40 protein-coding genes and 1 other annotated feature (1 of these 41 cut by a window edge) are annotated in these 47,564 nt (G+C 43.7%); of the genes, 29 read left to right on the plus strand and 11 right to left on the minus strand.

Features of this window, described 5'->3' with window-relative positions; genetic code table 11:
- On the plus strand, positions 1-24 hold the 3' portion of the coding sequence (locus G630_RS0109595) for a TIGR01212 family radical SAM protein (RefSeq protein WP_022761042.1). The gene continues 879 nt to the left of window position 1, outside the view; 24 of the gene's 903 nt are visible here — the last part of the coding sequence; the start codon falls outside the window, past its left edge; the stop codon is at positions 22-24.
- Here G630_RS0109595 and G630_RS0109600 read toward each other — a convergent pair.
- Positions 21-839: a TrmH family RNA methyltransferase gene (locus G630_RS0109600; protein ID WP_022761043.1), complete on the minus strand. Its 819-nt coding sequence runs from the start codon at positions 837-839 to the stop codon at positions 21-23. The genes G630_RS0109595 and G630_RS0109600 overlap by 4 nt on opposite strands.
- A 107-nt stretch (positions 840-946) precedes the next feature.
- On the opposite strand from G630_RS0109600, the gene G630_RS0109605 reads away from it, so the two are divergent.
- From G630_RS0109605 to ileS, 3 genes are all read left to right on the plus strand, one after another.
- Positions 947-1,873 carry a phosphatase PAP2 family protein gene (locus G630_RS0109605; protein WP_022761044.1) on the plus strand — a complete coding sequence of 309 codons (927 nt, stop codon included), beginning with the start codon at positions 947-949 and terminating at the stop codon, positions 1,871-1,873.
- A 14-nt stretch (positions 1,874-1,887) separates the two neighbouring features.
- Positions 1,888-3,408, plus strand: coding sequence for a hypothetical protein (locus tag G630_RS0109610; protein WP_022761045.1), 1,521 nt, complete (start codon positions 1,888-1,890; stop codon positions 3,406-3,408).
- A gap of 60 nt (positions 3,409-3,468) precedes the next feature.
- Positions 3,469-3,693: a binding site (T-box leader), on the plus strand.
- 36 nt (positions 3,694-3,729) lie between these two features.
- On the plus strand, positions 3,730-6,921 hold the full coding sequence (ileS, locus tag G630_RS0109615; RefSeq protein ID WP_022761046.1) for an isoleucine--tRNA ligase: 3,192 nt from the start codon (positions 3,730-3,732) through the stop codon (positions 6,919-6,921).
- Between the two features lie 108 nt (positions 6,922-7,029).
- Here ileS and deoC read toward each other — a convergent pair whose 3' ends face one another.
- From deoC to G630_RS0109645, 6 genes are all read right to left on the minus strand, one after another.
- On the minus strand, positions 7,030-7,689 hold the full coding sequence (gene deoC, locus G630_RS0109620; protein WP_022761047.1) for a deoxyribose-phosphate aldolase: 660 nt from the start codon (positions 7,687-7,689) through the stop codon (positions 7,030-7,032).
- Positions 7,690-7,706: 17 nt separating this feature from the next.
- Entirely contained in the window at positions 7,707-8,141 is a 435-nt protein-coding gene (locus G630_RS0109625; protein WP_022761048.1) for a cytidine deaminase, read from the minus strand.
- Positions 8,142-8,207: 66 nt separating this feature from the next.
- Positions 8,208-9,152, minus strand: coding sequence for an ABC transporter permease (locus tag G630_RS0109630; RefSeq protein ID WP_022761049.1), 945 nt, complete (start codon positions 9,150-9,152; stop codon positions 8,208-8,210).
- Between the two features lie 4 nt (positions 9,153-9,156).
- Positions 9,157-10,251 carry an ABC transporter permease gene (locus tag G630_RS0109635; RefSeq protein WP_022761050.1) on the minus strand — a complete coding sequence of 365 codons (1,095 nt, stop codon included), beginning with the start codon at positions 10,249-10,251 and terminating at the stop codon, positions 9,157-9,159.
- Between the two features lie 2 nt (positions 10,252-10,253).
- Positions 10,254-11,789, minus strand: coding sequence for an ABC transporter ATP-binding protein (locus G630_RS0109640; RefSeq protein ID WP_022761051.1), 1,536 nt, complete (start codon positions 11,787-11,789; stop codon positions 10,254-10,256).
- 177 nt (positions 11,790-11,966) lie between these two features.
- A complete protein-coding gene (locus G630_RS0109645; protein ID WP_330363790.1) occupies positions 11,967-13,262 on the minus strand; it encodes a BMP family ABC transporter substrate-binding protein in 1,296 nt (431 codons plus the stop codon).
- 228 nt (positions 13,263-13,490) lie between these two features.
- On the opposite strand from G630_RS0109645, the gene G630_RS0109650 reads away from it, so the two are divergent.
- From G630_RS0109650 to G630_RS0109675, 6 genes are all read left to right on the plus strand, one after another.
- A complete protein-coding gene (locus G630_RS0109650; protein WP_026498447.1) occupies positions 13,491-15,971 on the plus strand; it encodes a glycogen/starch/alpha-glucan phosphorylase in 2,481 nt (826 codons plus the stop codon).
- A 143-nt stretch (positions 15,972-16,114) separates the two neighbouring features.
- Positions 16,115-18,412: a hydratase gene (locus G630_RS0109655; RefSeq protein WP_026498448.1), complete on the plus strand. Its 2,298-nt coding sequence runs from the start codon at positions 16,115-16,117 to the stop codon at positions 18,410-18,412.
- A complete protein-coding gene (locus G630_RS0109660) occupies positions 18,412-19,956 on the plus strand; it encodes a glycoside hydrolase family 9 protein (RefSeq protein WP_026498449.1) in 1,545 nt (514 codons plus the stop codon). Before G630_RS0109655 ends, G630_RS0109660 begins: the two co-directional genes overlap by 1 nt.
- A gap of 15 nt (positions 19,957-19,971) precedes the next feature.
- Positions 19,972-20,760 (plus strand): alpha/beta fold hydrolase, encoded by a 789-nt coding sequence (locus G630_RS0109665; protein ID WP_022761056.1) that lies wholly within the window; start codon positions 19,972-19,974, stop codon positions 20,758-20,760.
- Positions 20,761-20,798: 38 nt separating this feature from the next.
- A complete protein-coding gene (locus tag G630_RS0109670; protein WP_022761057.1) occupies positions 20,799-22,457 on the plus strand; it encodes a Mur ligase family protein in 1,659 nt (552 codons plus the stop codon).
- Between the two features lie 75 nt (positions 22,458-22,532).
- The gene (locus tag G630_RS0109675) at positions 22,533-23,750 is read left to right on the plus strand and encodes a D-alanine--D-alanine ligase family protein (protein WP_022761058.1); all 1,218 of its coding nucleotides are present in this window, start codon (positions 22,533-22,535) and stop codon (positions 23,748-23,750) included.
- Between the two features lie 23 nt (positions 23,751-23,773).
- On the opposite strand, the gene G630_RS0109680 is transcribed toward G630_RS0109675, so the two are convergent.
- Entirely contained in the window at positions 23,774-24,505 is a 732-nt protein-coding gene (locus tag G630_RS0109680; protein WP_022761059.1) for a lysophospholipid acyltransferase family protein, read from the minus strand.
- A 56-nt stretch (positions 24,506-24,561) separates the two neighbouring features.
- On the opposite strand from G630_RS0109680, the gene G630_RS0109685 reads away from it, so the two are divergent.
- From G630_RS0109685 to G630_RS0109695, 3 genes are read left to right on the plus strand one after another with little or no spacing between them, the layout of a single operon-like run.
- Positions 24,562-25,890, plus strand: a complete 1,329-nt coding sequence (locus tag G630_RS0109685) for a dihydroorotase (protein ID WP_022761060.1) — start codon at positions 24,562-24,564, stop codon at positions 25,888-25,890.
- Positions 25,891-25,918: 28 nt separating this feature from the next.
- Positions 25,919-26,719, plus strand: coding sequence for a dihydroorotate dehydrogenase electron transfer subunit (locus G630_RS0109690; RefSeq protein WP_022761061.1), 801 nt, complete (start codon positions 25,919-25,921; stop codon positions 26,717-26,719).
- Between the two features lie 31 nt (positions 26,720-26,750).
- Positions 26,751-27,656 (plus strand): dihydroorotate dehydrogenase, encoded by a 906-nt coding sequence (locus tag G630_RS0109695; RefSeq protein WP_022761062.1) that lies wholly within the window; start codon positions 26,751-26,753, stop codon positions 27,654-27,656.
- Between the two features lie 30 nt (positions 27,657-27,686).
- Here the strand turns inward: G630_RS0109695 and G630_RS0109700 are convergent, their stop codons facing one another.
- Complete coding sequence (locus tag G630_RS0109700; RefSeq protein ID WP_022761063.1) at positions 27,687-28,121, minus strand: DUF1934 domain-containing protein; 435 nt, start codon at positions 28,119-28,121, stop codon at positions 27,687-27,689.
- A 37-nt stretch (positions 28,122-28,158) separates the two neighbouring features.
- Positions 28,159-29,034: a 4-(cytidine 5'-diphospho)-2-C-methyl-D-erythritol kinase gene (gene ispE / locus G630_RS0109705; protein WP_330361222.1), complete on the minus strand. Its 876-nt coding sequence runs from the start codon at positions 29,032-29,034 to the stop codon at positions 28,159-28,161.
- A 243-nt stretch (positions 29,035-29,277) separates the two neighbouring features.
- Here ispE and G630_RS0109710 point away from each other — a divergent pair, with 243 nt between their 5' ends.
- Positions 29,278-29,919 (plus strand): hypothetical protein, encoded by a 642-nt coding sequence (locus tag G630_RS0109710; protein WP_022761065.1) that lies wholly within the window; start codon positions 29,278-29,280, stop codon positions 29,917-29,919.
- Positions 29,920-30,006: 87 nt separating this feature from the next.
- Here G630_RS0109710 and G630_RS0109715 read toward each other — a convergent pair whose 3' ends face one another.
- Positions 30,007-30,480 (minus strand): hypothetical protein, encoded by a 474-nt coding sequence (locus tag G630_RS0109715; RefSeq protein ID WP_022761066.1) that lies wholly within the window; start codon positions 30,478-30,480, stop codon positions 30,007-30,009.
- Positions 30,481-30,651: 171 nt separating this feature from the next.
- On the opposite strand from G630_RS0109715, the gene tig reads away from it, so the two are divergent.
- The 15 genes from tig (at position 30,652) to G630_RS0109790 (ending at position 47,137) form a co-directional block, all read left to right on the plus strand.
- Complete coding sequence (gene tig, locus G630_RS0109720) at positions 30,652-31,863, plus strand: trigger factor (protein ID WP_022761067.1); 1,212 nt, start codon at positions 30,652-30,654, stop codon at positions 31,861-31,863.
- Between the two features lie 30 nt (positions 31,864-31,893).
- Positions 31,894-33,285 carry an asparagine--tRNA ligase gene (asnS, locus tag G630_RS0109725; protein WP_022761068.1) on the plus strand — a complete coding sequence of 464 codons (1,392 nt, stop codon included), beginning with the start codon at positions 31,894-31,896 and terminating at the stop codon, positions 33,283-33,285.
- A gap of 118 nt (positions 33,286-33,403) precedes the next feature.
- Positions 33,404-34,819, plus strand: a complete 1,416-nt coding sequence (locus tag G630_RS0109730) for a C40 family peptidase (RefSeq protein WP_022761069.1) — start codon at positions 33,404-33,406, stop codon at positions 34,817-34,819.
- Positions 34,820-34,874: 55 nt separating this feature from the next.
- Positions 34,875-36,323, plus strand: coding sequence for a deoxyguanosinetriphosphate triphosphohydrolase (locus G630_RS0109735; protein ID WP_022761070.1), 1,449 nt, complete (start codon positions 34,875-34,877; stop codon positions 36,321-36,323).
- Between the two features lie 100 nt (positions 36,324-36,423).
- On the plus strand, positions 36,424-37,983 hold the full coding sequence (guaA, locus tag G630_RS0109740; RefSeq protein ID WP_022761071.1) for a glutamine-hydrolyzing GMP synthase: 1,560 nt from the start codon (positions 36,424-36,426) through the stop codon (positions 37,981-37,983).
- A 348-nt stretch (positions 37,984-38,331) separates the two neighbouring features.
- Positions 38,332-40,065 (plus strand): ABC transporter ATP-binding protein, encoded by a 1,734-nt coding sequence (locus tag G630_RS0109745; protein WP_022761072.1) that lies wholly within the window; start codon positions 38,332-38,334, stop codon positions 40,063-40,065.
- A 15-nt stretch (positions 40,066-40,080) separates the two neighbouring features.
- Entirely contained in the window at positions 40,081-41,865 is a 1,785-nt protein-coding gene (locus tag G630_RS0109750) for an ABC transporter ATP-binding protein (RefSeq protein ID WP_026498451.1), read from the plus strand.
- A gap of 163 nt (positions 41,866-42,028) precedes the next feature.
- Positions 42,029-42,766 (plus strand): sensor histidine kinase, encoded by a 738-nt coding sequence (locus tag G630_RS21385; RefSeq protein ID WP_022761074.1) that lies wholly within the window; start codon positions 42,029-42,031, stop codon positions 42,764-42,766.
- Between the two features lie 2 nt (positions 42,767-42,768).
- Positions 42,769-43,251, plus strand: coding sequence for an NfeD family protein (locus tag G630_RS0109760; protein ID WP_026498452.1), 483 nt, complete (start codon positions 42,769-42,771; stop codon positions 43,249-43,251).
- Between the two features lies 1 nt (position 43,252).
- Positions 43,253-44,218, plus strand: a complete 966-nt coding sequence (gene floA, locus G630_RS0109765) for a flotillin-like protein FloA (RefSeq protein ID WP_022761076.1) — start codon at positions 43,253-43,255, stop codon at positions 44,216-44,218.
- A gap of 43 nt (positions 44,219-44,261) precedes the next feature.
- Positions 44,262-44,999 (plus strand): LytR/AlgR family response regulator transcription factor, encoded by a 738-nt coding sequence (locus G630_RS0109770; protein WP_026498453.1) that lies wholly within the window; start codon positions 44,262-44,264, stop codon positions 44,997-44,999.
- A gap of 75 nt (positions 45,000-45,074) precedes the next feature.
- Positions 45,075-45,308, plus strand: a complete 234-nt coding sequence (locus G630_RS21390; RefSeq protein WP_196805776.1) for a hypothetical protein — start codon at positions 45,075-45,077, stop codon at positions 45,306-45,308.
- A 23-nt stretch (positions 45,309-45,331) separates the two neighbouring features.
- Positions 45,332-46,078: a GNAT family N-acetyltransferase gene (locus G630_RS23525; RefSeq protein ID WP_026498454.1), complete on the plus strand. Its 747-nt coding sequence runs from the start codon at positions 45,332-45,334 to the stop codon at positions 46,076-46,078.
- A 92-nt stretch (positions 46,079-46,170) separates the two neighbouring features.
- Positions 46,171-46,656: an NUDIX hydrolase gene (locus G630_RS0109785; protein ID WP_044959046.1), complete on the plus strand. Its 486-nt coding sequence runs from the start codon at positions 46,171-46,173 to the stop codon at positions 46,654-46,656.
- A 16-nt stretch (positions 46,657-46,672) separates the two neighbouring features.
- Entirely contained in the window at positions 46,673-47,137 is a 465-nt protein-coding gene (locus tag G630_RS0109790) for an NUDIX hydrolase (protein ID WP_026498456.1), read from the plus strand.
- Positions 47,138-47,564: the final 427 nt, after the last annotated feature.

A 47,564-nucleotide genomic window follows, 5' to 3' on the forward strand; every position in this document is an offset into this window, starting at 1 on the left:
AGAAGGACAAAGGGGCTGCTTTAACGAGACAGAGCCCAGAATGCTACAGCACTGGCAGCAGCAACGTTGAGGGAATCAACGTCATGTGACATAGGAATTTTCACACAATAATCGCAGGCATCTATGGTCTCAGGTAAGAGTCCGTCTCCCTCAGCACCGAGGAATACAGCAAGTTTTTCGGAAGCGGTTATCTCCGGATCGTCTATGGATCTGGAATTATCACGAAGAGCCATGGCCACGGTTGAATAGCCAAGAGCTTTCAAGACCTCCATGCTTCCTGTTTCCGGAAGAAACGTCCAGGGAATCTGGAATATCGTACCCATGCTTACGCGTATTGCGCGGCGATATAAGGGATCCGTACAGCCATGAGAAAAGAGAACAGCATCCATGGAAAGTGCAGCGGCGCTTCTAACAATTGCACCTGCGTTGGTGGGATTTGTCACATTTTCAAGAACGGCTACTCTTCGCGCATTTTTGCAAACATCGTCTACAGACGGAAGAGGCCTTCTTTTCATAGCACAAAGCACACCGCGTGTGAGGTGGAAACCGGTAATGGATGTGAGAATACTGTCACTTGCAGAAAATACAGGAACTTTAAAGGGAAGAGACGCAAGTTTTTCTAAAACCAAAGAGGCTTCACCTCTGATCTGATTATTTTCGATCAGCACAGAAATCGGCTCATAGCCGGCGATCAATGCGCGCTCTATTACCTTCGGACTCTCAGCAATAAAAATGCCCGGAGCAGGTTCATTTATGCGGTATAGCTGTACTTCGGACTGCTCGCTGTAAACTGAAAGCCCGGCTGATTCAAGATTGGTTGTTTCAATTATTTGGATCATCTTTTTCTCCCTGACCAATAATAAAAAAGTATAGCACAAATTGGAAATGGCGGAATTCATCTGATAAAATAAAGAAGTTAATAAGTAATTTGAGGAGACTTTTTCTTATGGGGAATACTTTTTATTTTGGTTTTGAGCCACAGCTGATGGAATGGCTTCAAAATTTATTAGGAGAGGCCGGAGCCGGTTTTATTTCGCACTTTTCAGCACTTGGAGAAGAGACGGTCCTTCTTTTTATATTGGGATTTCTTTACTGGTGCTATGACAAGCAGTTTGGAATCTATATCGGGACAAATGCGGTATTAGGAGGGGTGCTCAATCCTCTGATAAAAAATATTGCACTAAGGCTAAGGCCCTATATGGTTCATGAAAATATTAAGTGCTTCAGGCCTGTGGAAAAATCGGGAGCTCTGGATGATATTTCTGCGCAGGGTTACTCTTTTCCGAGTGCTCATTCAATGAATTCGGCAACAGTGTACGGATCACTTGCAGGGTATCTGAAAAACCGATTTGTTCTAATAATTGCTATTATAATTCCTTTTCTTGTAGGAATATCTAGAGTAGTTGTCGGAGTTCATTATCCTACGGATGTTTTGACGGGATGGGCCACCGGTATTGCCATTGTATTCATCGTTCCTCTTATCTACGAAAAGGTCGGGGAAGAGAGACGCTCACTGTTAAATCTTATATTCTTTGCGGTATCTTCAATTGGATTTTTCTATTGCAAAACATCGGATTACTATACAGCTATGGGAGTTATGGCCGGCTTTTATCTGGCTATAGAATTTGAGAAAAGATTTGTTAATTTTGAAGAGACAAGAAAACCGCTTGAAATAATTATAAGGCTTGTGGGAGGAGCGGCTGTTTATCTGGTACTAAATACTGCTCTTAAGCTTCCTTTTTCAAAGGAATTTCTTGCATCCAACACCACGGGTGCTTTTATGGTGAGATTCATCAGGTACACAATAGTTGTGTTTGTGATGCTTGGTGTTTATCCAATTCTTTTCAAGTTCTTTAAGAAAAAAGAAAACTGAAGCCGGAGATATAAATGAGAGAGTCTGATTATACTTTTGAATCGGAATCAAAATATATATTCAAATGCTGCTTGCTGACCATAATCATGTTGGCACTTATTGTTCCGGTTATCTATATTGCAAGGTATGCCTTTCCCTGGGCAGATGATTTTACTTACGGTGCGCTGCCTCATAGGGCATTTGTTCATACAGGTTCTGTGCTTAAGGCTATAGGGGCAGCTTTTGAAGATACATTTGATACATATTTTGGATGGCAGGGGACGTATACCTCCTGTTTTCTGATGGAGCTTCAGCCTGCGGTTTTCAAGACAAAGTTCTATCACCTGACCGCATTTATTATGCTTGGAGCGATGTTTTTATCGTACTTTGCGCTTTTTAAGGTGATAGGGAAAGATGTCTTAAAAACAAACAGGATGAATTATCCGCTGTTTTTATTGACATTTCTTATCACTGTTGAACTTGTGGATGGAAAGGCAGAGGGTTTTACCTGGTATAACAGCGCCGTTCATTATACCTTTGGACATGCTTTATTTGTGCTTTTTCTGGCACTTCTTCTGAAGAATTCCTTTATTCGTGAAAAATCCATGCTATTAACAGTGCTTTCATCTCTTGCGGGATTTCTGGCTGCAGGAGTTAATAATATAACTGTTTTTGGCGGACTTCTTTTTATCATCATGGTAGTTTTGTTTGCGCTGTTAAGCCAGCTCCTGTCTGGTGACAAGGACTGCTCACATATTAAAAGAGCGATTATCCCTTCACTGAATTATTTTGTGGGGACAGCCCTGAATCTTCTTTCGCCGGGTAATAAAAACCGCATGGCAATGGCAAACTCCGTAAAAAACAGCGTATTTGTCACAGTAAGGAATTCTTTTGTACTGGGATTTCATTTTGTTCTTCGTCATATAAGTATTGAAGTTCTGGGATTTGCGATTCTCGCAGGAATCCTTATATGGAGAACTTTTCTGGAGCTGCAGAAAAAGGATGCGGTAAAGTTTAAGTTTCCTTTGCCCGGTGTGATTACAGTACTTAGTTATTGCCTGATTTCAGCTCTGTATTCGCCTTTTGCATATATTGGAAACTCAGAGATTTCAAAAGTGTACATAGAGGAGCAGCTCTCTGTTAACAGGGTATCGAATTCGGTCTTCTATGTTTTCATATTGCTTATAGTTCTGAATGTGTTTTATTTCACTGGATGGATTTTTGCAAGAAAAGAGCAGGGATATAATAGAACTCTGGTAAGAGCGTTAAGTGCGGCAACAGTTTTCGTGATAGTTGCAGCGTGTATCCGAGTGATAATTCTGTTTCCCGGAAGGTATCTTACATCCGCGGCGATTACGAGTTTGAAGGATAATACAGCGCAGCAGTACGGGGAGATTATGCAGGAAAATACGAGAAGACTTACGGGTGATGAGCAGAATGTCGAGATTTTGCCTATAACAGTCGATCCTGATATTCTTTATCCCCATGACGGCTCACCTTATAAAGACGGGGCAGTTTTATTCTATGAAAAGGAAAGCGTTTATTATAATGAATAAAATCTATACATCCTATTGACTTTTTTTAATACTATGAATAAAATATTTTTTAATTGTATAGAAAAAGCTGTGACGAAGACAGTATATATTTATAGAAAGCTTCAGAGAGCCTGCGGATGGTGCGAGCAGGTGCAAGTACAGAATATAGAAAATCACTTCTGAGCTGCATGACTGAACTACAGTAAGTCATGACGGAGTCTCCCCGTTACGGAGAATCATATAAAACCGTAAATTCGGGGAGTATGCGTAAACAGGTGGTACAGCGAGTTCAGACTCGTCCTTTTTACAGGACGGGTCTTTTTTAATCGAAAGGAGTCTCAAATGTATAAGAAGGTTGACACTGATATGAATTTTGTCGCCCGTGAAAAAGAGATCGAGAAATTCTGGAAAGATCAGGATATTTTCCAGAAGAGCGTAGATACTCGCAGCAAGGGTGAGATGTATATGTTCTATGACGGACCGCCGACTGCAAACGGTAAGCCGCATATCGGACACGTGCTCACACGTGCTATCAAGGACATGATCCCGAGATACCGCACAATGAAGGGTTACACTGTTCCCCGTAAGGCAGGCTGGGATACTCACGGTCTTCCGGTTGAGCTTGAGGTAGAGAAGCTCCTCGGTCTTGACGGAAAAGAGCAGATTGAAGAATACGGTATGGAGCCCTTCATCAAGAAGTGTAAGGAATCCGTATGGAAATATAAGGGAATGTGGGAAGATTTCTCTGGAACAGTTGGTTTCTGGGCAGACATGGATCATCCCTACATCACCTATGATGATAACTTCATCGAGTCCGAGTGGTGGGCTCTTAATGAGATCTGGAAGAAGGGTCTTCTTTACAAGGGCTTCAAGGTAGTTCCTTACTGCCCTCGCTGTGGTACACCTCTTTCATCACACGAGGTTGCACAGGGCTATAAAGTGCTCAAAGAGCGCACAGCTGTTGTTCGCTTCAAGGTTAAGGATGAGGATGCATATTTCCTTGCATGGACAACCACACCCTGGACACTTCCTTCAAACATCGGTCTTTGCGTAAACCCTGATGAGAAGTATATCAAGGTTAAGGCAGCAGATGGCTATACATATTACCTCGCTGAGGCACTTGCTGATACAGTACTTGGATCACTTGCCAAGGAAGAGGGTGAGAAGGCTTACGAAGTTCTTGAGACTTATGTAGGTACTGACCTCGAGTATAAGGAATACGAGCCTCTTTACCAGTGTGCAAAGGATGAAGCAGACAAACAGCACAAGAAGGCGTTCTTCATATACTGCGATAACTATGTAACGATGTCAGATGGTACAGGTATCGTACATATCGCTCCTGCATTCGGTGAAGATGATGCTCGTGTCGGAAGAAAATACGATGCTCCTCTTGTACAGATGGTTGACGGCGAAGGTAAGCTTAAGCCTGAGACACCTTTTGCCGGAATGCGCTGCAAACCCACACAGAAGGAAATGGATGAGGGTGCTATCAGTGCGGATCCTGAAGTACTTAAGGATCTCGATAAGAGAAGTCTTCTCTTCTCAGCACCTAAGATGGAGCATGATTATCCTCACTGCTGGAGATGTAATACACCCCTTCTTTACTTTGCACGTTCCTCATGGTTTATCAAGGTAACAGAGGTTAAGGATGATCTCATCAGAAACAACCAGGAGATCAACTGGGTTCCCGAATCAATCGGTAAGGGACGTTTCGGTGACTGGCTTGAGAATATTCAGGACTGGGGTATCTCCCGTGACAGATACTGGGGAACACCTCTCAATATCTGGGAGTGCGATGACTGTGGCCACCAGCTTTCAGTAGGATCAAGAAAAGAGCTTGCTGAACTTTCAGGAGATCCTTCTGCTGAGACTACAGAGCTTCACAGGCCTTATATCGATAAGTTTGAGATCACCTGCCCTAAGTGCGGCAAGAAGATGCACAGAGTTAAGGAAGTTATCGACTGTTGGTTCGATTCAGGTGCAATGCCTTTCGCTCAGCTCCACTATCCTTTTGAAAATAAGGAGCTCTTCGAGAAGCAGTTCCCTGCTCAGTTCATCTCTGAGGCTGTAGACCAGACAAGAGGTTGGTTCTACTCACTCCACGCAGAGGCAACACTTCTTTTCAATAAGCCTGCATTTAAAAATGTTATAGTACTCGGCCTTGTGCAGGATGAGAACGGACAGAAGATGAGTAAGTCAAAGGGCAATGCGGTTGATCCGTTTGAGGCTCTTGAGAAATACGGCGCAGATGCAATCAGATGGTACTTCTATACAAACTCTGCTCCCTGGCTTCCTTCAAGATTCGCAGGTAAGACAGTTCAGGAAGGACAGAGAAAGTTCCTCGGAACACTTTGGAATACCTATGCATTCTTCGTGCTTTATGCAAATATCGACGGATTTGATGCTTCCAAGTACACACTTGAGAAGGACAAGCTCACTGTAATGGATAAGTGGATTCTTTCCAAGATGAACACCATGATCGGTGAGGTTGATAAGAACCTTGAGAATTACAGAATTCCTGAAGCAGGAAAGGCACTTGATGCATTTGTTGATGATCTTTCCAACTGGTATGTAAGAAGATGCCGTGAGCGTTTCTGGGCTAAGGGAATGGAGCAGGATAAGATTTCTGCTTACATGACTCTTTACACAGCACTTGTAAACGTATGTAAGGCAGCAGCTCCCATGGTTCCTTTCATGACAGAGTCTATTTACCAGAACCTTGTAAGAACAAGTGATGCTTCAGCTCCTGAGTCAATCCATCTCTGCGATTTCCCTGAGGTTGACAGCAGCTTCATCGATAAGGAACTCGAGGAGAACATGGATGAAGTACTTCAGATCGTAGTTCTTGGCCGTGCTTGCAGAAATGCAGCTGCAATCAAGAACCGTCAGCCTATCGGACAGATGTATGTTAAGGCTGAGAAGACAGTTTCTGAGTTCTATCAGGAGATCATCGAGGATGAGCTGAATGTTAAGAAGGTAGTCTTTGCGGATGATGTAAGAGATTTCACAACATACACCTTCAAGCCTCAGCTTAAGACAGTAGGACCTAAATACGGTAAGGTACTCGGCGGAATTAAGGAGTATTTGGGATCACTCGACGGAAATAATGCAATGGATGAGCTTAAGGCTAACGGAGCTCTTAAATTTGAAGTTAACGGAACAGCAGTTGAGCTTACTGAGGAAGATCTCCTCATCGATATGGCTCAGAAGGAAGGCTTCGAGAGTACAGAGGATCATGGCATCACAGTAGTTCTTGATACCAATCTTTCAGAGGAGCTTCTTAACGAGGGCTTCATGTATGAGGTTATCAGTAAGGTTCAGACAATGCGTAAGGATTCAGGCTTTGAAGTTATGGATCACATCAAGCTGTCTGTAAACGGTAATGACAAGATTGCTCAGATCGTTAAGGATAATGCTGATTCTATTTCAACCAAGGTTCTTGCTACTGAAATCGTATATGACAATGATGTAGCAAACGCTAAAGAATGGGATATCAACGGCGAGAAAGTAACTATCGGTGTTGAGAAACTGTAAATAAAAAAGCCCCCGGCAGTGTGGTTTCCACAAAAAGCGATTATGCGTATTTTGCAACGAGCTTTTTGTGGGAATTACACCGTCGGGGGGCTTTTTTATGTCGGGTTATTATATCAGGTTTTCGTCCTTTACAATCTTAACGATTCTGCTGGTTCCAAGTCTGTCAGCGCCAAGCTCCATGAACTTTTCAGCATCAGCAATACTTCCAATTCCGCCTGCAGCCTTCATTTTTACGTCAGGACCAACATGCTTGGCAAAGAGTGCGATGTCATCAAATGTAGCACCTGCAGTAGAGAAGCCAGTGGAAGTCTTGATGTAATCAGCCTTAGCCTCTGTAACAAGCTCGCACATCTTAATCTTTTCTTCATCTGTAAGGAGGCAGGTCTCGATGATAACTTTAAGGATGTGGTCACCGCAGGCAGCTTTGATTGCCTTGATTTCATTCAGAACATAGTCATAATTCTTAGCTTTAAGTTCACCGATATTGATAACCATATCGATCTCATTTGCGCCTTTTTCAATAGCATCCTTTGTCTCGAATACCTTTGTCTCGGTTGTCATGTTTCCGTTGGGGAAACCGATAACTGTGCAGATATTGAGCTTTCCGTTTGTGTAGTCATGAACGCGCTTGATGTAGCAGGGAGGAATGCAGATAGAAGCTGTCTCGTATTTCATGCCGTCATCAGCAATCTCTTTTATCTGATCCCAGGTTGCTTCCTGCTTTAAAAGTGTGTGATCACAGTGATTTAAAATTGTTTTGATATCCATTTCATATCCTTCTTTCTTTATTGATAATCCTTCAAAAAACTCATATTTTTAGGACCAAAGCCCAGGGGCAGTAATTCAGCAAGCTTGAATATTTTGTAGTTTTTTGGATCGTTTGTACCAAGTATTACCTCAAAGGTCTCGGGATCAACAAATTCATTGAGCGCCTGTCTGCATACTCCGCAGGGAGCGCAGATCGGAAGTTCTTCCTGATTATCGGGACCACCTACAATAGCGATTGCTGTAAAATCCCGCTCTCCTTCACTTACTGCTTTGAACAGTGCTGTTCTTTCTGCGCAATTAGTTGGTGTGTATGCAGCATTTTCAATGTTACAGCCAAGATAAACCTTTCCGTCCTTCGTAAGGAGGGCGGCACCTACGGCGTGGTGCGAATAGGGTGTATAGGCCATTTTTCTGGCCTCAAGAGCCTTTGAGATAAGGTCTTCATGTGTCATGTCAGTACCTCTGCATTATGTTATTTAATGTCACATCCCTAAATTATTGGGACATAACAGCTGGCATCAGCGCTGTCCCTTATCGTAAGGGATACCTTCAGCCTTAGGAGCTCTGGAGTTCTTGGAAGTAAATGCAAGAACGAGCAGTGAAATCACGTAAGGCATAATGTTATAAACTGTTCCTGAAATCGGAAGTGCGTGCAGGAAACCGATACCCATGTATACGTTTGATAAGGATCTGAAAACAGCAAACAGAATTGCTGACCATGCTATTCTCTCGGGCTTCCATTGACCAAAGATCATAACCGCAAGAGAAAGGAAGCCGGCACCTGCAACACCGTAATCAAAATGCCAGGTTGAGTTAGCGGCAGCGATGTAGATGATACCGCCGATTCCTGCAAGGAATCCGGAAATGATTACACCGGCATATCTCATTTTGTATACATTAATACCAACTGAATCTGCTGCATGAGGATGCTCACCGCAGGCACGAAGTCTTAACGCAAACTTGGTCTTGTAAAAGACAACTATAGCAATTACAAGAAGTAATGCGGCTACAACAACAAACCATGATAGCTGCAAAGGTCCAATGCTAAACATGAAGGCATCATGTCCTCTTACATAGTCAAGTTTTGCTGAGAAATCAGAACCGTTTGATCTTGCAGTATTAAATGCCTTGATAATAACTGTTGCAGCGGCTGTAGCAAGCATGTTAAGCGCTGTACCGATAAGAGTCTGGTCCGCATTAAAGTTAATACAAGCGACAGCTATAAGCAGTGATGAAACCATGCCGGCTAATGCAGCGGCGATAAGGGTAAGTGATATTATGGTGAACTTCGATGCATCGGAAGGGAGAAGCACCATTACCATAGCACCTGCCATGGCACCGAATACCATGATACCCTCAAGACCCAGGTTGATTATACCGCTTCGTTCTGAGAACATACCGCCAAGAGCAACAAGAATCAAAACGGCGGAGAATATAAGTGTGTACTGAATAAGTAATGCCATATCCTTACACCTCCTTCTTGCTAGTCTTTTTTGCGGGCTTATTGAGTATTGTCTTGAAGAACAGTACGAAGCCGCACAGGTAAATGATTATTGCTATCATCAGATCTGCAACCTGAGGGTTGTAATAATTTGTATTAAGATACTGTCCGCCCTGAGTTATATAGGTTACGAACAGACCGGCAAATATTGTTCCTATAGGATGAAGACCGCCGAGGAAAGCAACAGCTATTCCTGAAAAGCCCATTCCGGGAACTGAGGAAGCAATCTTGTAATGCTCAATGCCTGTGAGATAGTAAAGTCCTGCAGCAAGTCCGGCGATGGCACCTGAAATCATAAGGCTAAGGATGATATTTCTCTTAGCATTCATTCCGGCATATTTAGCAGCATCCTTGCTGTGACCTGTTGCCTTGAGCTCATAGCCGAAGGTGGTCTTGTTGAGAACAAAGAGAATCAGAATGGCTATGATAATTGTGAGAGGAACGGCAATTGTCATATATTTGTTTTTACCGAAAAATCCGCTCATAAAGGCAGGCAGGAGACTTGCCCCCTTAACGTTATGGGTCTCTGATTTAGTAGTATCCATAACGGTCTTATTGCCGAGAATAATGTTGCATATATAGAGTGCAATCCAGTTCAGCATGATACCGGCGATAACCTCGTTGACATTGCAATATGCTTTGAAGAAACCGCAGATACAACCCCATACAGCTCCTGCAAGAATTGAACAGAGTATGCATAAAAACCAGTTCCAATGAAGGGCAAGCGCGGTGTACAGGCAGGCAATTATGCCAACTGTATACTGACCGGCGCATCCTATATTGAAAAGACCTGTCTTGAATGCGAACAGAATAGCTTCAGCACAGAGGATTACAGGTACGGATTTTACCAGCACCGATCCCAGTGCACTCATCAGTTTCTTCTGGTTACCGGCAAATTTAAAGAAATTTCGAAGGATTGCAAACATTCCTTCTGCCGCATGCTCGGGATTCATCAGAAGAAGAATTATATATCCGAGAAAAATACCGAGTATTGCACATAGAACGGATGCAAGCAGAGTCTGAAATCCGGGTTTTTTAAATATACTTGTCTTTTCGTCCACGATTATGCCTCCTTTCTTGTGTCACGCTTAGCGCCGGACATGTAAAGTCCGAGTTCCTGAAGGGTCGTAGTCTTGGGATCGACTTCACCGACTATTTCACCTTCGTATATAACAAGGATTCTGTCAGAGAGATTCATGACTTCATCCAGTTCCAAAGAAACAAGAAGGATAGCAGTTCCTGCATCGCGTTCCTTTACGATTTCTTCATGTATTGTCTCAATAGCACCTACGTCAAGACCTCTGGTGGGCTGAACCGCTATAAGAAGCTTGTGGTCTTTATCCATCTCACGGGCTATGATGGCTTTCTGCTGGTTACCACCTGACATGGATCTTACGATAGTTGAAGAACCCTGTCCGGAGCGAATATCAAATTCCTCGGAAAGTTTATCCGAATATTTTCTCATCTCAGCCTTCTTTAAAAGACCGTTCTGAGAAAACTTCGGCTCGAAGTATCTCTGGAGGATCATGTTCTCCTCAAGGGTATAATCGAGGATTAATCCGTGTTTATGTCTGTCCTCCGGAATATGGCTCATACCATGTGTGTTTTTGTAACGAATGGACTTGTCGGTGATATCCTCGCCAAGAAGAGTGATCTTACCGCTGGAGATATTATCGAGTCCCGTGAGGGCACCAACAAATTCTGTCTGTCCGTTACCGTCGATACCGGCAATACAAACAATCTCACCGGCGCGAACGTTGAAGGATACATTGTGCACAGAGTCGTTGGAGTGGAGTTTACTTTTTACACAAACATTTTCAACCTTAAGTACTTCTTCTGCAGGCTTTGCTTCGCTCTTTTCAACAGCAAATTTGACGTCGCGGCCAACCATCATGGAAGAGAGTTCTTCCTTAGTAGTGCTCTTAACGTCTACAGTTCCGATATATTTACCTTTTCTGAGAATCGAGCAGCGATCTGCTACCTGCATGATCTCATTGAGCTTGTGGGTGATGAAAAGAATGGACTTTCCTTCAGCGGCAAGTTCCTTCATGATTTTCATCAGCTCGTCGATCTCCTGAGGAGTCAGAACAGCAGTGGGCTCATCGAAGATCAGAATCTCATTGTCCCTGTAGAGCATCTTCAGAATTTCAACTCTTTGCTGCATTCCTACGGTAATATCCTCAATAAGGGCATCGGGATCAACCTTAAGATTATATTTATTCGAGAGTTCGAGAACCTTTTTTCTGGCATCCGCTTTTGTCAGAAAACCAAATTTGCTTGGCTCGGACCCAAGAATGATATTGTCTAAAACAGAGAAAATCTCAACCAGCATGAAGTGCTGATGAACCATTCCGATGCCGAGAGCAGTAGCATCGTTGGGATTGGCAATTTTAACTTCCTTGCCGTCTTTTTTGATCACACCTTTTTCAGGTGTGTAGAGACCAAAAAGAACACTCATAAGTGTTGACTTTCCGGCGCCGTTTTCCCCCAAAAGTGCATGGATTTCGCCGCGCTTTAGCTGCAGAGTAATATCGTCGTTAGCTATTATGCCGGGAAATTCCTTCGTGATATGCAACATTTCAATTACATAATCTTCCATAAGTAGCACACCTTTCTGTATTTTTTGCATGAAAAACATGAATTCCGACCGGAATCCGTTCTTAAAATATAGTTTATCATTTTTTAGTGTGCGAAAAAAGAGTTTTGGCGTCCTTTGGGCAATAAAAAAGCGCCTTTCCCAAAACGGGAAAGACGCCTTAAATTAGTGCTTATTCAATTAGTGGATGTTGTCAAACTCGTTTACAGTGATGTCTGTAGCGGGCATAGCATCGATATCGCTTGAAACTGTGATATCACCTGCATACATAGAAGCTACAAGAGTGTTGTAATCATCAACTGTGAAGTTTTTCATTGACCATGTATCTGTAGGAAGCTGTACATAGTTGAGAGATGCATCATCACCTGATACAAGACCAAGGTTCTCGATCTTGCCTGCGTATGAATCCCACTTACCTGCGAAGAGGTCTGTAAGAGTTGAGTTAACTGTTGCAGCAAGACCCTTCATAGCAGATGTTACGCAAACACCATCGCCATAGAGACCATCGATTGTTCCGGACTGATCAACGTCAACACCAACAACCTTGCCGCCTGTCTTCTTAGCAGCTTCGCCTGCAGATGTGAAGATACCGCCGCCGCATGCGAATACGATCTCTGTGCCGCCCTGATACCATGTATCCATAACAGCTGTTACAGACTCGTCACCGAAGAACTGTCCGCCGTATACATAGTTAACTTCTACGTCAGATGTGTTGCCAAGATCCTTTGCAGCATCGTTAGCACCCTGAACGAAACCGTAACCGTAACGGATAACTGCAGGAACTGCCATACCGCCAAGGAAACCAAGCTTTGTGTAGCCTTCCTTAACTACAGCGTAGCCAGCCATGTAACCAGCAAGCTCTTCCTGGTATGTGAATGAGCAAACGTTTGAAGGAAGCTCGTCCATGCCAGCGCCTTCGAAATCACCTGCGCTGCAGTCAAGAGCGATGATTGTTACATCGGGGTTCTCTTCAGCAACAGTTGCGATCATCTCAGCAAAAAGATAACCGGGAACGATGATTACGTTGTAACCGTCAGCTACAGCGTTGTCGAAAGCAGCAACACGTGCTTCGTTTGAATCTTCTGTGGGTTTGTAGTACTGATAGTCAACACCCTGAGCCTCAGCGAATGCCTTTGAAGCCTCGTATGTTGTCTGGTTGAATGACATATCTGTGATGTCACCGGAGTCTGTGATCATAGCGATCGAATAGTCTCCTGAAGCCTCTGTAGCTGCATCAGCTGCCTCTTCAACAGCGTCTGTACCCTCTTCAGCTGCCTCTTCAACAGCGTCTGTACCCTCTTCAGCTGCCTCTTCAACAGCGTCAGTAGCTTCTTCAACTACCTCTTCTGCAGTATCAGCAACTTCCTCAGCGGCTGACTGTGCTGTGTCTGCTGCGTCATTTGCGGATGAGCCGCCACAAGCAACAAGGCTGAACGTGAGTGATGCTGTAAGCATCATAGCAAGTAACTTTTTCATAATGTTTTTCTCCCTTTCTTTTTAAAATAATTAAACATTATAAACGTGTAACTGTGAAATAAAATCACAGCTAAATTCATTATAAGCAAATATCTTATTTTTCTCAAGTTATAATAATTTTTGTATAAATACGGTGTTTATATGATGTTTATTTTTCCTTAACTAGTAAGATGTATGATTTTGCGATACAATAAGTGGGTAATGACATCTATCAGAGGAGGGTGTTTTATGAAGAAAAAGCAATTATCTTTTGACAAGGAACTGTTCAAACGAAGTGTTTTATATAATGTAAAAACACTTTATCGTAAAACTATCGAAGAGGCTTCACCTCAGGAGATATTCCAGGCTTCGGCTTATGCAATAAAGGATGCGATTGTTGATCACTGGATGACAACACAGAAGGCTGCCAATGAGCAGGATCCCAAGATTGTATATTACATGTCCATGGAATTCCTGATGGGACGTGCGCTTGGCAACAACCTGATAAACCTGCAGGCATATAAGCCCGTAAAGGAAGCACTCGATGAACTTGGCGTAGATATAAATGTGATAGAGGATCAGGAGCCGGATCCCGCGCTCGGAAACGGTGGTCTCGGAAGACTTGCCGCATGTTTCCTTGATTCGCTGGCTTCTCTCGGATACATGGCATACGGCTGCGGTATCAGATACAAATATGGAATGTTCAAGCAGAAGATAAGAGACGGCTACCAGGTTGAGGTGCCCGATAACTGGCTTGAGTTTGGTAATCCCTTCGAACTTCGCCGCCCGGAGTATGCTAAGGAAGTTAAGTTCGGCGGTTATGTCAATGTATTTGTGGATGACAGGGGACGAAATGTATTCCGCCAGGAAGGCTATCAGTCCGTAAGGGCTATTCCCTATGACCTTCCTATCGTAGGCTATGGAAACGGCGTGGTTGATACTCTCAGAATCTGGGATGCGGAGCCAATCAACTGCTTCGAGCTGGATTCCTTTGATAAAGGTGATTATCAGAAGGCTGTAGAGCAGGAAAACCTTGCCAGCCAGCTTTGCGAGGTTCTTTATCCCAATGATAATCATATTGCGGGAAAAGAGCTAAGACTTAAACAGCAGTATTTCTTCATTTCAGCTTCTGTGCAGACCGCCCTTAAGAGATATTTAAGACACCATGATGATATAAGTAAGTTCTATGAGAAAGCAGTTTTCCAGCTTAATGATACACACCCGACGGTTGCGGTAGCAGAGCTGATGAGACTTCTTATGGATGAGTATTATCTGCCCTGGGATACGGCATGGGATGTAACCATGAAGACCTGCTGCTACACCAATCATACGATTATGGCAGAGGCTCTTGAAAAGTGGCCGATAGATCTCTTCCAGAGACTTCTTCCCAGAATTTACCAGATTGTTGACGAGATCAACAGAAGATTTGTTGACCAGATCATGCGTCAGTATTCAAATCTTCCCAGCATAGATGTGCAGGGAAAAATCCGCAGTATGGCTATCCTTTATGATAACCAGGTAAAAATGGCTCATCTTGCAATTGTCGGTGGTCATTCAGTTAACGGCGTTGCAAGGCTCCACACAGAGATTCTTAAGAAGAGAGAACTTAAGGATTTCTACGAGATGTATCCTGAAAAGTTCAACAACAAGACCAACGGTATTACCCAGAGACGTTTCCTTATGCATGCAAATCCTCTTCTTGCCGATTGGGTTACAGAGCATGTGGGTGAGGACTGGATCACCGATCTGTCACTTATCGGCGGACTTAAGAGTATCGCCGGTGATAAGAAGGCTCAAAAGGAGTTCATGGATATTAAGTTCCAGAACAAGAAGCGTCTTGCAGCATATATCAAGGAACATAATGGTGTTGATGTAGATCCGAAGTCAATTTTCGATGTTCAGGTTAAGAGACTTCATGAGTATAAGCGACAGTTCCTGAATATACTTCATGTAATGTATATATATGACCTGATTAAAGCTCATCCCGAGATGGATTATACGCCCAAGACCTATATTTTCGGTGCAAAGGCGGCAGCAGGATATCAGACAGCAAAGCTCACAATCAAGCTTATAAATTCCGTTGCCGATGTGATCAATAATGATCCTTCCATTAATGGAAAGCTGAAGGTTGTATTTATAGAAGATTACAAGGTATCAAACGCCGAGCTGATTTTTGCTGCAGCGGACATTTCCGAGCAGATTTCCACAGCTAGTAAGGAGGCTTCCGGAACGGGTAACATGAAGATGATGCTTAACGGAGCAATCACACTCGGAACCCTTGACGGAGCAAATGTGGAGATGCTTGAGGAGGTTGGAGAGGAAAATATGTTTATCTTCGGACTGACCTCTGAGGAAGTAATAGCATATGAAAAGAACGGCGGATATAATCCCGGTGAGATTTATGACAGGGATCCAAACGTTAAAAAGACGCTTGATCACCTTGTAGACGGAACCTATTCCAAGGATAGGGAACTTTTCAGACCGCTTTACAACATGCTTCTTAATACCATCAATTCCAATAAGGCAGATCAGTACTTCATCTTGAAGGATTTTGAGCCCTACATTGAAGCACAGAGAGCTGTATCGGAAGCCTACAGAGATTCCAAGAAGTGGGCTAAGATGGCAATTATGAACACTGCATCTTGCGGTAAGTTCTCATCAGACAGAACCATTCAGGAATATGTTGATGAGATATGGCATATAGATAAACTGGATATGTCAAAAGTCTGAATAAATATTCACACCGACTGGCTAAATCTTGGCCAGTCGGTTTTTAATGTAATTAAATATACCCAAAAGGTGCATTCTAGTGGTACAATGGTTCAAAATCTAAGAGATAAATGGCTATGTTAAAAGGAAAGGCAGGAACGGGAATGATCAAGACGTACGATGGCGGTGCTTATCTGGTTGGCGGAACAGAGCTTATTGCTGATGATGCCGAGGCTTTAAAAAGCGTTGCAGCTAAGACCGGAAAAGAAACTGACAAAAATGAAGCAAGAAAAAATACAATTGCTTACGGAATTTTAAGTAATCATAATACATCAGGCAATATGGATAAGCTTGAGATAAAGTTTGATAAGCTTACCAGCCACGATATTACTTATGTAGGTATTATCCAGACAGCACGTGCATCGGGACTTGAAAAGTTTCCTATTCCCTATGTACTTACAAACTGTCACAATTCGCTTTGTGCGGTTGGCGGTACAATTAATGAAGATGACCACATGTACGGTCTCACCGCAGCTCAGAAATACGGCGGTATATATGTACCTCCTCATCAGGCGGTTATCCATCAGTTCGCAAGAGAAATGCTTGCAACAGGCGGCGGAATGATTCTTGGATCCGATTCGCACACAAGATACGGTGCTCTCGGAACCATGGCTATGGGTGAAGGCGGACCTGAGCTCGTAAAACAGCTCCTTAATCAGACCTATGATATAAATATGCCCGGAGTAGTGGCAATTTACCTTAAGGGCGAGCCCATGCATGGCGTGGGACCTCAGGATGTGGCACTCGCAATTATCGGCAAGGTATTCGGCGATGGCTATGTAAAGAATAAGGTAATGGAGTTTGTGGGTCCCGGAGTTGCATCTCTTTCAGCTGATTTCCGTATTGGAATCGATGTAATGACCACAGAGACCACATGCCTGTCTTCAATCTGGCAGACAGATGATGAGATAAAGAATTTCTATGATATTCACGGCAGAAGCGGAGATTACAAGGAGCTTAAGCCCGGTGATGTTGCTTATTATGACGGCGTGGTAGAGGTTGATCTCAGCACTATAAAGCCCATGATCGCTATGCCTTTCCATCCCAGCAACACCTATGAGATTGAGGAAGTAAATGCTAATCTGGCTGACATTATTGCGGATGTTGAGAAGCGCGCAAAGGTAAGCTTTGGAGATAAGATAGAATATTCTCTTAAGGAAAAGATAAAAGATGGTAAATTTATGGTAGACCAGGGTGTCATCGCAGGCTGTGCCGGCGGCGGATTTGAAAACATCTGTGCTGCAGCTGATATTCTTGAGGGAAGATATACAGGTAACGACAGATTTACACTTAGCGTATATCCTGCATCAACCCCGATTTTCATGGAGATTGTGAAGAACGGAGTAGCAGCTAAGATCCTTGAGACAGGAGCAATACTTAAGACTGCGTTCTGCGGCCCTTGCTTTGGTGCCGGAGATACACCCGCAAATAATGCGTTCAGTATCAGACACTCCACCAGAAACTTCCCCAACAGAGAAGGTTCTAAGGTTCAGAGCGGCCAGATTGCTTCGGTTGCACTTATGGATGCAAGATCAATTGCTGCAACAGCTGCTAACCAGGGTGTACTTACACCTGCTACAGCATTTGACGGTAAGTTCAATAAATATACATATCACTTTGATAAGGAAATATATGCAAACCGTGTATTTGATTCGAAGGGTAAGGCTGATCCCAGTGCAGAGCTTCAGTTTGGTCCCAATATCAAGGACTGGCCGAAGATGACAGCACTTCCGGAGAACCTTGTTCTTCGAGTTGTTTCCGAGATCCACGATCCGGTTACCACAACTGACGAGCTCATCCCTTCAGGTGAGACAAGTTCTTACCGTTCAAATCCTCTTGGACTTGCTGAGTTCACACTCTCAAGAAAGGATCCTGCATACGTAGGACTTGCCAAGGAAATCAGAGAAGCTCAGACCGCACTTATGGAGGGCAGTGATCCCGAGGCAGCATGGCCTGAGCTCAAGGAGGTTATGGCTTCTATAGTAAAAGAGTATGCTGATGTAAATAACTCTAACGTCGGCTTTGGCTCAACAATTTTTGCAGTTAAACCCGGCGATGGTTCCGCAAGAGAACAGGCAGCTTCCTGCCAGAAGGTTCTCGGAGGTTGGGCTAACGTTGCCAATGAGTATGCGACAAAACGCTATCGCTCAAACCTTATCAACTGGGGTATGCTTCCGCTTGTTATTGACAAGGGAGAGCTTCCGTTTAAAAATAAGGATTACATCTTCCTTCCCGGTATCAGAACCGCTGTTGAGAACAAGGCTGATACAATCAAGGCTGTTGCCGTGTCCGGTGGAAAGCTTACTGAGTTTACAATGACACTTGGTGATCTCACCGACAATGAGAGAGAGATAATTTTAGACGGATGTCTTATAAACTATAACCGTGCAGGAAAGAAATAATGAATTGTTTTAGAAGACTTACCGCGATAGTCATGAGTGTCTCACTGGCGTTCATGGCTGTTGGATGCGGGAGTACTAAAAATACAAATAACGTTAAACCGGAGCAGGAGGCGCAAAGCAGCGACCCTGCTCCAAATGTCGTATATGATGTTCCCACTATAGTACCAAGCGCCCTGGTGGATCAGAACGGGTACAGAACCGGCGCTGAAAAAGTCGTGACCTTTAAAGGCAGCGATTTGCCTGAATTGTTCTATATATATAATCTTGAAACCGGCGAACTTGCCTATACGGGGCAGATGCGTGACACAAACTATGAAGAAGACGGTGAGGAGATAAAAGAAGGTTATTTTACGGATCTGGTTGAGGACGGAACATACTATATTTATGCTGATAATATAGGAAGTTCCTACTCTTTCAGGATTAAGAATGACCTATATGGTGACATTTTTCGTCAGGCTTTAAGAACGTACTACACCAACAGATGTGGTATGTCACTTTCGGAGGAACTTGCGGGAGAGGATGCACATGCTGCCTGTCACACCAAAGAGGCTCATCTTCAGGAGGATCCGGATAAAACACTGGACGTATCGGGGGGATGGCACCTCAATTCCGAGGCAGACAGAGAGGTTGAACTTGGCTGTAAGATTGCTCAGAATCTTCTGCTTGCCTACGAGATGAAACCTGAATCCATTCCGGATGATACCGGAATACCGGAGAGCGGGAATGGTATTCCCGACATTCTTGATGAAGTGAGGTATGAAATCGAGTGGCTCATGAAAATGCAGGATGAGCGCACCGGAGGAGTTTATGGTGCCGCGCTTACCGTAAGAAATGAGTCTGAAGATCTGATGCAGGCGCAGGTTGAGGTTACCCCTGTAACCATGGATGCAACTATCAGATTTGCTACATTGCTTGCTGAATTCAGCTTTTTATATCAGAGCTATGATTCTGATTTTGCAACCAAATGTCTGAAGTGTGCCGACAGAGCCTACAGCCTGTATGCAGGGACAGAGAATGTCAGGGAAAAAACCGAAGGCTTCTATGCTGCGGCTCAGTTGTATCGTGCTACCGGAAGTTCGGATTATGAGCAGGTTTTGACATCATATTTTGAAAGCGGGAAATACTCATCTTTATTTGAGGAGAATGAGGATATTTTCCTTGGATGTATCACATATATTTCAACCAATCAGAAAGTAAATGTGGATATTTGCTCAAAAATAATGAAGCTCCTTATGAAAAAGACAACAAGTATAGTTGATGCAGCAAGGAGTTCCGGATTCATGGTCACAAGCAGGGACCATGCACAGCTTCTCGATGATATGAGAACGATAACAATTACCGACCATATAATATATAATTATGAGTATACTACTATCATTGAGAACCACGCCCATTACCTTATGGGACGCAATCCCGAGGCGGTGAATTATATTACTGACACGACGGAGCGTACTTATCTGAACACGGATGAGGGCATGGGAATCATGAACCAGCCGCTTTTAAATGCGATGTTTATATTTATGCTCAATGTTATAAAAGAGTAAAAGCATGAGGATTTTATGAATACAGAAATTGACGGATTAAATATTAATTACCGCGATGAGGGCGAGGGTCCTCTTCTTATCCTTCTCCACGGATGGGGCTCCAATGTGGATCTTTTTGATGGTATTTTCAAGTTTGCTTCCAAGAAGTACCATGTAGTCGGCATGGACATGCCGGGGTTCGGAAAAAGCGATGAGCCTGCTGAGCCCTGGGAAGTAAGTGATTTTGTCACCTTTGTTATACATTTTGTTAAGAAGCTTTTTCCCGATGAAAAGGAGATAATGTTCCTCGGACATTCAATGGGTGGCAGAGTTATCATAAAAATGATAGGCACTAAGAGTGAGGAGGAGCTTGGATTTAAGATTCCCAGGGTTATTCTCACGGACAGTGCGGGAATAAAGCCTGTGCCGTCAGGAAAACAGTCGGCAAAAACAAGGAGATACAAGTTTTACAAGAACTTACTTATAAAGACAGGAATAGCAAAGATATCTCCTGGTACACTTGAGAACCTTAAGAAGAAATTCGGCTCGGCGGATTATGCTGCGGCATCGCCCGTAATGAGGAACAGTCTGGTAAAGGTTGTAAACGAGGATCTTGCGCCCTACATGCCCAAGGTGACTATGCCGGCACTTCTTATATGGGGAGATCAGGACACGGCAACCCCGCTTTCTGACGGACAACAGATGGAGAAGCTTATGCCGGAGGCCGGACTTGCAGTTATTCAGGGAGCAGGACATTATTCTTTCCTTGATAACCAGTATTTATTTAATAAGATTCTGGGAAGTTTTTTGAAAATTGAGATGTAAATAACACTTGCCGATAAAACCGGCGGATGAGGGGTTATATGAATACATTTTTACTTATTCTATATTTTGCAGCATATATTGCGGTAACGGTTTTGGGTCTTAGATATTATACCCACATGTTACAGCTTTCATCATATCAGTTTCAGGGATATTTCAGGTTCCTCAGATCAAAGCCCCACAGATACGGACTTCATGTGGGCTTTTTATGTGTGACAATAATAGGCGGAATGCTTGGAAGTAATAAGGCAGGAAGCGCTTTCAGAATTCTTTCCCTGCTATTTCTTATTTTCCTGATCTTTCAGTATATTCCAAAGCCTGCAAAGAAGAAGTTTGTGGTAACAAAGAGGGTACAGAGACTTTTTGTGACCTATGCGGTGCTTTTCCTGATTTTGGGAGTGATAGCGGTATATCTTTATTTTACCGGGGTACAGACTATATCCTCTATTTTTATAGCAACATCAAAAAGTGTATCCAATTTTACTGTTGAAGGCAGTAAAAAGAGGATTGCTGCAGGTATCATTTTTGCGTCATTTGTAGGACTTCTTCCTCTCGTTACGGCCCTGTGTAATCTGATAAATAAGCCTATTGAGAAAAGAGTTAATGACTGGTTTATTCATGATGCTCAGAGAATGCTTCAGGAGCATCCCGGATTAAGGATAATCGGAATTACCGGAAGCTATGGAAAAACCAGCGTAAAATACTATCTCTGGACTCTTCTTTCAGAGGGCTTTCGTGTTTTAATGACGCCGGAGAGCTTTAATACGCCTATGGGAGTCGTTCGTACAATAAGAGAACAACTCACACCTATGCACGAGATTTTCATTTGCGAGATGGGAGCAAGACATGTGTATGATATTAAGGAGATAACCGATATTGTACATCCCGATGACGGAATATTGACTTCAATAGGGCCACAGCACCTTGAGACCTTCCATTCAATTGAGAATATAATTGATACAAAATATGAACTGTTTGACGCTGTTCAGGAAAAGAGCAGACAGGGACTTAAGTTTGCAAACGGCGACAATGAGCTTATCAGAAATAATATGCGTCATGAGAATGTCGTGCTTTACGGCGTGAGTGAAGGCTGTGATTACAGAGCCACAGAGGTTAAATATTCACCTGACGGAGCATCGTTTAAAGTGACTGCACCTAACGGAGAAGAAGCAGAATTTTCGATGAAGCTTCTAGGAGAGCACAATGTTACCAATGTTGTCGGAGCGATAGCCATGGCTCATACAATGGGTATTCCGATGACAAAGCTCAAGATGGCGGTGAGAAGAATTACTCCTGCTCCGCACAGACAGGAGCTACTTAAGCATGGAAACGTATCGATTATTGATGATGCGTATAACTCAAATCCCATGGGAGCGAAAATGGCTCTTGATACACTTTCAAAATTTGAGGGAAGTGTTAGGATTCTTGTGACACCGGGTATGGTTGAACTTGGAGAGAAGGAAGCCGAGTATAACAAGGAATTCGGCAGACAGGCAGCAGATGCAGCGGACTATATTATTCTTGTCGGAGCGGATCATGTAAAACCCATAAAAGAGGGTGCGCTCGAAGCCGGTTTTTCAGAGGACAGACTTTTTGTGAAGACTACCTTAAAAGAGGCTACTGATCTGATGTATGAGATTGATGCCGGAAAACCCAAGGTAATCCTTCTTGAGAATGACCTTCCGGATAATTACACCTGATGGATTTGCAATATTTTCTCAAGTCTATATAATGATTTAGAGTGTTAATTGGATTTTTGAAAGGAAGTGTTAATTTTGAAATTAAAGCTGGCAGTTCTCTTTGGAGGAAAAAGTACGGAGCATGAGATTTCAATCATCTCTGCAATCCAGGCTATAGGCTATATGAACAGGGATAAGTATGATATTGTGCCTGTTTATATGACAAAAGAGAACGATTTTTATATTGGTGAGGATATTGATAAGATCGAGGAATATACACATATTCCGGAGCTTTTGAAGAAGAGCACAAGGGTAGTTTGGATTAAGGATGGCAATAAGATCAATCTTGTCCGTTACCCCATGAAGAAGTTTGGTAACAACGTTATTACAAGTGTTGATATCGCGTTCCCCATTGTGCACGGAACCAATGTTGAGGATGGCGTTCTTACCGGATTTTTGCAGACACTTGGTCTGCCGGTTGTAGGATGTGATGTTCTTTCATCCGCTGTCGGCATGAATAAGTACGTTATGAAAACCGTTCTTAAGGACAACGGTATATCTGTTCTTGATTGTAAATGCTATACATGGACTGACTATGAGGATCCCGATGCCCTTATGAACAGGATTGAGGGTGTATTCAAGTATCCCGTTATTGTAAAGCCCATTAACCTTGGATCAAGTATCGGTATTTCCAAAGCGAGCAACAGAGAAGAGCTTACAGAAGCACTGGAGCTGGCTTTTGAGTTTTCAAAGAAGATTCTTGTTGAGCCCGCAATAGTGAAGCTTAAGGAGATAAACTGTTCAGTTCTCGGTGACTACGAGGAGGCAGAGGCTTCAGAGTGTGAGGAGCCTGTAAACTCAGACGAGATTCTTTCATTTGAGGATAAATATATCGGTGGCTCAGGAGCAAAAGGCGCAAAGAGCGGCGGAGCAAAGAGTGGCGGTTCCAAGGGAATGGCCAGCCTTAAGAGAAAGATCCCCGCTGAGATTACCAATGAACAGAGAAGTGAAGTTCGCAAGATGGCAGTTGATGCATTTAAGTGCCTTGGATGCAGCGGAGTTTCCAGAATAGACTTTATGCTTGACGAAGAGACAGGAAAAATCTATCTCAATGAGATAAATACTATCCCGGGATCATTATCATTTTATCTTTGGGAGCCTCTTGGCAAGAAGTATTCCCAGCTTCTTGACGACATGATCGACATAGCGATCAAACAGGATAGAGAGAATCACAAGCTTGTATTCTCCTTTGAGACGAATGTTCTTGAGGGTGTTAAGCTTGGCGGCGGTTCCAAGGGAAGCAAAACCTCATAATGAATAAAAAAAGATAAGACGCTTTATACAAGCGCCTTATTTTTTTCATATGTTTGTTTAATTATGTTGTAGCAGTAGGTCTCGATGTTCTTTTTATCATTGGGATCGAGCTTATCCAGATAGATGGGCTCACCATATTCCAGAACGACATGCGACTTTCTTAAAAAAGGAATGTGGTCTTCAAAGATCGCATTTGAGTTGTTGATTGTCATAGGAACTATGGGGCATCCGGTTTTCTGAGCGATCTTAAAGCTTCCCTTGTGGAAGGGGAGCATCTCGTCGGTGCCGTTTCTGGTGCCTTCGGGATAAATCGTTATTGATATGCCGTTTTTCACCTTATCAATTGCAGAAAGAATTACCTGAAGGCCCTGTCTTATGTCGTCTCTGTCAAGGAAGAGACAGTCCATATTTCTCATCCACTGCGAGAGAATCGGAACTTTTAATATTTCTTTTTTGGCTATATAACCTGTAATTCGCGGAACTCTGGAATAGCTTAGAACTATATCGTAATAGCTTCTGTGGTTTCCTACATATAAAACCGCTGTATCCTTCGGGACATTCTCTTCTCCTATCACGGTAAGCTTGGCGCCTGAAAGAAATGCGACACATCTAAATGCCCAGCTTACTATGCGAAGGGATGCGACCTTCTTGGCATTCAGATTGAATTTGCCGACAATCCACAGCACCAGGTGCATGACAATGCTGCAGAGAAAAAAGATAATTAAAAACAACAGAACTAAAATAAAACGTATCATAAAAACTCTCCGATTAGTGTATAGTATAGATATTATATCATAATAAAGGAAATAACATGATTCTTATTAAAAATGGCAGGCTTATGGATCCTGCAAGTAAAACAGACGGATACAGAGATATTCTTATTCATGAGGGCAGAATAGCCAAGATAGGGTTTTGCGGAACTCTGGATGATATGGCTGCTGAAGCCATGGCATATTATGCCGATAGCGATCCTCAGGGACAGCTGTGTGAAATAGATGCCGGAGGAATGATAGTTGCACCCGGCCTTGTGGATGCGCACGTCCATTTCAGGGATCCCGGTTTTACAAAGAAGGAGGATATTCATACCGGTGCGGAAGCAGCAAAACACGGCGGATTTACCTCTGTTGTAATGATGGGTAACACTGAGCCGCACATGGATAACCCCGAGACTATAAGATATGCTCTTGAAAAGGGGATGGAGACAGGTATACGCGTCTTCACCTGCGCAAATATTACAATGGGGATGAACGGTAATGAGCTGACGGATATGGAAGGTCTTCTTAAGGAAGGCGCAGTACTGTTTACCGATGACGGGAAGCCGATAACTGATGAAAACATCATGCGAAAGGCCTGCCTTGAATCTGCAAGACTCGGAAAAGTGCTCAGCCTTCACGAGGAGAATCCGGAGTTTATAACCGACAACGGAATAAATGCGGGAGAAGCTGCCGAGCTTCAGGGACTTAAGGGTTCACCCAGAGAAGCAGAGATATCCATGGTAAAAAGGGATATAGAAATAGCAGGTGAGACCGGAGCACATATTACAATCCAGCATATAAGCACGAAGGAAGCCGTGGATATGGTGAGGGAAGCAAGAAAAACCAATCCGAGAATCCATGCTGAGGCTACGCCCCATCATTTCACATTAACAGATGACGCGGTAAGAGAATGGGGAACCATGGCTAAAATGAATCCGCCCCTCAGAAAAGAGGAGGACAGGCTTGCTATTATAGAAGGGCTGGCAGACGGAACGATTGAGACGATAGCAACAGATCATGCTCCGCATACTGCCGAGGAAAAGGCGGCGGAATTTTCAAAAGCGCCAAGCGGAATAATAGGTCTTGAGACATCGCTGGGGCTTGGCATAAGAGAACTGGTACAAAAGGGACATCTGGATCTTATGACGCTGCTATCCAGAATGACCTATCAGGTTGCCAATATTTATGAACTTGGAGCCGTGGGCAGGATCTTTGAAGGCGGCCCGGCTGATCTGGTCATTTTTTCTGAGAATGAGACCCGTAAGGTTGGGGAGAAATTTGCTTCAAAAGCTTCAAATTCTCCGTTTATCGGTCAGGAACTTCCTGGAAAAATATATTACACCATATGCGGAGGCAGGGTGTACGACATAAATTCAAATTCATAAGTATACGCTTAATATACGGAGGAAAGAAATGTCTAAAAAGAAAAAAATAGACGCGGTAGTGCTGGAACAGAGGGTGCTTGCGGACGGAATAATGGATATCACTATTGAAACAAGCCTGGCGGAGGATGCAAATCCGGGCCAGTTTGTCGGGATTTATCCAAAGAATAAGTCCACTCTTCTTCCAAGGCCCATAAGTATCTGTGAGTATGACAGGGAAAACGGAAAACTCAGAATAGTATACAGAATAGCAGGAAGCGGCACTGCAGAATTTGCACTCTATCAGCCGGGAGAAAGCATAAGTATTCTTGGGATTCTGGGAAATGGCTTTCCGCTTGATAAGGCAGAAGGAAAGCGGGTTCTTATCATAGGCGGAGGAATCGGTGTTCCGCCGCTCCTTGGTCTTTCAAAAGCCCTTCATGAAGGGAATGAGGGAGTAAAAGCCGGGTCGGTTACTATGGTAATGGGCTACAGGAATTCGGACAATTTTCTTGCGGACGAATTTAAAAAGTACGGAAATCTCCTTATTGCCACCGAGGACGGAAGCGTAGGGACTAAAGGTAATGTCATAGACGCCTGCAGAGAGAATAAGGTTCAGGCAGATATTATCTATGCCTGCGGCCCTATGCCCATGCTTAGGGGAGTGGCAGCTTATGCTGCGGAAATAGGTGCAAAAGCTTATATAAGCCTGGAGGAGCGTATGGCCTGCGGAGTAGGCGCTTGTCTTGGATGTATATGCAAGACGAAGAATACAGATGAGCATTCACATGTAAACAACGCACGAATATGTACGGATGGACCGGTGTTTGATGCAGATGATCTTGAACTTTAAAATGTAAAAATTTTTACGAGGTGAGATTAGAATGAATACAGCAGTTACAATTGCAGGAGTTACTTTTAAGAATCCCGTAATGACCGCATCCGGTACCTTTGGATCCGGCATGGAGTACTCGGAATTTGTAGATCTGAACAGACTTGGCGCCGTTGTTACAAAAGGTGTTGCCAATGTGCCGTGGCCGGGAAATCCAACACCGAGAGTGGCGGAAGTATATGGCGGAATGCTAAATGCCATTGGACTTCAGAATCCCGGAGTGGATGTAATGATAGAGAGAGATCTGCCTTTTCTTAAGGACTTTGATACTAAAGTTATTGTCAATGTGTGTGGGAAGAGTACGCAGGACTATGTGGACGTTGTCGAGAGGCTTTCAGATCAGGATTCGGTTCATATGCTTGAAATCAACGTATCCTGCCCCAATGTTAAGGAGGGCGGAATAGCTTTCGGGCAGAATCCGGATGCTTTATTTGAAATCACAAAAGAAATCAAAAAGCATGCAAAACAGCCGATCATAATGAAGCTCAGCCCGAATGTCACAAGCATTTCAGAGATGGCTAAGGCTGCAGAGGCAGCAGGGTCGGATGCTATTTCACTAATAAATACAATTACCGGAATGAAGATTGATATTTACAGGAAAACCTTTGCCATAGCAAATAAAACCGGCGGTTTGTCGGGGCCTGCCATAAAGCCGGTTGCTGTTCGCATGGTATATGAGGCTTCACATGCGGTAAAAATCCCGGTTATCGGAATGGGTGGTATAGCGACAGCAGAGGATGCCATCGAATTCATGCTTGCAGGAGCATCTGGGGTAGCAGTAGGAGCTATGAATTTCCATGATCCTTATACCACGATAAATGTGATAGAAGGTATTGAGAGATATATGGAAGAGCAGAATATATCGGATATTAATGAAATAATCGGCGCAGTGAAATAAGTATTCACCACGCCGGTAGAGTTTAAATAATTACATATTATCCGGAGTAAAGGATATCCTTACCTTTGAATCCGAGATTTTATCGCCGTCCAGCTGCAGTTCATACTGTACATGGGCGGTGATTTTTTTTGGATTTTCTTCAATCATGAGATGCCTTGTTATGGCAGTCATTTTCATCAGGCCGTAGGGAGTCTTATAGTCGGTGTCCCAGGTTTTTCCCAGTGAAAAATACAGCTCCGAATCCAAAGCACCGGTCTGAACCATGCGAAGAAAGCCCTCACCGATCTCAAGCCTGTGGGAAGTAACTGCAGGTGCCTCTCCGGGAGTATCTGACATATCTTCCGTATATGTGATTATGTAGGTGGTTCCCTGCTGGTCGCAGCTTGCCGGGAACTCCTGCTTTATTATTTCGGGAGTTCCGTCGCCGTGATCGTGGGAGCCGACGATTTTAAGTGTTCCGTTCATTCATACTCCGTTTTATAAAAATATAATTGTAATGGACTTATAAATTTGAGCTAATGGGCTTTGTCAGGAAAAGCTCAGGGGCAATACCTCTGCCTTGGAGTTCCTTTATGGCGTTATTTGCGCTGACAAGATCCTTATTCTCAAAAATACCGAATACTGTAGGGCCGCTTCCGCTCATGCGTGCGCCTTTCGCGCCGTTTGCCAGAAGAATCTGCCTTATTTCCTCTATAACAGGATATTTTCCGGATGTAATAGGCTCTAAAACATTGCCGAGGCGATCAGTTATTCCGGTAAGGTCGCCCTCTTCTATGGCGGATTTTATTCCGTCAATGTCCGGATGCTCTGCAATGGGTGCCGAATCAAGAGTCGTGTAAGCCCAAGCGGTTGATACATCAAGAAGTGGCTTTGCAATTACAATATGACAGGAGGGCATGTCGGGGAGAGCTGTAAGTTCTTCTCCTATTCCTTCCGAAAGGGCGGTACCACCCTTTATGCAGTAGGGAATGTCCGCACCTTTTTTTACTGCAAGGTCACATAACTCCTCGGTATTAAGACCGAGATTCCAGAGTTCGTTAAGTGCAATGTATGTCGCAGCAGCATCGGTGCTTCCACCGGCCATTCCGGCAGCCATGGGTATGTGCTTCTCAAGGCGGATAGTTACACCCAGGTCTGTGGCATTACAGTGAGAACGAAGTTGATCAGCAGCCTTATAGATCAGGTTATGTTCGTCCGTGGGAATTCTGGGATCCGATGTCTCTATTACTATTTTATTATCGTCTCTTTTTTCAAAAGAAAGATCGTCTGACAGGTCAATGCTCTGCATGATCATTCGCACGAGATGGTAGCCGTCATCACGTCTTCCGATTACGTCAAGGCCTAAATTTATTTTCGCGTATGCTTTTCTTGTGATCAATAGAATATCCTCCTTCAATCATCAAACTGTAAGTATCATACCATACTTTATAAATAGTTTACATTTTGCGGAGAAGTATATGGTAATAGTACAAATTTTATAATTATTTAATTGAAAATAGCTAAAAAAATACTTAAGGTTAAATTGAAAAGAGTCGATAAATAAGATGAGTAATACTGTAAGTATGCCTTGGCATACCAGTCGTATCGGCGTCAGATCATTTGGCGTAGAAAAGGAGTTCATATGGGCGTAAACGGAGTTACGGGTGTAGACCAAACCACGTATTACGAGCCGACGACGACCGCAAAGGTAGCAGAATCAACATCTGAGGATAAAACAGCGAAAACCGCTGAAGCAAAAGATACCGGAAAAGCTGCGGTTTATGAGAAGTCGGATAGTGTGGCAGCACCTACAACCAATAAGACTTACACAAAGAACGAAGCAGTTGTCAATATGCTAAAGAGCGACCTGGAGGAAAGAACCAATCAGCTGAAGGATATTGTATCCCAGATGATTTCCAAACAGGGAAACGCCATCGGAAAAGCCGATGATATCTGGTCTTTCCTTGCAAGCGGCGACTATACGGTTGATGAACTTGCAAAGAAGAAAGCGCAGGAAGAGATATCTGAGGATGGTTATTGGGGCGTAAAGCAGACCTCACAGCGTATTCTCGATTTTGCAAATGCTCTTACAGGCGGAGATCCCAGTCAGATCGAAAAGATGCGCTCAGCATTTGAAAAGGGATTTAAGGAAGCAACCAAGGCCTGGGGCAAAGAACTGCCGGATATTTCAAAGCAGACCTACGATGCAGTCATGAAGGGATTTGACGAAATGGCTGAAAAGAATAATGAAACAACTGCTGAGACCGGTGAAATTGAAGCATGATTTTTACAAATTAAATATTGAATAATGAAAAGGACTGTGAGCATATGCCACAGTCCTTATTTTGTAGTATTTTATTAAAGTATCGGATTACTTAAGGGGCTTTGCGCCGGCCTTCTCCTGAGCTCTGGAAATGAGATCCTTCCAGAATCCCTTTTTCTCTTCCTTATGAGCAACACCGCCGCGGATACCCTTAACACCTATAACATAGATTCCGCTCACATCAGCCTTAACTTCCTTTTTAACAGGTACAGAATCAAAGATCTTTTCATCGCAGACAAGATTCATGATCTGGGGACCAACCTTAACCTTAAGGATCGGAAGCTTGGAACGACGAAGAAGCTTGGGAGTGTTCTCCAAAACAGCAGAAGGAAGACCTGCCTCATTGATCTTCATACGCTTTTTATCAATGACGAGCATGGAAATGCTCTGCTTCATAGCCTCCATCTGTGCCTGCTGCTCTTCCTGACGCTTCTGGGCTTTCTTACCGAGAATGGTCAGTACAACAAGACCTATAATAAGAACTGCAATAATTACTAATAATACGATTAATACCGGATTCAAAACATTCCTCCAAACTATACAAAAAACTGATTGTTGCGACTAGCGAAAAACATCGCGCAAAAAGTATTTTATCATTGAATGCGGTTACAGGCAACAAAATACTTTAACATAAGTAGAAACTGTGCTAGTATTAAAAAAGTTTGATTTTTGTTTTCAAGGAGTAAATGTTATATGAAAAAAATAGTGTCAGTTATGATGGCTGCGGTAATTGCTGCGGGAGCACTTACAGGATGTGCCAAGGCAGGCAAAAACGCCGATGCTGCATACCTTAAGGATATTAAACTTACAGATTATGTAAAGCTTGGAGAGTACAAGGGATTGTCCATAGAAGTTGCATCCCCTGAAGTTACAGACGAAGAGGTTGAGCAGTACATGCAGTATATAAGCTCTTCCATGAAGGCTACTGTTGAGGTAACAGACAGAGCAGTTCAGGAGGGTGATACAGTCAATATCGATTATTCCGGTAAAAGAGCAGATACCGGCGAGGTATTCGATGGTGGTACTGCTGAAGGATATGATCTTACAATAGGCTCACATTCTTTTATTGATGGTTTTGAGGACGGTCTTATCGGAGCACAGATTGGTGAGACAAGAGATTTGAATCTTACTTTCCCTGAGAATTACGGCGCTGCCGAGCTTGCCGGTGCAGATGTTATTTTCACGGTAAAGGTCAACAGCATAAAAGTTAAGCCAGATCTTGACGATGCTTATGCAGCTTCACTTGGAATAGAGAATGTATCTACTATTGATGAACTTAAGGCATATCTTAAGAGCAGACTTCTCGAGGAAAAGCAGACAGATTATCAGAATGAAGTAAATAATAAGATTCTTGAAGCTGTTACCAATAATTGTAAATTTTCAGAGACTCCTGCTGCAGCCCTTGAGCGCTTTAAGGGATTGTACACAGATCAGGCAAATCTTGTTGCATCATATTATTCAGCAAATTACGGTACCAATTATTCAACAGACCAGGTTCTTTCAATGCTGATGTCACAGGATGGCTTTACAGGAGAGCAGGAAGAGTATCTTGCAGATAAGTCGGTTGAACTTGCAAATCAGTTCATAATGCTTGGAGCAATTGCTGAGGCTGAGGGTATTGAGGTAACAGAGGACGAACTCAACGAGAAGCTTAATACCGATATGGCTAATGCAAATGCTACTGCCGAAGAAGGTAAGTCGGTTGCCAGCCTTGATGAGTACAAGAAGACAGTTGATGTTGAGAATGTGAAGGAGAATCTCCTTACAAATAAAGTTATTGAGTTCCTTGCAGCAAATGCAGTTGTTACAGAGCCTACAGCCGATGCGACAGAGGCCGACAGTTCAGCAGAGACTGATGAAGCAGCACAGACAGACGCAGCAGAGGAAGCAGAAAGCGCAGATTGATCCGAATAACGGACAGATACGGAGGTATATATGGAACTGACAGATATCAGAGAGCTCTTTGCAGCTCCGGAAAAATATGCAGATAAAGAAGTGACGGTTGGCGGCTGGATCCGTAATATTCGTGATTCTAAGACTATCGGATTTGTTGTATTAAATGACGGTACATATTTTTCACCCCTTCAGGTGGTTTATTCTGATGAGCTTAGCAACTTTGCAGAAGTAAGCAAGCTCAATGTAGGAGCAGCTATCATTGCTACAGGTAAGATCGTAATGACTCCTGATGCAAAGCAGCCCTTCGAGATGCAGGCAACAGGTATTGAGATCGAGGGACCTTCAACTCCCGATTATCCGCTTCAGCCTAAGCGTCACTCTCTTGAGTATTTGAGAACACTTCCTCATCTTCGTGCAAGAACAAACACATTTGAGGCAGTTTTCAGAGTTCGTTCACTTGCAGCATATGCTATTCACTCATTCTTCCAGGAGAGAGGCTTCGTATATGTTCACACACCGCTTATCACAGGTAGTGACTGTGAGGGTGCAGGTGAGATGTTCCAGGTAACAACAATGGACCTGAACAATGTTCCCAAGACTGAGGACGGAGAAGTTGATTATTCAAAGGATTTTTTCGGAAAGCCGGTAAACCTTACTGTTTCAGGACAGCTTAACGTTGAAACCTATGCATTTGCATTTAAGAATGTTTACACATTTGGCCCCACATTCCGTGCAGAGAACTCAAACACAACACGTCACGCTGCTGAGTTCTGGATGATCGAGCCCGAGATGTGCTTTGCAGATCTTAAGGATGATTGTGACTGTGCAGAGGCTATGCTTAAGTATGTTATCAACTATGTACTTGAGAATGCACCTGCTGAGATGGAGTTCTTCAACACATTTGTAGATAAGGGACTTATCGAAAGACTTAAGAATGTTGCAAACAGCGATTTCGGTAGAATTACATATACCGAGGCGGTTGAGCTTCTTAAGAAGCACAATGATAAGTTTGATTACAAGGTAGATTGGGGTTGTGACCTCCAGACTGAGCATGAGAGATATCTCACAGAGGAGATTTTCAAAAAGCCTGTATTCGTAACTGATTATCCGAAGGAAATCAAGGCTTTCTATATGAAACTTAACGAGGATGGCAAGACTGTTGCAGCTGCTGACTGTCTTGTACCCGGAATCGGTGAGATTGTCGGTGGAAGCCAGAGAGAGGATGATCTCGAGACTCTTGAAAAGAGAATGGATGAACTTGGCCTTAAGAAGGAAGATTATCAGTTCTATCTTGACCTTCGCCGTTACGGTTCAGTTCGTCACGCCGGATTCGGACTTGGTTTCGAACGTTGCGTAATGTACCTTACAGGTATGGGCAATATCCGCGACGTTGAGTCCTTCCCTCGTACAGTAGGAAACTGTGAGCTGTAATTCGAGCATAATATCTGAATAATCAAGCTGCTTCATTTTCTATGAAAAATAAGAAAATGAGGCGGCTTTTTTGATATAATAAAATAGAATAAGAGTTTTGTTTTTTTATGGGGAATAAATGAGAAAATACACATTTAAAGCATATAAAAAATATATTTGTGCAATTATGGCGGCAGTCTTTGTTTTGAGCTCCGGCAGCACCGCTTTCGCTACGACCAGTAAGGAACTTAAGGAGCAGCAAAAGGAGCTGGAAAAGGAGAAAAAAACTCTGGAAAAGCAGCAGGATGCCATTGAATCAGAACAGCAGCAAAGCCAGAGCGGTCTTGACAATGCAAACAGGGATATCAGCAATATTCAGGGAGAGCAGGCTGAAATCCAGGAAGGCATTAATGCTGCAAATGAGGAACTTACAGGCCTGCTCACAAGTATAGATCTGATTCAGTCCGATATTGAGGATACTCAGGTAAAGATAGAGAAGACTCAACAGGAATATGATGAGGCGAAGTCTCAGGAAGAAACACTTTATGATGCCATGAAAAAGCGCATAAAGTTTATGTATGAAAAGGGAGAGTTCTCCTATGCTGAGCTTTTGTTACAGGCGCAGAGCGTCGGAGATATGCTCAACAAAGCCGGATATGCCGAGGAACTCTATGATTATGACAGAACAAAGCTGTCAGAGTTTGTTGCGGTAAAGGAGGCTGCTCAGCAATACGGAGAGGAGCTTGAAGAAGCAAAGTCTGAACTTGAGACCTCACAGTATGAGCTTAAAGAGGAACAGGCTTATGTTGAGACAGTTATAGACCAATATAAGAAGCAGTATGCAAACTTTGATGTGCAGCTTGCAAAGGCGAGACAGAACGCAGCCGTATATTCCGAACAGCTAAAACAGCAGACCTCGCAGATAAGGGATTTGCAGGCTAAGATTGATGCAAAGGATGCTGAAGTAAAAAAGACAAAGAAGGCAGCAGACGAAGCCGCATCCAAGGAAGTGGAAGAGGCTAGAAAGAAGAAGGAAGCAGAAGAGGCTGCAAAGAAGAAGGCGCAGGAAGAACTCGCAAAGAATACTGCCACCGACGACGATGATGAGGATGATGACGACGATGATGCCGGACAAAGTAGTGCATCTACAGCAAGCAGTGAAGCTCCGTCAGCCCAGGCTTCAAATACAGCACCTGCTCCTGCCGGTTCTGCAAGCGGACAGAATATAGCAAATTACGCCTGTCAGTTTGTCGGCAATCCTTATGTTCCGGGAGGAACCAGTCTTACAAACGGTGCAGACTGTTCGGGATTTGTTTATGCTGTTTACAAAGCATTTGGAATCACTGTCCCGAGAACTTCCTATTCTCAGGCAACCTATGGCCGGGAGGTTTCATATCAGAATGCCCAGGCCGGGGATGTAATTTATTACGGCGGACATGTCGGAATCTATCTGGGCGGCGGAAGAATTGTTCATGCAAGTACCGCCAGAACCGGAATAAAATACGAGAATGCAACCTACAGAACAATACTTACAATTCGTAGGTTTGTGGGATAAATAAGCCTTCTCCTATGGAGAAGGTGTCAGCGAAGCTGACGGATGAGGGTAAAACGTGGAATGGAATAAACTTCTTTGCGGAGACAGAATCCGCCCTATTCAAAAACGAGAGGGGTCACAGGATCTTCGCAGTGAATTTGAAAAAGACTATCACAGAATAATAGGAAGCGCTTCTTTCAGGAGGCTTCAGGACAAGACCCAGGTATTTCCGCTGGATCAGTCCGATTTTGTGCGGACAAGGCTTACGCACTCTCTGGAGGTTTCCTCCTTTTGCAAATCTCTTGGACAGAACATAGCAAGGAAAATATTAACGCAGATAAAGGACGAGAGCTTTGATCCGTCCTACCAACAGGATATCTGTGACATTTTGCAATGCGCAGGACTTTTGCATGATATAGGGAATCCGCCTTTCGGTCACTTCGGAGAGACCGTGATAAGGGAGTGGTTTAAAGATAATTTGCCAAAACTTCGTTTTTCAAAAGACACTGTTGGGAGTGGTACAGGTTTTGAAGAAGGGAGACCGCTTACCGAGATTCTGAATCCTCAGATGCAGAACGATTTTTATAATTTCGAGGGTAATACCCAGGCGCTTCGAGTGGTAAGTAAACTGCATTACTTAGTTGATGAGCACGGAATGAACCTTACGAAAGCTCTTTTGGCTACCATTATAAAGTATCCCGTTTCATCGCTGGATGTTGATAAGAAGAACCCTGATATATGCTGTCACAAGATGGGTTATTACTATGCGGACAGAGAGCTTTTTAAGGACATAGAGGATTCCTGCGGCTTAGGCGGAAGACGTCATCCGCTGACATATATTCTTGAGGCAGCTGATGATATAGCATACAGGACAGCTGATATAGAGGATTCTTATAAAAAGGGAAGAATCAGCTTTGACATGCTGGTAAGGGAGCTTGAGAAGAGATGCTACGAGGATCAGTCGGATCATGTGTACAGAGACCTCATCGGAACATTGAAATACAGATACGGCAAGGGAATCGAGCATGGAGTAAGTGATCCGGGCGGATATGCGGTTCAAAATTGGATCATTGCTGTGCAGGGAAGGCTTATTTATCTGGCTACGGACAGCTTTGCTGAGCATTATAACGAGATCATGGATGGATCCTTTGGCTCAGAACTCCTTGAGGGTACCGAAGGGAAACATATTGTGGATGCCCTGGGAGAAATTGCCGTAAAATATGCATTCAATTCGGAGCCGATATTAAAGATTGAAGTGAGTGCGGATCAGATTCTGACCTATCTTCTGGACAGACTTGTGCCCGCGGCAATAGGCTATGATACCGGAAATAAGCTGCGTCCTATAGATTCCAGGATGATGTCGTTCATATCGGATAATTATAAAAAGATATATCACATTTATTCTGAGGGAAAGACAGAGGATGAAAAGCTTTATTTGAGGCTTCTTCTTGTGACTGACTATGTATGCGGCATGACTGACAGTTATGCGAAGAGGTTGTATCAGGAATTGAACGGACTAATATAGATTTGTGATATATCTGCAGGCTTGCTTTTTTTTGCTATTGCATTTATTGTAATTTAAGCGATAAACAGAATTTTTCACATCAATGATGAAAGAGGAAAATATGGATAAAGAAATGGTAGTGGTCCTGGATTTCGGCGGACAGTACAATCAGCTTGTAGCCCGTCGTGTCAGAGAGTGTAACGTTTACTGTGAAATCTATTCCTACAGAACGCCTATCGATCAGATTAAGGCGATGAATCCCAAGGGAATTATCCTGACGGGTGGTCCGAACTCCTGTTATGAGGAGGGAGCACCGACCTACACTAAGGAATTGTTTGAGCTTGGCATTCCGATTTTGGGATTGTGCTATGGCGCCCAGCTTATGATGCATGTGCTCGGAGGCAAGGTTGAGAAGGCACCTGTAAGAGAATACGGTAAGACGAATACTTTTATAGATGGTGCTAAAGATACACTTTTTGCAGAAATTGAGGATGAAACCATTGTCTGGATGAGCCATTTTGACTATATCAGCAAGGCTGCACCGGGATTTGAGATTGTTGCGCATACAGCGGACTGCCCTGTTGCTGCAGCAGCCTGTGAAGAGAAAAAACTCTATGCTATCCAGTTCCATCCTGAGGTTCTCCATACAGTTAAGGGTAAAGAGATTCTCTACAATTTTGTAAGAGGAATCTGCAAGACAGAAGGATCCTGGAGAATGGATTCTTTTGTGGAAAATACAGTAAAAGAGATAAGAGAAAAGGTTGGAGACGGCAAGGTGCTTCTTGCTTTATCGGGCGGTGTTGATTCATCAGTTTTGGCAGCACTTCTTGCAAAGGCTATCGGCAAGCAGCTCACCTGCGTGTTCGTTGACCACGGTCTTCTTCGTAAGAATGAAGGCGATGAGGTCGAGGGCGTATTTGGCCCTAATGGAAATTTCGATATTAACTTTATCCGCGTAAATGCGGCAGAAAGATATTATGCAAAGCTCAAAGGCGTTGAAGAGCCTGAGAGAAAGCGCAAGATTATCGGTGAAGAGTTCATCAGAGTCTTTGAGGAAGAGGCCAAGAAGATTGGAACGGTTGATTTCCTCGCTCAGGGAACTATTTATCCCGACGTTGTTGAATCAGGCCTTGGCGGTGAGTCCGTTGTGATTAAGTCTCACCACAATGTCGGCGGACTTCCGGATTATGTCGATTTTAAAGAAATTATCGAACCTCTTCGTTCACTGTTTAAGGACGAAGTTCGTAAGGCTGGACTTGAGCTTGGACTTCCCGAGTATCTTGTGTTCCGTCAGCCTTTCCCCGGACCGGGACTTGGAATTCGAATAATCGGAGAGGTTACAGCCGAGAAGGTTCGCATAGTTCAGGATGCCGATTATATCTACAGAACAGAGCTTGCTGAGGCGTTCAAGGAAGGCAAGATGCAAAAGCTTCCCGATCAGTATTTTGCAGCTCTTTCAAATATGAGATCTGTCGGAGTTATGGGTGATGAGAGAACCTATGATTATGCAGTAGTTCTCCGCGCCGTTGAGACAATCGACTTTATGACAGCCGAGGCTTCAGAGATTCCTTTTGAGGTATTACAGCGTGTTATGAGCCGTATCATCAACGAGGTCAAGGGTGTCAACAGAGTAATGTACGATCTTACAAGTAAGCCTCCGGGAACGGTGGAACTGGAGTGAAAATTCTGTAAATTTCAAATATTGTATTGACAAAGAGTTTCAATTAGCATAATGTAGTAGTTGCTTGTGACACTGTAAACTATTTTTTCAGAAAGGAGGTAAACGCAATGATTAAGACTAGGCATAATGATGTACTGAACATGGTAATTGTGGTTACCTCGCAGAAGTTTGCCAAGTAATTCTATAAGGCTTATTTTGGCGTGGTATCCGCTCAGGAGACCACGCCTTTTATATTTTTGGGCACATGCGCGCGATGTGCTGCAGGCGATAACTAGGCGATAGGGTCTCCGATCCTGTCGCTTTTTGTTTTGCGCACAACTGTGCGTTTGTAGATATAGGGGTGAAACAATGAAAAAGTATTTGATAAAAAACTGGTGGCGATACCTGATCGGAGGAATCTCTCTGATCTGCAGCACCGCAATTGATGTAATGCTGCCTTTCGTTACCCTGTCCATGGTTGACGACGTCATCGTGGGCAGAAATATGGATATATTCAGGAGAGACATTATTCTCTTCGTAGCAGCAGGTCTTGGAAGAGCCTTCTTCCAGTTTATTAAGGAGTTCCTGTGCGACATGTCAGGATGCCGCGTGGCATCGGGCCTTAGAAAAGACATGATGAAGCACATATTCTCCCTGAACAAGGGCTATTTTGACAAGAACAACACCGGCGAGCTCATGGCAAGAGTCAAGGACGATGCCGGATCAGTATGGGATCTTACGGGATTTGTGGGCATGCTTTTGACTGAAGCAACCGTTTATTTCATAGGCGTTGTAATCTGTATGATCACACTAAACTGGAAGCTCAGCATAATCCCGCTGGCATTTATGCCTCCTCTTGCATATGTGGCCCTTCACCTTGAGAAAAAGCTCGGCAAGGACTACGACGAGATCAGCGAAAGAAATGCCGATCTCACCAAAGTTGTTGAAGAGAACATCTCAGGTGTCAGAACTGTAAAGGCATTTTCTGCCGAGGGCCTTGAGATGAAAAAGTTCGATGAAAAGAACGAAGCCTACGGCGATGCGAACAAGCAGTTTGCTTCCGATCTTGCGGACAGCGATCCTCTTATCGGCCTGATCCCCAAGATTATGCAGGTTCTGGTGGTGGCCATTGGCGGCTACGCAGCCATCAAGGGCAGCATCACCTACGGAACTCTTGTTGCATTCGTGTCATATTCAATCCAGGTAGTATGGCCCATTGAAAACCTTGGCTGGATGCTTTCCCTGGTTTCTCAGGGTCTTGCAGGCTACAAAAAAATTAACAAGGTTATGAAGACCGAGCCCGAGATCACAGATACTTGGGCAAAAGAGCTGCATAAGGAGGGTAACAAGTCGGGTGAGATCAGCTTCGATCATGTGAGCTTCAACATTGACGGCAAGACAATCCTGAACGATGTCAGCTTTAACTTAGGAAAAGGTAAGACCCTTGGAATCATGGGTGCCACCGGTGCCGGAAAGAGCACCATCGTAAACCTTATTGAGAGGTTCTACGACGTCACAAGCGGCAGCATAAAGATCGAGGGAAAAGACATCAAGAAGATGCCCCTTAGTGATGTAAGAGCTTTTTCCTCGGTTGTAACGCAGGATGTATTTCTTTTCTCGGATACCATCACTGAGAACGTCAGACTTGGATTCAAGGACACAATGGACTTAAGAACCGTTAAGTCAGCCATCAAGAGTGCTCACGCTCAGGAGTTTGTCGAGAAGATAACCGACAGCTATGACGCTGTCATCGGAGAAAGAGGCATCGGCCTCTCCGGAGGGCAGAAACAGAGACTTTCCATTGCGAGAGCTCTTGCCAAGAAGGCAGATCTTCTGGTGCTGGATGATTCTACATCCGCACTGGATATGGAAACTGAAGCAGCAATTCAACAGGAGCTTCAGGAAAAGAATGATATGAGCAAGATCATCATCGGACACCGTATTTCTTCAGTGAAGGATGCCGATGAGATCCTTGTACTTGAAAACGGAAGGGTGGCCGAGAGAGGAACCCACTCTGAGCTCATCAGAAAAGGTGGTCTGTATTACAGCACATATGAGGCTCAGTATGGAGACTACCACAAAGCTATGGCTGCCTGCGAATAAGGAGGTGCATATTATATGGCAATAAACAGCACCAGAGAGGATGAGGATTTAAAGGAGACCCTAAAGCTTGATGTATTGGGGCGTCTTCTTAAAAATCTTTTGGAATATAAGGGAAAGATTGCGCTGGTAACAATACTTATACTGATCACAGTAGCAATCTCAACCACCTATCCTCTGCTGATTGAAAAAGTAATAAACGACGAGATCATAGACAAGAATGTAAAAGGCCTGTTCATTATGGCAGGTATTATGGTAGCCATGGCTCTCATACACTACGTAGCCACCAGAATATGGAGGCGCATAATGGCCACCATTTCCAATGATATGATAAAGAACATCAGAAGAAGGCTCTATGTTCACATTCAGGAGCTGGGAGTGGATTTCTTTGATCAGAGGCCTTCAGGCAAGATTCTGGCCAGGGTAACCGGAGACGTAAATGCTCTTAAGGAAGTTCTCTCCAGCACTATTACAACCCTGGCTCCCGAGGCCATAAGCCTTGTGGTGATCCTGGCAATAATGATCATCAAGAGCCCTGTCCTATCTCTTTCTGCGGCAGTGGCAGTTCCCATCATCATGCTGGGCCTGTTCTTCTGCGAGATTCTTGCCCACAAGAGATGGCAGAAATGGAAGAAGAAGGACTCCAACATGACAGCCTTTATCCACGAGGGTATAGAGGGCGTGTCGGTAATTCAGAGTTTCAACGCTCAGGAGGAATCCTCCAGAGAGTTCAACGGAATAGTAAACGAAGTCATCCATGCCTTCAGATCCGCAGTTCTCATCGCCGACCTGTACAGTCCCACCATTGAGATTGCAGGCGGCCTTGGAACAGCAACTCTGTATTACCTGGCTGTGACAAAACTCGGTGTGACACAGGAATCACTGGGAACTCTGTCGGCCTTCGTATTGTATCTGGGAATGTTCTTTAGTCCCATTAGGAACCTTGCCAGTTACTACAACAAGCTCATAACCAACCTCTCATCTGCAGAGCGAGTTTATGAGATAATGGACATGGAGCCTCTGGTAAAGGATGGCGAAAAGGCTATTGATCTTCCTGAGATCAAGGGCAATGTGGAATTTGATCATGTAACCTTTGCTTATCCTGATGAGCCCGATGTGGACATTCTCCACGATGTGAGTTTTACAGCTGGGCAGGGTGAGACCATCGCACTTGTTGGTCCAACCGGTGCAGGGAAGACAACCATTGTCAGCCTTCTTAGCCGCTTTTACAACACCAAGGCGGGAAGAATTTTGGTGGATGGATATGACATCAGCAAGGTTACCATCCAGTCTCTGAGAAATCAGTTTGGCATCATGACCCAGGACAATTACCTGTTCTCGGGAACCATCAGGGACAACATCAAGTACGGAAGACCCGATGCCACTGATGAAGAGATGATAGAAGTTTGCAAGGCGGTTCACGCGCACGACTTCATCAGCAAGCTGGAGAAGGGCTATGACACCGTCATAACCGAAAGGGGCGGCGGACTTTCCAATGGCCAGAGACAGCTGGTGGCTTTTGCGAGAACTCTTTTGACGGATCCCAAGATACTGATCCTGGACGAGGCCACAGCCAGCATTGACACCGGAACAGAGATCCTGGTTCAGCAGGGAATCGAAGAGCTTCTTAAAAAGAGGACTTCCTTTGTGGTGGCCCACAGACTTTCAACCATTAAGAATGCGGACAAGATCTTTGTCATCGACGATGGCGGAATTCTGGAGTGGGGTGACCACGAGAGCCTCATGGCCAAGAAGGGCGCTTACTACGAGCTGTACTCCGCTCAGTTTGTGAAAGCCTCATAAAATGAGAACGAAAACAATTGGAAGGAAAAATGAAAATGGAACTATGGGATGCCTATGATGAGCTAAATGTCATTTCAGTCTGTTTTTTGTATAATTGAGAAGATATGGATTGATGGAAAATCTGGCGATGCTAACATGAGTATATAGAAAAACGGAGGCGGTTGTGGGAGATACACATTTATATCTTATCTTAAGTGTCACATTGGTTGTGATACTCATAGGCTGCATTGCCATCCTGATAAGAAATTACATGAAGCTGATTGCCAGGAATGATGCCCTTCGCGAAAGCATCGACAACCTGTGCAGGCTGAATGACAAACTCAGAATGGACAGACACGACTATCTGAATCATCTGCAGATTGTGTATGGTCTGATGGAGCTTGAGGAATATGAGGAAATGAATTCATATCTCAGGAAGGTTTACAAGGAGTTGCTTAAAACAGGAAAAGCTGTAAAGACGTCAAAGCCTGCGATAAATGCACTTCTGGCAGCCAAGTCGGCGGAGGCAGAAGCAAAAGAGATTGAGTTTCTGATTGAAGTCAAATCTGATCTTAAAAAGCTAAGTATTGAAGACTGGGAGCTGTGCAAAGTCCTTTCCAATCTGATAGACAATGCTGTTAAGGCGCTTGAGGATTTTGACAGCGGAGAAAAGACGATCAGAGTGAACATTACGGAAACGCCTGAGAGATACATTTTCGATGTGGAGGATAATGGCCCTGAGATTCCGGAGAGCATAAGAGAGAGTATTTTTAAAAAGGGATTTTCTACCAGGAAAGAAGAGGGCCATGGAATGGGGCTCGCAATCGTATCCGAAATCTTGAATAAGAGCGGTGGAGACATTGAACTTTCGTCAGACGAAGAAGAAACTGTCTTTACCGTAAGCTTTGAAAAAGGAGAATAGTTATGGGAGCAGTTCAGATATTGGGAGTGCTAGCCCTGATAATAGGGATACTTCTGATAGGTGTCGAATTCTATATGCCGGGCTTTGGATTTCCGGGGATTGCCGGCATCATTTTTACCGCAGCAGGTATCTTTTTAACCGGAAGAAATGTTCAGGAACGAGTTATTGTGGGCGTGATAGCTATCGTTGTTATAGCAGTAATGCTGGTGATAAGCATCATAGTATTCAGTTCAAAAAAGATAAAATCACCGATTAAGCTTGATGAGGACCTGCGGGGCAAAAACCTGTTTATCGATGAGAAGGACATGGAGTATCTTATCGGGAAAAGAGGTGTTGCCATAACGGACTTAAAACCCTCCGGAAAAGGTGAATTTGACGGAGTTAAGTTTGATATTCTTTCTGAAAAATATTATATAAAAAAGGATTCACCCCTTGTTATAACAGAAGTAAAAAACAACAGGATAATGGTTGAGGAGGATAAGTAAAATGATGGCAACTATAATAATAGCGGCAATAGTAATCATACTGATAGCAGCGTTTTTTGCAGTGATACCGGTAGGAATGTGGATTTCAGCAGTAGCCAGCGGAGTAAAGATAAGTATCTTTTCCCTGGTGGGAATGAAGCTTAGAAGGGTAAAGCCTGCCAAGATAGTTAGCCCTCTTATCAAGGCGACAAAAGCGGGCATCAATGTTACAACCAATCAGCTTGAAGCACACTATCTTGCAGGCGGAAACGTAGACAGTGTGGTAAATGCTCTTATTGCAGCAGAAAGAGCCAGCATGAACCTTTCTTTTGAGCAGGCATCGGCAATTGATCTTGCGGGACGTGACGTTTTTGAAGCGGTAACAATGAGCGTAACCCCGAAGGTTATTGAGACACCTCAGATCTCAGCCGTAGCAAAAGACGGTATAGAGCTTCTTGTTAAAGCCCGTGTGACTGTCAGAACCAATATTGATCAGCTTATCGGTGGCGCCGGAGAGGCAACTGTGCTGGCAAGAGTAGGAGAAGGTATCGTAACTACTGTTGGCTCGGCTACAACGCACAGCAGTGTTCTTGAAAATCCCGATGATATTTCCAAAGTTGTTCTCGAAAAGGGGCTTGATTCCGGTACAGCCTATGAGATCATGTCCATTGATATTGCTGATATCGATATTGGAAGAAATATCGGTGCTAACCTGCAGAGCCTTCAGGCGGAGGCCAACACCAAGATTGCACAGGCCAAGGCAGAGGAGAGAAGGGCAATGGCTGTAGCTCTTGAACAGGAGATGAAGGCAGAAGTCGTTAAGGCGGAAGCAGATATTCCAAGAGCGATGGCAGAAGCTCTCAGGTCAGGTAATCTTGGAGTTCTTGATTACTACAATCTCAAGAATGTTCAGGCAGACACGAAAATGAAGAATGACATAGGAAGCGGTATTGCCGAATATGTCGAGACTAAGAAGGACAAGAACTAAGCTTACCGGGTAATACGGAAAAGAACTATTAAGGGGCGAAGATATGATAAGAGTAATGGTAGTTGAGGACGAGGAGCAGATCAGGAATATTTTAAAGAAGATGATAGAGAAGACTCCTGATTGTGAAGTTGTATCCTCCTGCGGAAATTTTGCTGCAGCTATCAGCGACTTTATCAGACTTCGCCCCGATGCAGTTTTCATGGACATAGACCTTGCGGGTGAAAGCGGCCTTGACTGTGCCAAGGCTATCACCGAAGTGGATCCGAAGGTGAAGATTATTTTTGCAACAGCTCACAGCGAGTACATGGCTAATGCCTTTGAAATATATGCTTTTGATTATCTTGTAAAACCCTTCGATCTGGAGAGGATCGGTAAGACACTTGGCAAAATAAAGAGTATGACGTCCGGGAATGCTACCGGTTCCAATGGTACTAAAACAGAGACCGGGTATGAGAAGCTGGTTATTCGTGGCAAAGAAGAGATAAACCTTATAGATACTAAGGATATCATAATGATAGAACGGTCCGATGGCATCTGCAGAATAGTGACCGGGGACGAGATTTTTCTTACATCAACGTCTCTATCCTCTATCCAGGATAAGCTGGATCCCGACAAATTCATGAGATGTCACAAGTCATATATCATAAGAGTTGAAGCGGTCAAAAAGCTTGAGGTATACGGCAGGTGGACATATACAGTAACTCTTAAAGATACCGATGAAACTGCGCTTATGACCTCGGAAAAATATAATGAGATGAAACAAAAGTTTTGTGGGTTTTGAAATATGTATTATCACGCATCACCGTTTGGGAACATTTCCAGGCTGGAGCCTAGAATTTCTAATCATGGAATCCCTTTGATCTATTTTTCAAGAAAAAGAGAAAATGTGCTTGTCTATCTTAGTAATGCAGTAGAGAAGTATTGCAGAGAAACAGGCTTTGCTTTTGATGGAATCTGGCAAAAGTGGGGACCATATGGTTTTGGTAAGGAAGGGCGTCTTTGCTTAGAGGAGTATTATCCTAATGCCCTTGAAGAAACATATAGTGGCGTTTCGGGATACATTTACAGTGCTTCTGAGATAGAGAATTGAGAAAGGAAAATTAAGAACTAATCATGTTCAAAGAATACTATGAAAAGCTTTTGGTGCGGATATCCATTGATTTTAACTGTACCCCGGCAGATTTAAGGGAAAAGAAGATTATTATCACACAGCCGGCAATGAATGATGGTAGAAGGAGTTACAGCCCGGGTATGCCATTTCTGGAAATGGCTACGCTCGGAGACAGTACTGTCATCATGGCAGATGAATGCCTGCACGAGTTCCTGAGGGGACTGATAAAAGATAAAGAGGCGCATCGTCTGTTTGAATTTGATAATCTTCTGAAGTTAAATGAAGAACTGAAACCGTATGGCTACCAAATGAATCATACGCATCACATGTTCCTGCCCTGCTGTGATATCAAGGTGGAAGAGCGTTTCCGTGTTAAATGGCTATATGATAGTGAAATAAGTCAGTTTTACGGTGATTCACGCTTCCCGAATGCAATCGCTTATCCTGAGCCTTGTCCGGTTCGGCCGGACAGGATCGCAGTCATTGCGCTCGATGGGGATACCATTATGGGTATGGCAGGCTGTTCTGAAGATGCACCACACTGGCAGCAGGTAGGAATTGATGTGTTGCCCGAATATCGGTCAAGAGGGATCGGATCCTATCTTGTGACACTGCTTAAAAACAAGATTATTAATATGGGCGATGTTCCTTTCTATGGAACCGCAACAGCGAATATTCAGTCACAAAACGTTGCCATTAAAAGTGGTTTCAGACACGCATGGGTGGAAACCGAGGCTATGAAGGTTTAAAAAATACAAAAGACAGATAATCAGTATTTGACTTAGCCCTTGGGGCAGGCTTTATCATTTTCTAAAAATATAAACATCAGGGAAGGTCTCCTATGAATATTGATGACTATATCGAGTTATACAAAAAAGATGGTTACATTAAGGAAATGAGAAAGCATGTTGGACATGCTCCTGTGATGACCTGTGCCTGTGGTGTGATAATTGAAAATGACGAGGGCGAAATCCTTTTACAAAAGAGGCAGGATAACGGGTGCTGGGCTATTATGGGCGGAGCAATGGAAATGGGTGAGACCTTTGAAGAAACCATCAGAAGGGAAGCCCTGGAGGAATCCGGTCTTACACTGGGAAAACTTGAGGTGTTTCAGTTCTATTCGGGGAAAGACCGCATAATACAATATCCTAACGGTGACATATGTTTTGGTCCGGGAATCGTTTTCATCACAAGAGAATATTCAGGTGATATCGTCAATGATCCCGGCGAGGTGATGGAGCACAGATTTTTTGATAAAAATGATTTGCCGGAAAATCTAAATGAGTACGATAAGAAAATCATCCTTGAGTGGGTTAACAGAGGCTAACTGGCGGAGGAGAGCAATGCATTTTGACAAATCTCACAACTACATTGGATGGCTCAGAAGCAAAGTCGGCCATGAAAAAATAATGCTCGTATTTGCAGGAGGTTGTATCTTCAACGATAAGGGAGAAGTTCTTCTTCAGAGAAGAGGAGACAGTAACAAATGGGGATTTCCCGGAGGTGCTATTGAACTGGGAGAGACTCCTCAGATGGCAGCAGTACGCGAGGCAAAAGAAGAGACCGGACTTGAGGTCGAAGCAGGTAAGATAATCGGAATCTATACGGATAGCGATATTGAATATCCTAACGGAGATAAGGCTCACAGTATTTGTATAGCCTATGAGTTAAAAGTCGTAGGCGGAGAATTATTCTGTGATCAGAAAGAGACATTGGAGCTTAGGTATTTTTCAAAAGAGGATAAGCCGATTTTGTTTTGCAAACAGCACGAAGAAATGTGGCAGGATATTTTTAGTGGAAACTGTTGACAAGAAAAATGTTTGGTGTTTGAATAATATTTAGCGTTTGACAAAAACTATCGGAGGTATGAAAGGAATGCGGAATAGGTAATATTGATTCATAAATTTGCAATATGCAGATTGAAAAGGTCATCAGAGAATGGCTTTTTTAAGCACGGATCATATTATCTTGAACACATTTTTCATAGAGCCGATTGGTCATAGATTATCAGTACCGGGGCCCTTGATTTATCAGGGGTGTTTTTAGTTCTGATATATTAAGTGAAAATAGCATGCAGCTCATACTATAGCTGCATGCGATGTTAAGGGATAATGGATCCGTCTGCATAATGCAGGCGGTTTTTTTGGTTTGCGCGCCATGGGCGCGCTCTAACGGGTGAAAGTCCCGAACACGCCCAGATAGTGGGAAGTGTATAGCCGAACAGCAAGGGTGTCC

Source organism: Butyrivibrio sp. WCD2001, from assembly GCF_000424485.1.
Taxonomy (GTDB): domain Bacteria; phylum Bacillota; class Clostridia; order Lachnospirales; family Lachnospiraceae; genus Butyrivibrio.

What these genes read in the sequence shown, in the direction of transcription:
- G630_RS0109730 (WP_022761069.1), top strand. Translation starts at nt 33,404, where the DNA reads ATGAGAAAATACACATTTAAAGCATATAAAAAATATATTTGTGCAATT.
- ileS (WP_022761046.1), top strand. Translation starts at nt 3,730, where the DNA reads ATGTATAAGAAGGTTGACACTGATATGAATTTTGTCGCCCGTGAAAAA.
- G630_RS0109700 (WP_022761063.1), bottom strand. Translation starts at nt 28,121, where the DNA reads ATGAACGGAACACTTAAAATCGTCGGCTCCCACGATCACGGCGACGGA.
- G630_RS0109690 (WP_022761061.1), top strand. Translation starts at nt 25,919, where the DNA reads ATGTCTAAAAAGAAAAAAATAGACGCGGTAGTGCTGGAACAGAGGGTG.
- guaA (WP_022761071.1), top strand. Translation starts at nt 36,424, where the DNA reads ATGGATAAAGAAATGGTAGTGGTCCTGGATTTCGGCGGACAGTACAAT.
- G630_RS0109760 (WP_026498452.1), top strand. Translation starts at nt 42,769, where the DNA reads ATGGGAGCAGTTCAGATATTGGGAGTGCTAGCCCTGATAATAGGGATA.
- deoC (WP_022761047.1), bottom strand. Translation starts at nt 7,689, where the DNA reads ATGGATATCAAAACAATTTTAAATCACTGTGATCACACACTTTTAAAG.
- G630_RS0109655 (WP_026498448.1), top strand. Translation starts at nt 16,115, where the DNA reads ATGATCAAGACGTACGATGGCGGTGCTTATCTGGTTGGCGGAACAGAG.
- G630_RS0109670 (WP_022761057.1), top strand. Translation starts at nt 20,799, where the DNA reads ATGAATACATTTTTACTTATTCTATATTTTGCAGCATATATTGCGGTA.
- asnS (WP_022761068.1), top strand. Translation starts at nt 31,894, where the DNA reads ATGGAACTGACAGATATCAGAGAGCTCTTTGCAGCTCCGGAAAAATAT.
- G630_RS0109745 (WP_022761072.1), top strand. Translation starts at nt 38,332, where the DNA reads ATGAAAAAGTATTTGATAAAAAACTGGTGGCGATACCTGATCGGAGGA.
- floA (WP_022761076.1), top strand. Translation starts at nt 43,253, where the DNA reads ATGATGGCAACTATAATAATAGCGGCAATAGTAATCATACTGATAGCA.
- G630_RS0109660 (WP_026498449.1), top strand. Translation starts at nt 18,412, where the DNA reads ATGAATTGTTTTAGAAGACTTACCGCGATAGTCATGAGTGTCTCACTG.
- G630_RS0109710 (WP_022761065.1), top strand. Translation starts at nt 29,278, where the DNA reads ATGGGCGTAAACGGAGTTACGGGTGTAGACCAAACCACGTATTACGAG.
- G630_RS0109785 (WP_044959046.1), top strand. Translation starts at nt 46,171, where the DNA reads ATGAATATTGATGACTATATCGAGTTATACAAAAAAGATGGTTACATT.
- G630_RS0109625 (WP_022761048.1), bottom strand. Translation starts at nt 8,141, where the DNA reads ATGACACATGAAGACCTTATCTCAAAGGCTCTTGAGGCCAGAAAAATG.
- G630_RS0109750 (WP_026498451.1), top strand. Translation starts at nt 40,081, where the DNA reads ATGGCAATAAACAGCACCAGAGAGGATGAGGATTTAAAGGAGACCCTA.
- tig (WP_022761067.1), top strand. Translation starts at nt 30,652, where the DNA reads ATGAAAAAAATAGTGTCAGTTATGATGGCTGCGGTAATTGCTGCGGGA.
- G630_RS0109665 (WP_022761056.1), top strand. Translation starts at nt 19,972, where the DNA reads ATGAATACAGAAATTGACGGATTAAATATTAATTACCGCGATGAGGGC.
- G630_RS0109610 (WP_022761045.1), top strand. Translation starts at nt 1,888, where the DNA reads ATGAGAGAGTCTGATTATACTTTTGAATCGGAATCAAAATATATATTC.
- G630_RS0109605 (WP_022761044.1), top strand. Translation starts at nt 947, where the DNA reads ATGGGGAATACTTTTTATTTTGGTTTTGAGCCACAGCTGATGGAATGG.
- G630_RS0109640 (WP_022761051.1), bottom strand. Translation starts at nt 11,789, where the DNA reads ATGGAAGATTATGTAATTGAAATGTTGCATATCACGAAGGAATTTCCC.
- G630_RS0109645 (WP_330363790.1), bottom strand. Translation starts at nt 13,262, where the DNA reads ATGAAAAAGTTACTTGCTATGATGCTTACAGCATCACTCACGTTCAGC.
- G630_RS0109680 (WP_022761059.1), bottom strand. Translation starts at nt 24,505, where the DNA reads ATGATACGTTTTATTTTAGTTCTGTTGTTTTTAATTATCTTTTTTCTC.
- G630_RS23525 (WP_026498454.1), top strand. Translation starts at nt 45,332, where the DNA reads ATGTTCAAAGAATACTATGAAAAGCTTTTGGTGCGGATATCCATTGAT.
- G630_RS0109650 (WP_026498447.1), top strand. Translation starts at nt 13,491, where the DNA reads ATGAAGAAAAAGCAATTATCTTTTGACAAGGAACTGTTCAAACGAAGT.
- G630_RS0109695 (WP_022761062.1), top strand. Translation starts at nt 26,751, where the DNA reads ATGAATACAGCAGTTACAATTGCAGGAGTTACTTTTAAGAATCCCGTA.
- G630_RS0109630 (WP_022761049.1), bottom strand. Translation starts at nt 9,152, where the DNA reads ATGGCATTACTTATTCAGTACACACTTATATTCTCCGCCGTTTTGATT.
- G630_RS0109685 (WP_022761060.1), top strand. Translation starts at nt 24,562, where the DNA reads ATGATTCTTATTAAAAATGGCAGGCTTATGGATCCTGCAAGTAAAACA.
- G630_RS0109770 (WP_026498453.1), top strand. Translation starts at nt 44,262, where the DNA reads ATGATAAGAGTAATGGTAGTTGAGGACGAGGAGCAGATCAGGAATATT.
- G630_RS0109790 (WP_026498456.1), top strand. Translation starts at nt 46,673, where the DNA reads ATGCATTTTGACAAATCTCACAACTACATTGGATGGCTCAGAAGCAAA.
- G630_RS0109600 (WP_022761043.1), bottom strand. Translation starts at nt 839, where the DNA reads ATGATCCAAATAATTGAAACAACCAATCTTGAATCAGCCGGGCTTTCA.